This is a genomic window from Mycobacterium kubicae, assembly GCF_015689175.1.
GTDB classification, from domain to species: Bacteria; Actinomycetota; Actinomycetes; order Mycobacteriales; family Mycobacteriaceae; genus Mycobacterium; species Mycobacterium kubicae.
In genome coordinates this window covers 4,647,169-4,704,839 of the sequence record NZ_CP065047.1, presented here as the reverse complement: position 1 = coordinate 4,704,839, position 57,671 = coordinate 4,647,169, and the positions used below count along the sequence as shown (strand labels likewise).

The window sequence follows — 57,671 nt, the reverse complement described above, 5'->3', positions numbered from 1 at the left end:
GCGGCGCTGCCTGAAAACCGTTGCCATACATGCCATCAACGAGAAAAGCGGAGCGTCCCGAACTGACCGCCCGGGACGCCACCACCACTATCGAATCCACCAGCCGATGCCGCGAAACAAAGGACAGCGGATATGGCGGAGGCTAACCGACCACAGGGATACACGCCCGCGGCGCGGGGCTGGCAGGCTCGACGTGTCGCCGCCGCCCGGTGCGAGCCGCTGCCCTGCGGGCATCACAACCACCGAGACCCGATGCGCTGTGTCCTCGCCTCACGGCCGCCACTGACCCCTCACCAGCTTGAAGGGTGGCGCCACGCGATCGGACACCTGACCGAGCACGGCTTGCTTCCGCTGGTCCCTGCTGACGTTGCCGCGGCGCTATGCGGGAGGGCCGCCTGATTCCCGATATCCCGTACGGCCGCGACTATCCCGAGCCTGTCTGGGTCGACGAAGACGGCCGGTCCATGCCCGACCAGAACAACGTGTCCGCCGTCTGCCTCGACGCCGGCCGGGACACGCCAAGCCGTCCGACGTTCCGCTCTCAGTTGCTCTCGGTCGCCGACCTCGCGGTGCTGCCGCCGGTGCGGCCCCTGGTCGACGGGCTGCTCTATCAGAACACCCTCGCCCAACTCTCCGGCGGCCCCGGCACCTACAAGAGTTTCGTCGCCGTCGATATCGCTTGCGCGCTGGCATCCGGGCAGAACAGTTGGGAAGGTCACCGGATCCGCGACCGCACGAGGGTGGTCTACGTCGCCGCCGAAGGTGCCACCGGGTTGCGTGCCCGCATCCTGGCGTGGTGTGAACACCACGGCGTCGACCCCGGCCGCGTCGATGGCTGGCTGCTGATCTTGCCGATGCCGATCCAACTCGGCGCGGTCGTCGAAGTCGACGATGCGGTCGCGATGGCTCGCGAGGTCGGCGCGGGTCTGCTGGTGATCGACACCCGCGCCCGCTGCACCCTCGCGCTCGAAGAAAACAGCGCCACCGAGCAAGGCGTCGCCGTGGCGGCGGCCGAGCGGATACGCGCCGCCGCCGGCTGCACCGTCTGGGGGATTCACCACACCGGCCGCAACGGTTCGACCCCGCGCGGATCGACGGCTTGGGACGGCGCGGTCTGGTCTGACCTCCGCCTCACCGCCCCTGACGCATTTCGGGTCGAAATCAAGGTCGAGAAGCATAAGGACGCGCCGAGTGGCAAAACATTTCAGTACCGGCTCGTCCCGCACACCGTCTCCGAAGCGCTCATGCCCGGCGTTGACGAGCAATTCCGAAAGTCGCTGGTCGTTTTCTCACTCGCCGATGAGAAGTTCACGGAAACTCTCACTGGTTCGTGCGAAACGCTTGCGAATCTCGCTGAGAAATCGTGCGGCATCGAAGGGCTCACGCGGTCCCAGCTCGTCAAGCTCGCAGTCGAGTCCGGGATGAACCAAGCGACCGCCTACCGAGCCGCAAACACACTGATAAACAGGAGTGCGCTTGTCAACATCGGCACGGATAAGCGACCTCGATACCGCTACCTCGGGCCGACCCTCGACAGCAGCGAGACCGATACAGCATGAGAATTTCTCACCCGATTCGCACGCCGATTCATCACTCGCGCTCAAAATTCTCACTCCCTCCCTCTCCCCGGAGGCGAGAGGGAGTGCGAATGAGAAATGAGAATTGGAGGTGGTCGCCGTGAGCCCGCGCGTGACGACGGCGCTGGTCGATGACGACCGTTCGGTGTGTTTGTGCGACGCCGGTGCTTCCGACTACGCCGCGGTGACCGCCGTGCGCCCCGACGGGACGGTCCTGCTGCTGCTCGCCGAGAAGGACGGTATCGGCGACCCGGCTGCGGTGTTCGACGCCGGCTGCGCCGACGCCCCGCACGAGCAGCCCGGCCCGCTGCCGGCGCTCTGGCAAACCCGCGTCGAGCTCGCCCCACTCCGGTGCGGCCGGCGCACGCTGCGCGGCGGCCGCTGCCGTATGCCTGTCGGCCAGCCCGGACAAGCGTGCGGCTGGCACCGCCGCGCCCCCGACGACACCGATAGACAGGAGACGACCCCGTGAAATCACCCGCCGGCCCCCGGCCCGGCCCGACCGCCCGGCGGCGCGCCAAGAAACGCGCCCGCCCGATCGGTGAATTGGCCCGACTCTGCCGCTGCCGTAGAGGACTGGTGACCGACGGCGACACCTGCGCGCTGTGCGCTGCCGGCAAGGCCCCGCCTCGCTTCGACCCCGCGCCGACCGCTGACACAGTGCCTGAGCCGGACGCCGAGCTGGTCGACCTCACGCCGCCGGTCGATCATCTCGTCGACCACGCGGCGCCCGAACCCGCCAGCATCCCTGAGCCGCCGCCGACAATCACTCAGCCGACCACCCGCTCCGCCGGCGGGCACCTAAGCTGCGCCGCGTGCCAGAGACGGTTCGGCCGCCGCGCCACCGTCGTCGTATTCGGGCCGCCCGACGTGCCCGGCGCTCTCGTCGTCTGCCAGTTATGCGCCACCGACGCCGACCGGCACCGCGCCCTGTTCCCGGGCTGCGGCCGCTATCACGCCGCACGCGATCACGGCGGCCAGCACGTTACCGCGGCACGCGCGCGGGCCCTGCACCCCACCTCGACCCTGTTCGCGGCTGCACGGCCGCCACAGCCCTAAGAAACCGCACCAGAGGAAGGACTAAACACATGATGAAAGAGACTGCGGCTCAAAACGTTCCGTTGGTCACCCTTGCGGCCGAGCTCGACCAGCCCGTAACCGTGTTAGCCGCCCGCTGCGCCGATCATGTGACGATCGCCCCCGAGACCGGACTGCGCGTCGTGCACGCCTCCGTGTGCCGGAAACTGATCGAGCAGCGAGCTGCCGCAATCGAAGCCGACCAGCAACGCCGCCGCGACCTCGCCACCCGGCTCGGCGCGCCGGTCGCCGCCGCCCGCGCGCGCCGCCACGCTATCGACGCCCGCCACGCAGAAATGCGCGCCAACGGCGAAGTCGGTGCCGGCGCCCAAGCGGTCGACTTTTTGTTCGGCGCGCGGGTCAACGACGAACGCCTCGCCGCCGCAAGCGCCCGAATGGACGGCTACCTGCGGGGCGAGTCCGTCGGCTACCGCATCAGCCCGCCGCCCCGACCCCGCACCTCACGAAAGGACTAAACCCATGCACCACACTGTCAGCCTCTATGCCGCACCGGGACCGTGGTCATGGTGGAGCGAGCTCGTCGTCGCCCGGCGCCGAGCCGAACGGGTCGCCACCGAATTGGCTGCCGTCGAAAGTCGAGCTCGCGATGAACGCAGCCGCACCCACGCCTTGCCGCCGTGCCCGGTCTGCGGTTTTGGCGGATACGACGGCCGCTGCGCCGCGTGCTTTCACCGCGCCGGCGACCCGCTGCCGCATCCGCGGCCGGCCCCCCAGGTCGTCGAGGCCCGGACCGCCTCGTCGCCCACGATTACCGCGGCAGCCGCGGAGGCCCGCCGCCGCGCCGAGGCTGACTTCATCGAGCGCATGACTGTCGCCGCCCTGCCCATCGAGCACTCGCAGCACTACGGGCGCGTGCTCGGTGTCCGCTGACCAGCACGGCCCCGCTTTTTTTGGAAGGGCAGCGCCGCCCGGGACGATCGCGTCCGATTTATCTATCGCATTTTTCTCCGAATATTTGTGAAGAATACCCCGAACACGACGTTCGGCAATACCAAAACGGTTGAGCAGCAACAGCTTCGGAGGTGCGATTGTGCCAATCTAAACTTGCAATCCCGGCGCAGGTTTCTCGTCGCTCTCCGGAGCTGAAAACCGTCGGCACGGCGTGTCGGCCGCCGTATGACGGCAAGCGGCCGGCCTACGATCACGCCCATGGCTTCAACGACGTGGACGATTGCTCCCGGCGAGGACAACACCCGAGAAGAAATTTCCGCAAGGTGCGGCGGCGATCACAGATACCGCGGCATCGTTCCGTTGACCGAAGACGTCGTCATCTACTCCGATCACGACAAGGCCGGCGAGTCCGGCTATGACTTCGACGGTTGGGACGCCAACCGTGAGCTGTTCTTTTACACGGGTGAGGGTGCCAACGGCGATCAGCGGCTCGTAAGCGGCAATAAGGCCATAGTTGACCACAAGGAGCAGAACCGGGCGCTGAGGCTGTTGGTCGCGGTAGGAAATAAACCGGGTACCGGCACTCGGGTCCACCGTTATGTCGGAGAGTTTGAGATCGACGCCGATACCGGGCACGTCACGAAGAAGGCGCCAGGCAGGGACGGCCTGCCCCGCGATGTGTTTGTCTTTCGGCTTCGGCCGGTCGGGCAGGTTCTTCGCGACGTCGGGCAGCTCAGCGTGATCGGAGGATTTGTCGCAGCATCGACTGTCGAGGCGGTGTCGGTCGACGCCGTCCCGGAGGCGGACATAAAAGCTGAGCGCACCGAGTTCGAGCGCACTGCCAGTGGTACCGCGGTGCAGAAGGAGGCCGCGCTCACCGCACGCTTCCGGGAGTATCTGAAATCGCATGGCCGAGAAGTGAAGCGCTACAAGATCACGACACCTACCGGTGTCCTGTTCACCGACACCGCCGACATCACCGACGGCGTGCTGTATGAGGCGAAGGGCATTGCTGAGCGGATGAGCGTACGACTAGCGCTCGGGCAGGTCCTGGACTACGGCCGCTACGTGAAGGGCGCCGAGCTTGCAGTGTTGCTGCCCGGCACGCCGGCCGCTGATCTGGTCGAGTTGCTCGAAAGCCACGGCGTCGGCTGCGTCGTGGAGGGCAGTCCCGGCCAGTTCACCGACATGACCGGCTTGGGCCGGTGTCCCTAGCGTCGATATCCAGGCGTCCCCCTAGCCCCGGTGTGGCGTTTTCGTTTCCCGGCAACCGGCAGGTGCGATGGGTTAGGTGTCGCTGCCGGTGGGGCGGCTGGTCGGATAACCTGTGTCAGCCTGGAGCCTCCGCGTAGCGCGCATTTCCTCCCGGCGTACCTCCACCATCCTCGGCACCTGGTCACGAATGCGTTTGTTGTGCGCGTCGATCTGTTGGCGCGACCAGCCGAGGTACCTTTCGATATTGGCGATCTGCTCCTCGAACATCGCCCGTACCGCAGCGCCGTCACTGGGTGGGTCGTCGACGGCAAGATGCAGCTCCTGAGGATCTAACCTCAGCACCCGAGGCGGATTCGTAGATGACGTGTCAGCCCGGAGGGTGAACACGTCCATTTCACCCTCAAAGGGAACCACGAGCACGAGTCGTTTCACACGGCGGGTGACCGGTTCTCCGAACTCGATTATCTGCTTGTCGACCTCACGTGCATCGGGTTGCTGCCACGCCTGATCGGTGAGCAGACGTGGGCACCGGACCGAGCCCTCCTCGACGAGCTGGGCGATGACCGTTTCCGCCGGCGTATCCAAAAGGCTGTCGGCATTCCAGTTTCGAAGGCGCTCTGCAACATTCCGCGCGGTTGCGTCGAGAGCAGTGGAGAGGAGATTGCTGAAATCCATCAGGCTGCCGCGACCAAACAATTGAATGCCCTCCATATTGATCACCGCATCCCATCAGGCCAGCGTTCGACGACCGTGTCGCCGCACCGCAACTCGACAGATTGATAGTCCAGGCTGGGCGCGACCCGCTTGCAGTCGGCGTAGGTGTTGCGGGCATTCGCCTCGGAGTCCTGTTCGAGCACCACCACGATGTAGCCCGCGGCAACGTTGCCGCGATCGTTCGGCTCGCGGACCGCCACCGACCATTGGGCAGACGATGCAGTCACGTTCACCTACTTCCCTCGTCTGACGGGACTTCGCCCGCGGATCCCGGCGACACTACGCACGCGTACGCGTAGGCCAGCTGTGCCAAGCCGCGCGGCATCTTTGTGCCCTCTGCGGACTCTGCGATTGAGTTCAACAGCGCGTCGCGCGCCGCCGACGTCGGCGTATCCATTCGACAAACTTCCTTTCCTGTGCACCGCGCGAGGGCGGCCGACGCAGGGCGTCCCTGACGACACTACGCTCGGCGCGAACCTCGGCGCAAACGCCGGCGTCAACGTGGACAAATATGGGCCAAGATTATAGATTTGGCTGGTGGAGACACGTAAATATCAGGAAAGTCATCCTTGGATCAGCTTCGATTTTCGCGGCGGCCAGTTCAACGTTCTAAGCGTCAGACTGGGCGAGGCGTTCTCCAAATGCCAGCACCTGACGGGCACACCGCTGCAGCCGGCGCTGGCTGCTGAGCTTGCACGGGTCTATCTCATCAAGGGCGTCTCGGCGACCACCGCAATCGAAGGCAACACCTTGACCGAGACCGAGGTCGCCGAAATCTTGGCGGACCGCAAGAAGCTGCCGCCGTCGCAGGAATATCTCCAACGTGAAGTCGAGAACATGGAGCGGGTCTTGCAGCGCATCGACGTCGAAGCGCGCAACTCGCAGGGGTGGCAGTTGACCCCTTCGTGGTTGAGGGCGCAAAACCGCGAGATCCTGCAGGGCATCCCGGACGAAGACCATGTCATACCCGGCGAATACACGACGCGCCCGTTGCTGGTCGGCAGCGTCTATCGGGCGGCGCCCCCCGAGGATGTTCCGTACCTAGTTGAGAAGCTGTGCGTTTGGGTCAACGAGATGCTTATGCACGTGTACGACCGGAAGCTCGACGCGGACAAGCGATTCTTCCAGGCGTTCTACGCGGCGGTGCTCGGCCACCTGTACATCGCGTGGATTCACCCGTTCGGCGACGGCAATGGTCGGACCGCGCGTGCACTCGAATGCGCGATCCTCGCGCATTCGGGGTTGGTCCCCTGGGTGTCGAGCAGCCTATTGTCAGATCATTACAACCGCACGCGCACAAAGTATTACGCGAAGCTTGACGCGGCGTCGCGCCACGGTGACGTCGTCGGGTTCATCGAGTACGCGGCCGAAGGGTTCGTCGATCAACTTCGGGAGCAAATCGCACTTGTGCAATGGGAACAGCGCCGAGTGGCATGGGTCAACTATGTCCATGAGGTGTTCCAGAACCAGTCGCAGGGTGAAACGTCGAAGCGGCGACGAACGTTACTGTTGAGCCTGCCGGAGGACGCCTGGACGCCGCGTGCGAGACTTCGCCGGTTGACACCAGAACTGGCGGAAATGTACGCGGGCGTAGGCGATCGCGCCCTGTCCCATGACACCGGGAAGCTTACTTCCCTTGGGCTGCTTGAGGGAGACGCCAAGAGGGGGTTCAGGCCTCGCGTGTACCTCATGGATGCGTTCATTCCCGGCACGCAATCTCTCGACGGGTCCGAGTTCATGTACGGAGCGGTGACCGCCGAGGAGTTGCTGGAGGAGCTCGGCCAGCTGTGAACGCATCACCGCTTTCCTTGTCCACGCGACCCCTGGCGGCGGCGCGTACCACCCCCTTGGGGCACCACAGCGTGTTGCGCATCAGAAACGAAAGCGTTGGCGAAACCGAGACCCACTCGACTTCGTCGGTGCCATAACGAGGATCAGTTGCACGCATCTTGCACAGAAACTCGTTTTACCTGTTCAAGTGGTGCCCCCGGCAGGATTCGAACCTGCGACACCGGCTTTAGGAGAGCCGTGCTCTATCCCCTGAGCTACGAGGGCGGACGGGCTGAGCTTACCGGGGCTAGGGCTTAACGCAGTTCGGCGATCACGTTCGCGAAGTTGTCGATGTGGTTGTCCTGCACCGTGAAGTGGGTGACTCCGTACTTTTCCCGGAATCCCGCCAGCTTGTCGGCCATCTCGCTAGGTGACCCGCTGAGCACCGACGGCATGGCCAGCAGTTCCTCGTCGGACAGGTCGGGGGCGTTGCGGCGGGTCAACGACAAGTTCGGCAGGCTCTCCCCGGGCCGTGGCACCGCAGTGATCACCATGTCGAGTTCGAGCGCGTCGAACCGGTCGCCCGCGGCGTTCCGGACAAAGTCGATGCGCTCGGCCAGCGGATCTTCGACGTCGCGAACCCGGGCGCCGGTCAGGCCGACGGTGTCGGCGTGCCGGGCGGCCAAGGTCAACACCCGGTCGCCGTTGCCGGCGATCATCAGCGGCAGCCGCGGATGATGCTCTTTGAGGTAAGTCGTCATGTGTTCGAGGTAATCGACCCGCGCGCCGGCGCTGGGGTAGGGCAGTTCGGCGGCTTCGAACTCCTCTCGGACATAACCGGTTCCCAAGCCGACCTCGAGGCGCTCCTCGCTGAGCAGCTCCAGCGCTCCGATGTCACGGCTGAGCAGCGCCGGCTTGTAGAAGGCGGCGTTGAGCACATACATGCTCAACCGGAGCTTTTCGGTGACCATGGCGACCGCGGTCAGGGTCGGAAACGGCGCCGCCGCGCCCAAATGGTCGGGCACACAGAGGATGTCGAAGCCCAGTCCATCTGCCCGCTTCGCAATCTCCACCAACGCCTCGCGCGACTTGAAGAAGCGCACGCTCAAACTGAAGCGAAAATCCCTGACCACCAATGACCTCCGTTTAGTTACCTTGACGACAAGTGCCACGCCCGGGCCGCATCGGCTAGTCCCCGCACCAAATCAGCAGTGACGGGCGACAACCCATCGGCTCCGGGCAACGGGCTGCGCGGGCTGAGCCCCCTGACCCGAACCGACAGTTCCAACTGGGCGCCACCGCCCCGCGCGCGATTCACCGGGTTGTCGGGATGCAGACCGCGCAGCTCTGGTGGGATGGCTTCGAGATCGGTGACCACCTGGTAGCCGGGCACCTGGATGTGTCGGGCCAGGTGGGTGGCCAGCGCGCGATTGCGGCCTCCGGCCAACAACTGGGTGCTGCGTCCAATTCGGCCGTACCCGTGCAGCGAGACGACCACGTCGACGTGATCGAGAAACTCCGCGAGCCGCGGCGATTCCGCGGGATCGAAACGTGCCGACGGCAGGTGATGAGGGTAGCGGTCGGGATGACGCAGCAGGTACACGCTGGCATCCGCGGAATCGGCGGCGCACCGGGCGATGACGTCGGTCATCTGTTCCAGCCCGCCGCCATGGATGGCCAGAAACCCGAAGCGGGAACGTAACTGGCACTCCTCGACTACCCCAGGTTCCTGCAGCAGCGCCGAAAGTGATTGCGGCCCTTGCTCCGTCGTCGGCGGCGACGGCTGACCCGGCCAGCGCGCGGGGTCCCAGCGGTGCAGGAAGTCGATCCACGGTTTCGGTAGCCCATGCTCAAGCGCCCCGTCGATGACGCGCGTCAGATAGTTGGGGCGGGGCGGCCCGGGCGTCACTCGGTGGTCGATGTACACCCACGCCGGCAACGGGCCGTCGGCGGTGCGGACGGTGAGTCGGTCGCGCCGGTAGCGCACCGGCACCCCTTCGGCGCTGTCCAGCTTGGTCAGGTCGTGCTCGGAAAGTTGCCAGAGCACTCCGTGCACCTGGCTGCCGGCAAACGGCTCGACAGTTGCCACACCGCGCTGATTGATCAGCCAGTCGTGATCGGGCAGCACCGCCGGACGCGGATCACCGGCGTCGGGACAGCGCTTGGCCATCTGCTGCGCACACAGGTTGGACCCATACGCGAAGTAGGCGTGCCGACGCGCCGGCATCTAGGCGCGCCGGCGCGAATTGATCTGCAGCAAGCTGACTCCCCGCGCACCTCGACCAACGACGACACTGCCATCCTGCCGTACCGGCTCAGCGGCGCGCCAGCCTAGCCGGCGACGGTCAGATAGATCAGCACCGCATTGAGCAGGCTGATCATCACCGCGACCACCCAACCGATCGCGGTGGTGGCGCGGTGGTTGGTGTCGCTGCCCATCACTTCCCGGTTGCTCGTGAGCCGGACCAGCGGCAGTACCGCAAACGGTATTCCGAAGGACAGCACCACTTGGGAGAGGACCAACGTGCGGGTGGGGTCGAACCCCAAAGCCAGCAGCGAGATGGCTGGGATCAGCGTGACCAGGCGGCGCACCACCATCGGCACCGACCAGTGCAGCAGACCCGACATGATCATGGCGCCGGCATAGGCGCCCACCGACGAGGACGCCAGACCGGAGGCCAGCAAGCCGATGGCGAACATGATCGCGATGGTGGCGCCCAAGGTGTCGTGCACGGCGGCATAAGCGCCATCGATCGTTGCGACGTCCCCGCGGCCCCGCATGTGCAACGCGGCGACCAGCAGCATCGCGGCGTTCACCCCGCCGGCCAGCACCATGGCCAGGCCGACATCCCAGCGGGTGATGTGCAGCAGGCGCCGGCGCTGTGGCCCCGGCGCAGGCTGTCCGTGGCGGTCGCGGGCGAGGCCGGAATGCAGGTACACCGCGTGCGGCATGACGGTGGCCCCCAGGATCGCCGCGGCCAGCAAGATGCTTTCGCTGCCCTCGAAGCGCGGGACGAGGCCACCCAGGACGGCATCCGGGGGCGGCGTTGCGACAAAGAAACTGGCGGTGAAGCCGACGGCGATCACCAGCAGCAAGCCGGTGATGACGCGTTCGAAGAGGCGCTGGCCGCGCCGATCCTGCACCGACAACAGCAGCATCGACACCGCGCCGGTGATGAGGCCGCCGACCGGCAGCGGCAGGTGAAACAGGATCCGTAATGCGATGGCGCCGCCGATCACCTCTGCGACATCGGTTGACATGGCGACGATTTCGGCCTGCGCCCAATAGGCGAGCCGGGCCGGCCGGCCCATTCGTTGGCCGATGGCTTCGGGCAGCGAGTTGCCGGTCACCAGGCCCAGCTTGGCCGACAGGTATTGCACCAGACCGGCCATCACGTTGGCCGCGACAATGACCCACAGCAGCAGGTAGCCGAATTGGGTGCCGGAGCTGACGTTGGCCGCGACGTTGCCGGGGTCGACGTAGGCGATCGCCGCCACGAAGGCAGGGCCCAGCAGATACCAGCTCGCGCTGCGAGCGACTTCAGTGTCCTGCGCCAAACGAGTCCCAACCTCTATCCGAGTAGTCGAATCGAAAAGTGAGGGTAACCGAAACCTTCCGGCCGCGGCCACCGGCGAGACAAGTACCCGAATGTGGATCGTTAACCCATCTACGCGGCGCTGATGCTTCCTCCGCCGTCGACTCGCACGATCTGACCGGTCAGGTAACCGGCGTCTTCGTGCAACAGCGAGCAGATGACGTGGGCGATCTCCGCTGGAGTGCCGACCCGACGCATCGGTATGGCCGTCAGCATGCGAGCTTCACGTTCGGATCCGGCCGGGCTGCGCTCCCGGTACATCTCGGTCTCGATCGGTCCCGGCGCGACGGCGTTGACGGTCACCCCCGTGGACGCCAGTTCACCGGCCCAGATGCGCGTACATGTCTCGAGCGCGGCCTTGGCGGCGGCGTACGGGGTGCGTTCGGCGGTGCCCAGGGTGGTCAGGCTACTGAGGTTCACGATCCGGCCCCACCCGGCGGCGACCATGCCCGGCAACACCGCTTGCACCACCTGCACGGCGGTGCGCACATTCATGTCGTAGGTGAGGAACAGGTCGTCGAGGTCGATCGAACCGATCCGGCCGAACCGGGCGAAACCGACGTTGTTGACCACCGCGTCCACGGGGCCGGCCTCGGCAATCGCGGCGAGCGTCTCGGCGGTTGCCGCCCGGTCGGCCAGGTCCACCGGATAGAACGGTCCCGGGAAATCGTGCGGCGCGCTGCGCGCCAGTCCGATCGGTTCATGACCTTCGGCGGCCAGCCGATCGGCCACCGCACGGCCGATGCCCTTGGATGCTCCTGTGATCAGCACTCGTCGCTTCGCCATGACTCAAGTCTGGGACGCGGTAGCTCCGATCGGGTACTGCACGGCGGTCACAATTCGCACAGATACCGACACATGCGCGTACTAACCGGCGCGGTAGAGCCCTCGGCCGGTGACCAGCGGTAGCTCGAGCGTCGTCCGGATACCCGGTTCGGCGGCGACCACGGCCGGAATCGCGTTGACGACGCGCATCGCGGTGGCGACCAGACCGGCGTGGTTGTGATCGCCGCGCCGACTGCTCAGGCAGATGTCCATCGCGTAGGAGGGTTCACCGGTGACTTCGACCCGGTAGGAACCTCCCGGCTGGGCCGGCTGCGGCCAGTCCGGACACAGGTCCTCGCGCAGCCGGGTGACGTGCTCCAACACCACTGCGGGCCGACCGTCGACCAACCCTTGCACCTCGAACCGTAGGGCGGCGGCACTGCCCTCGGGGATGTGACCCGACGCGATGTCGAACGCCTCGGGCGCCGGCACCCGCACGAAGTTCTCGGTGACCTTGTCCAGCGCGATGCCCAGGCCCGCAGCCAGTTGGCGGACCACCGATCCCCAGGCCAGGCTCAACACACCGGGCTGCAGCAACATCGGCACATCGTCCATCGGCTTGCCGAAGCCCATCACGTCGAACATGACCACGGCGCTGTCGTAGGTCGCGTAGTCGACGATCTCCATGCAGCGCAGCTGCTCGATGCTCTGACACGTGCCCGCCAACGCCAACGGCAGCAGATCATTGGCGAAGCCGGGGTCGATGCCGCTGACGTACAAGCTCGAGTTACCTTCGCGCGCAGCCTCTTCCAGTGGCTTGATCAGCTCCTCGGGTACCACCTGCCACGGATACTGCAGAAAGACCGGGCCACTGCCGACCACATTGACCCCGGCGGCCAGTACGCGGCGGTAGTCCTCCAGCGCTTCAGGCAGCCGATTGTCGGCCATCGCGTTGTAGACCGCGCACTGCGGCCCGCTCGCCAGGACGGCATCCAGATCGGTGCTGGCCAAAACCCCGGTGGCGTCGCTGAGACCAGCCAGTTCGGCGGCGTCCTTGCCCGCCTTGGCCGCCGAGGACACCCACACGCCGGTGAGTTCGAAGTCGGGGTTGGTGATCAGCGCCCGCAGCGAGTGGATGCCCACGTTGCCGGTGCCGAGTTGCACGACGGGTATGGCCATGGCTGGCTCCTCACAGATCGGGGACGGGTATGTCCAGATTCGGGAAGGTGAGGCCGCCGTCGACCTCCAAAGTCTTGCCGGTCAGGAAACTTCCGGCGGGTGACGCCAAATAGACTGCGGCAGCGGCGATGTCGACGGGATCTCCCAGGCGGCGCAGCGGCGTGGCCTTTTCCATCGGCGCGCGCAGGTCGTCGTTGGAGGCCACCACGTCGAGCGCGGAAGTCAGGATCGAACCCGGTGCGATGGCGTTGACCCGGACGCGGGGACACAGGTCCAACGCGGTCAACCGGGTGTAGTGAGACAGCGCCGCCTTGGCGGTGCCGTAGGCGGCGAAACCACGCCCGGCAAGCCGGCCCATGGTGGAGGTGATGTTGATGATGCTGCCGCCGCCGGAGTGCTCGAGCATCAACGGCACCGCCGCCACGGTCAGCGCATGCGCGGTGGCGACATTGAAGGTGAACGCGTCTTTGAGGTCCTTGGTCGAGGTGGTCAACAACGTGTTCGGCATGGTGCCGCCGACGTTGTTCACGACGATGTCTAGTTTGCCGAACGCTGCGACGGCTTGACCGGCGAGCTCCGCAGTCGACTCCGGATGTGCGAGGTCGGCGGCGATGACATGGGCGCGACGGCCGGTCGCGCGCACCTGCTCGGCGACCTCTTCGAGCTGAGCCTGCGTGCGCGAAGCGATGACGACATCCGCACCTGCCTCGGCAAAAGCCAAAGCGATGGCGGCGCCCAGGCCGCGACCACCGCCGGTGATGACGGCGACCTTGTCGTCGAGGCGGAACCTGTCGAGGATCACGTCGGTCTCGTTTCAGTTATCGGGCGAGACCGCGACGAACCGCGCCGTCTCGGAAGGCGGGCATTTCTGTAACAGGTTCTAGTTTCGCACACAGGCGCGGAAATGTAACCGACCCGCCGAGTTCATCAAGTCAGCACCAGGTGCCTCTAGGTGTGGTCGCCAAGATCTGTTTCAATTCTCGGCAGTCGCAGGAAATGACCGGGCGACATGGGCCGACCACGGTAGCAGCAACTGTTTCATCGGAGGTTACTTGTTGTTAATGTAGCCGAAGGGCTGGGAAGAAAGCGACGGGATCTGCGGGGCCGCGGCTTACGAGTGGCGGCAACGGTGTTTCATCTCTACCGTTAGGAACTGAATTGAAACTCAACCGATTTGGCGCCGCGCTGGGAGTTCTGGCTTCTAGCGCAATGGTTTTGTCCGCGTGTGGCAGTGACAACAACGCAAGTGGGGGCGGCGCGTCGAGCGGGCAGTCCTCTGGCAACGTCAGTTGCGGCGGCAAGAAGACGCTCAAAGCCAGTGGGTCGACCGCGCAGGCGAACGCGATGACCCGCTTCGTCAAGGCGTTCGAGCAGGCGTGCCCCGGGCAAACGCTGAACTACACCGGCAACGGATCCGGCGCCGGCATCAGCGAATTCAACGGCAATCAAACAGATTTCGGCGGCTCGGACTCACCGCTCAGTCAGGCTGAGGCCGGCGCCGCCCAGCAGCGCTGCGGCGGGGCGCCGGCGTGGAACCTGCCGGTGGTGTTCGGACCGATCGCCGTCACCTACAACATCGCCGGCGTCACCTCGCTGAATCTGGACGGTCCGACTCTGGCAAAGATCTTCAACGGCGCCATCACGACCTGGAACGATCCGGCGATCCAGGGGCTCAACGCGGGCGCGAACCTGCCCGCGACGCCCATCCACGTCGTCTTCCGCAGCGACGAATCGGGGACCACCGACAACTTCCAGCGCTACCTGGACGCGGCGTCCGACGGTGCTTGGGGCAAGGGCGCGGGCAAGGCGTTCAAGGGCGGTGTCGGCGAGGGCGCGAAGGGCAACGACGGCACGTCGGCGGCCATCAAGAACACCGAAGGCTCGATCACCTACAACGAGTGGTCGTTCGCGCAAGGGCAAAAGCTGAACATGGCCAAGATCGTCACGTCGGCGGGCCCGGATGCGGTCGCGATCAGTGCCGACTCGGTGGGCAAGACCATTGCGGGAGCCACCATTTCGGGTCAAGGCAACGACCTGGTGCTCGACACCGTGTCGTTCTACCGCCCGGCTCAGGCCGGCTCGTACCCGATTGTCCTGGCAACCTACGAGATCGTCTGTTCGAAGTATCCCGATGCGCAGGTCGGCACCGCGGTGAAGGCGTTCCTGCAGTCAACGATTGGCGGCGGTCAAAACGGATTGGCAGACAACGGCTACATCCCCATCCCGGACTCCTTCAAGTCGAGGTTGTCGACCGCGGTCAACGCCATCGCCTGATCTGAGGTCGACGTGGTCAAAGCCCCGCTAGCAACACCTGAGCTAGTGGCGGTCGACGCGCGCGCAGCGCGTCGAGGGGACCGGTTGTTCAAGCTGCTGGCTTCTGCCGCCGGTTCGACGATGGTCGTCGCGATCGTGCTGATCGCCGTTTTCCTGTTGATCCGCGCCATTCCGTCACTGCGTGCCAACCACGCGAACTTCTTCACCAGCGCTGACTTCAATACCGCCGACGACGAGAAGCTGTCGTTCGGTATCCGGGATTTGTTCATGGTCACGGTGCTCAGCTCGGTCAGCGCCCTGGTCGTGGCGGTGCCCATCGCGGTCGGGATCGCGATCTTCATCACCCAATACGCGCCGAAGAGGTTGTCGCGTCCGTTCGGCGCGATGGTGGACCTGCTTGCCGCGGTGCCGTCGATCATCTACGGGTTGTGGGGAATCTTCGTACTGGCGCCGCAACTCGAGCCGTTGGCCCAGGCCCTCAACCGCAACCTGTCCTGGTTGTTTCTGTTCAAGCAGGGCAACGTGTCGTTGGCCGGTGGCGGCACGATATTCACCGCCGGCATCGTGCTGGCCGTGATGATTCTGCCGATCATCTCCTCGGTGTCCCGGGAAGTGTTCCGCCAGACCCCGCTGATGCAGATAGAAGCGGCGCAGGCGCTCGGCGCCACCAAATGGGAGGTAGTGCGCATGACCGTGCTGCCGTTCGGCCGCAGCGGTGTCGTCGCGGCCTCGATGCTCGGTTTGGGCCGCGCCCTGGGGGAAACCGTTGCGGTGCTGATCATTCTGCGTTCGGCGGCCAAGCCGGGGAACTGGTCACTGTTCGACGGCGGCTACACCTTCGCGTCCAAGATCGCCTCGGCGGCATCCGAATTCAGTGAACCCTTGCCCACCGGGGCCTACATCTCGGCCGGGTTCGCGTTGTTCGTCCTGACGTTCGTGGTCAATGCCGCCGCGCGCGCCATCGCCGGCGGGAAAGTCAACGGATGAGTCAGCAACTGAGCCCGCTGGGCGCCGACGCGCTGGATCAGCCGGTGAAGGCGGCGGTGTTTCGCACCCTGAGCCCGTGGCGGCGCATCAAAAACGGTGCTGCCACAACGTTTTTCTTTGCCTCGTTCGCCGTGGCGCTGGTGCCGCTCTTCTGGTTGCTGGGGGTGGTGATCGCGCGCGGGTGGTATGCCGTGACGCGGCTGGACTGGTGGACGCACTCGCTGCGCGGTGTTCTGCCCGAGGAATTCGCCGGCGGCATCTATCACGCGCTCTACGGCACTTTGGTGCAGGCCGGGGTGTCCGCGGTCATTGCGGTGCCGCTGGGCTTGATGACCGCGGTGTACCTCGTCGAATACGGAGCCAGCCGGTTGGCGCGCACGACCACCTTCATGGTCGACGTGCTCGCGGGCGTGCCGTCGATCGTCGCGGCGCTGTTCATCTTCAGCCTGTGGATCGCCACGTTGGGATTCCAGCAGAGCGCGTTCGCCGTCTCGTTGGCGTTGGTGCTGCTGATGTTGCCGGTCGTCGTGCGTTCCACCGAGGAGATGCTCAGGCTGGTGCCCGACGAACTGCGGGAAGCCAGTTACGCATTGGGTGTGCCGAAGTGGAAGACCATCGTGCGCATCGTCGTACCGATCGCGACGCCGGGCATCGTCTCCGGCGTGCTGCTGTCGGTCGCGCGCATCATCGGCGAAACCGCGCCCGTTCTGGTGCTGGTCGGCTACAGCCGCTCCATCAACACCGACATCTTCAACGGCAACATGGCTTCCCTGCCGCTGCTGATCTACACCGAACTCACAAATCCCGAACACGCCGGGTTCCTACGGGTCTGGGGCGCGGCGCTGACCCTGATCATCATGGTCGCCGCGATCAACCTGTTCGCCGCGCTCATCCGCTTCCTGGCCGCCCGGCAGGTCTTCACCCTGCTCCTGATGTCGATTCGCGGGCTGCTCTACGGAGCCGGATGACCGCTGGGATTACTTGCCCTGCGGGATCTTGAGCACCCGGCCGTTACCGCGGTCGGCGACGTAGACATTGCTGTTCTTGTCGACCGCCACGGACAACGGTGTGTTCAGGCCGTTGAACGGCAGCTCGACCGAGGCCGTCGCTCCGGCCGGCAACTTCACGACCACGTTGTTGTCGTGTTCGGTGACGTAGACATTGCCCGCGCCGTCCACGGCGATACCCCACGGCGCGGTGAGACCGGTGAACGGCAGCACGGTCTGGTTGCTGGTCCCGGCGTCGAGCATCAGCACCCGGTTGTTGTCGGTGTCGGTGACGTAGATGTTGCCGTTGCTGTCCACCGCCACCCCGTCGGGATTCTTCAGGCCGTTGAACGGCAGGACGGTCTGGGCGTCGGCGCCCGATGCCACCTCGAGCACCCTGTTGTTGCCCCGGTCGGCGACGAACACATCGCCCTGAGCGTCCACGGCCACACCCTCGGGGTAGTTGAGCCCGTTGAACGGCAGCTCGACCTGGTTGTTGGACCCCGCCCCCAACGCGACCACGCGGTTGTTGAAGTCGGAGACGTAGAGCTTGCCGGAGCTGTCCACCGCTATGCCCTGCGGTTCGTAGAGTCCGTTGAACGGCTTGACCGTCGGGCTGTGTCCTGTTGCCAGCGCGACGACCTTGCCGTACATGCCCTGGTTGGTGACGTAGACGGTGCCGTTGTTGTCCACCGCGACCCCGCCGGGGGAGAGGCGGAAGTTCAGGCCGGTGAAGGGCAACACGGTCTGTCCGGAGGGGTCGGCCTTCGGGCCGTCATCACCGGAGGACTTGTTGAGCAGCAGCGCGGTGATGCCGATCGCGGCGACGAGCACCACCACCGCCGCGATGGCACCGATGATCAGCTTCTTGCGCTTCTTGCGCTTCTTGGGCGGCGGAGCAGGCGGGCGTTGCTGCGCAGGCTGGGCGAAGGGGGGCGATCCACCCGGGCGCGGTCCTACGGGTGCGATTCCGGTCGCCACTCCCGGTTGGCTGACCCAGCCGCCCGCATTCGCGACGGGCGCGGCCTGGGTCCACTGGTCGGACGGGTTGGACGTGTTGGCCCAGCCGCCGTTGTTGGGCGGCACCGGCTGGGCCATGGTCTCGTCACCGGTCCGGTACTGCGGCGGCGGAGCCATAGCCCGCTCGGTCTGCGGATGCGAACCCGAGGCTCCTGTGTTGCGGATTCCGTAGCTGCCGGAGCCGACGCCGAAGTTCTGCTCCGGGATGGGCGCGATCAGGGTCGCGTTGTCACCTTGGCGAAGGATGGTGGCTTCCTGGCGCTGTTCGGGGGTGGTGAGCGCTTCATGGGCGGCCATCGCCAGGTCGCCGGCGGTCATGTAACGCTCCTGCGGGTTCTTGGCCATGCCCTTGGCGATCACTCGATCCAAGGCTTCCGGGACCCGCCCGGGCCGAAGCACACTCGGGCGCGGCGGCGGCTCCATCAGGTGCGAGGCGATCAACCGTTCCACGCTGTCGGCCCGATAAGGCGGCGACCCGGTCAAGCATTCGCCCAACACGCAGGCCAACGCGTAGATATCGGCGCGGTAGGTCACCTCGTCGTTGGTGAACCGTTCCGGGGCCATGTAGTTGTAGGTGCCGACGGCCATCCCGCTCTGGGTCAGCTCCGGATCGTGGGCGGCGCGGGCGATGCCGAAGTCCACCAAGTAGGCGAAGTCGCCGGCTGCGATCAAGATGTTTTCCGGCTTGACGTCGCGGTGGGTGACGCCGCTGGCGTGCGCGGCGTCCAACGCCGCGGCGATCTGCCGCACGACGGCCACCGCGCGAGCCGGGGTGAGCGGACCGTACTGGGTCAGCATGGACCGCAACGAGACGCCGTCGATCAGTCGCATCTCGACGAAGAACTGGCCGTCGATGTCGCCGTAGTCATGGATCGGGACGATGTGCGGTTCGGTCAGCCGTCCGGCGGTGTCTGCCTCGCGTTGCATGCGCGCGCGGAAGACCGGGTTGTCGGAGAACTGCGAGGAGATGAGCTTCAACGCCACCACACGGTGCTTGCGGGTGTCCTCAGCCTCGTACACCTCGCCCATGCCGCCTCGGCCGATCAGTCGCACCAGCTCGTAAGGCCCGAAGCGCGACCCCACCCGCGAATTCGTCCCGGTGTTGGTCACCGCCGACGCTCCCTTCGCTGACCACCCGATGCCGCGGGGCGAATCAGCCTTGGTCTTCCATATCTCTCGCCATCAGTGCCGCCCCGTCGGAACTGGTGGTTAACACACGGTAAATCCTTGGAGAGCAGGCACACAACAAAATCGGCCGACTCACAGTGAACTTCTAATCACGACTAGGTAACGACGGGCGGTGTACCACAGTGCGGCAGACGCCAAAAGCGCTGAGCGCCTTTGCGATTCGGCGTAAGACATCGATCTGTGGGGACCGGTGGGGCAAGTGTCGCGTTCAGGCCACGGCGAGGCTCACCGCCAATCACGCGATGGCGTTCACCACCGGCAGCAATTTGCCACGGAACGAACTGGGCAGCGGAATGTAGCCGTACTCGTCCAAACCAATTTGGCCGTCACCAATTGTGGCTTGCATGAATGCCTTTACCGCTTGCCCGGTGGGGGAATCCGGATACTTCGAGCAAACGATCTCGTAGGTCACCAACACGATCGGGTAAGCGCCAGCTTGGGTCGGTCGATAGAACGTCGATGTGTCCACCACCAGGTCATTGCCGTCGCCCTTGAACGCCGCCCCGGCGATCGTCTTGCCTACCGATTCGGCGGTAATGGAGACCGGCTGCGGACCCGCCGAGGTAATTATTTGTGCCATGTTCAATTGGTGACCGACGGCAAAGGACCATTCGTTGTAGGTAATCGATCCGTCGGTTCGCTTCATGGCTTGGGAGGTGCCGTCGTTGCCGGTGGCGCCCTCGCCGACGCCACCGTTGAACGTTTGGCCCACGCCTTTGCCCCACGCACCGTTGGACGCCGATTCCAGGTACTTCTGGAAGTTGTCCGTGGTGCCGGACTGATCACCGCGGAACACGACGTGAATCGGGGTGGGCGGCAGGTTGGTGCCCGAGTTGAGCGCCTTGATGGCCGGATCGTCCCATTTGGTGATGGCGCCGTTGAAGATCTTCGCGGCCGTGGGACCATCCAGGCTGAGCGAGGTCACCCCGTTGATGTTGTAGGTGACTGCGATCGGGCCGAAGACGACGGGGATGTCCCACGCCGGTGACCCGCAGCGCTCCTGCGCCCGCTCCGGCTCACCTTTTGCTGCGTCCATCGGCGAGTCCGAACCCGCGAGGTCGGTCTGATTGCCCAGGAACGACTTCATGCCCGCGCCCGAACCGTTGGCGTTGTAGTCCAGAGTGTGGCCTGGGCAAGCATGGATGTAGGCGTAGACGAACTGTTCCATCGCGTTCTTCTGAGCCGTCGAGCCTGCGGCCAGAATCTTCTTCTTACCCCCGCAGTTCACCGGGACCACCGGGCTACTGGAGGTCGACGATGCCGTCGTATTGGAATTGCCTCCGCAGGCCGTCAACACCATTGCGCACACGAATAACAGGCTCAACGCGACATTTGATCCAGTGAACTTCACGGAACCTCCTGGTGAAGACTCAGGGTCGGCAGCACGACGAGCTTACGCCCGTCGATTTACTTTGACGCCGCTTTCGCCGTCTGCTTGGCCGGTGCCTTCTTGGCGGTTGCTTTCTTCGTCGCCTTTTTGGCCCCTGTTTTCGCTGCTGCCTTCTTGGCCGGTGCCTTCTTCGCCGCGGCCTTCTTGGCCGGTTCCTGACCGTCTCCTGAGCGCGCTTTGACGCTGGCCTCCAACTTGGCCAGCAGGTCCGACACGTCTTCGGTCTCGTCCAGCTCCTTCGGTTGATCTTCGACCGTAAACGCTTCGCCGCCTTGCAGTTTGGCCTCTACCAGTTCCTGCAGCTGTTCCTGGTAGGTGTCGTGGTAGCGGTCGGGGTTGAAGTCCTCGGCCATCGATTCCACGACCTGACCGGCCATCTTGAGTTCGGCGGGCTTGATGTCGACTTCTTTGTCCAGCACCGGGAAATCGGGGTCACGGATCTCGTCGGGCCAGAGCAGTGTGTGCACCACCATCACGTCGCGCTTGCCGAAGTCCTTGACGCGCAACGCCGCCAGCCGGGTCTTGTTGCGCAGCGTGAAGTGCACGATCGCCATCCGGTCGGTCTCGGCGAGCGTCTTCGCCAGCAGCACATAGGATTTGGAGGATTTGGAATCGGGCTCCAAGAAGTAACTGCGGTCGAACATCATCGGGTCGACATCGCTGGCAGGGACGAACTCGAGAACTTCGATCTCGCGGCTGCGCTCTTCGGGCAGGGTGGCGATGTCCTCGTCGGTGATGATCACCGATTGGCCGTCGTCGGATTCGTAGGCCCGCGCGATGTCACGAAATTCCACGACTTCGCCGTCGACCTCGCAAATGCGTTGGTACCGGATGCGCCCGTTGTCCTTGGCATGCACCTGGTGGAACTTGATGTCATGGTCTTGGGTCGCGCTGTAGACCTTGACCGGCACATTGACGAGCCCGAAGGCGATCGAACCCTTCCAGATGGAGCGCATGCAGTCAGTATGCCCACACCGTCGGTGGGTTAACAGCTGATATGTAGGCACTGTTTGTCAATAGGCAGGTGAAAGCCGCCCCGGTATGGGCCGGGGCGGCTTTCGTTTGATCGGGGTCAGTCGGGCGTCGCGGCGGTCGTTGGTCAACGACGGTGGTGTCAGACTGATATACGCGGGTTGGGTACCGCAAGACGATGGTTCGGCGCGAACGGTGGCTGCTTTCTAGGGGCGGGCGTCACATCAGCATTGGTCGAATGCTGTTGTTGCTCATAGCTGTAACGCAGGTCCAGTTCGCCTACCTCACCGCCGACCGGCTGACTCCGATCAAGCTTCGGGCGGCTGCGCTTATGTCAGCGTGGCCAGCGACCAACACCAACCGGCCAGTTGACGAGCGACCGCGACGTTGGCCACGACGTGGGGCTTCTTGCGCTCATTGAACCGGCACCACTGCTGATGTAAACGGCGGTTTCCGGCGTGCCCGCGGTCCTTGAGCGCTGGGTCGACCTTGGCCCATCGGGCCCGCATCGTCGGACCGGGGGTGCGGTAGCCGGCGCGGTGGTGCCAGGCCGATTCGATCAGCAGTCTGCGGACGTGGGCGTTGCCAGCCTTGGTGATCGAACCCTGGACCCGTGAAGTCCCCGAGGAGTACTCGGTGGGCACCAGACCGACGTAGGCGCCGATCGAGGCACCGGTGAATCGGGTCCAGTCCCCGATTTCTACGGCTAAGGCCAGACCAGTCAACGCCGAGATCCCGCGTAGGCAGCCCAGCCGGTTGACCGGATCGGCCCAGCGCGGTGAGGCCGCGACCATGACGATCTGCTCGTCGAGACGGTTCCTGGCCGCGGTAGCGGTGAGCACCGCGTCAAAGTGATGATCAAACGCCGCCGCGGTGTGGACATCGTCGAATCGTTGGCGCCTAAGCCACGTTTCGTGCACTCCGGTCCAGGCCTGACCACCTGAGTAGACCCGGCCTTGGCGCAGCAACAGCTTCGACAACCGGTGCCGAACACGCATCAGATCCGCACGGGCGTCCTCGCGAGCACGAACCAAATCTCGCACCGCCTCGACCTCAACGTCGGGCACCGTAACCGCAGTGATCTCATCCAACCGCAGCAACCTGGTCAGATGCGCAGCATCACGAGCATCGGTCTTGACCCGATCCCCGGCCGGGCGGATCAGCTTCGATGGCGCGGCGACCACGCAGTCGATCTGGGCATCCGCTAGAGCTCGTGCCAGACCAAACCCCGTTGGCCCGGCCTCATAGGCCACTCGCACCGGGCCTCGCAACCGGTGCAACCAATCCAAGATCTCACCGTGATCAGGACACAACCGCGCCCGTTCGACTCGACCCGTCTGTTCATCGACGGCATGAGCAACCACCGAAAGCGCGTGCACGTCCAACCCGACACTCGTACCGTTGAAACTCACCGGAGGCCTCCTGATCTGCAACTGTGGCTCTACCCGTGCGAGTGTTCACCCGACACCGGCAACCCACGTCCGATTGCAGCCCGAGGCCTTCGGCCTCGAGTCAGCCTCCATACCGTCTAGCGCCGCGCGGCGAGCGCGGCGCCCAAGCTCACCGGACCGTGCGGCGCCGCGAAGTCCTCGGCCGGAACGCGTCCTTGAGCTTTTCGCCGGCGTCCTTGAAATCGGCTCGCCGCTGGTCGTTTCGGCCTTCCATTTCCAGACGGCGATTTCGGGTGGCGCGGCCCATGGCCTCCTTGGCCATGCCGCCGACCTTCTGAAACTTGTTCCTCGCCTTGTCCGCACCAGCCATGGCACATCCTCCTTCGACGTGCGTCACGGATACCCGCATGGCCGGCCCGGTAATCGCTGCGGCCGCACGGCCGCAGCCGGTTCGGCGATCCTCAGCGGGACCGGGCCGCGTCCAGCGCCGCCCGGTCGGGCAAGTCGGCGCCGGCGCGCTGCACGGTGAGCGCCGCGGCCAGCGTCGCGGTGTCCAGCGCGGCTCTCAGCGCGTCGAGGCCGATACGGCGCAACCGGGCGCGGCGGTCGCCGCCCAGCACGCCCTGAGCCCAGAGTGCGTCGAGCAAACCGACCAGGAAAGCGTCTCCGGCGCCGACGGTGTCCACCACCGATACCGGCCTGGCCGGCACGCGGACTTCGCCGGCGGCGCAGAAGGCCACCGAGCCGCGTTCACCCAACGTCAGCACCACGATTGCCGGCCCGGAGGCCAGCCAGGTGCGGGCGGTGTGCTCCGCGTCGCGCTCGGGGTTGAGCCAGCGCAGGTCCTCGTCGCTGGCTTTGACGATGTCGCTGCGCTCGACGAGGTGATCGATGCGTTCTCGGGCCAGGTCGGGGTCGACGATCACGTCGGGACGCACATTGGGGTCGAAGGTGATCGTGGCCGATACCCGGTAGGCGTCGAGCAGGGCGGCGACCGCCAGACACCCGGGCTCGAGCACGGCCGCGATTGATCCGGTGTGCGCGAGAATCGGCGGCGGCACCGGCGGGATGCCCGACAGCTGCCAGTCCACGTCGAACGCGTAGCTGGCCTTGCCGTTCGCATCGATGGTCGCCACCGCGGTCGCGGTGCGGGCGGGCACGTCAGATCCGGCTATGAGCCGCGCGCCCGACGCTTCGACGAAGTCGCGGATGCGCCGGCCATGGGCGTCGGCGCCGATGCGGGTCAAGAAGTCGACATCGCGGCCCAGCCGGCTCAACCCGACGGCGACATTGAGCGGGCTGCCGCCGATGTGCTCGGCGGTCGTTGGCCCTTCGACGATGTCGATCAGGGCTTCACCGACCACCAGCCCACGCGCCATCAAGACAGGTTACGTTGACAATATGGCCTCGGCGGCGCAGCAGCGGGTGAAGCTCACCAACGCCGATAAGGTGCTGTATCCGGCCACCGGCACGACGAAGCAAGACATCTTCGACTACTACACCAGCATCGCCGAGGTGATGGTGCCCCACATCGCGGGGCGGGCGGCAACCCGCAAGCGTTGGCCCAACGGCGTCGATGGACTGTCGTTCTTCGAGAAGCAACTGGCGTCCTCGGCGCCGGATTGGCTGCCGCGCGCCAGCGTCACGCACAAATCCGGCACCACGACCTACCCGATCATCGACAGTGAAGCGGGCCTCGCATGGATCGCGCAGCAGGCCGCACTCGAGGTGCACGTGCCGCAGTGGCGATTCGTCGCTGAGTGGACGCGCAAGGGCGCCGAGGAGCTCAAGCCCGGTCCCGCAACGCGTTTGGTGTTCGACTTGGATCCCGGCGAAGGCGTGACGATGGCGCAGCTGTGCCAGGTGGCACACGCGGTCCGAGACCTGATCACCGACATCGGCTTGACCACCTATCCGCTGACCAGCGGTAGCAAGGGGTTGCATCTCTACACTCCCCTGGAGGAGCCGGTGAGCAGTGCCGGTGCCACGGTGTTGGCCAAACGCGTTGCGCAGCAACTGGAAAAGGCGATGCCCAAACTGGTCACGTCGACCATGACAAAGAGCCTGCGGGCGGGCAAGATCTTCCTCGACTGGAGCCAGAACAACGGCGCCAAGACCACGATCGCACCCTACTCGCTGCGGGGGCGGGAGCATCCGACGGTGGCGGCGCCGCGCACCTGGGAAGAACTGGAAGACCCTGAGCTGCGCCACCTGCGCTACGACGAGGTGCTGGAACGGGTGGCCCGCGACGGTGACCTGCTGGCTGCGCTGGACGTCGATGCGCCCGTGCCCGACCGGCTGACCACCTACCGCAGCATGCGCGATGCGTCCAAGACGCCCGAACCGGTACCAGGCACGAAACCCGCTGTCGGACAGAACAACACCTTCGTCATACAGGAACACCATGCCCGGCGGCTGCATTACGACTTCCGGCTGGAGCGCGACGGGGTGCTGGTCTCCTGGGCGGTGCCGAAGAACCTGCCGGAGAGCACCTCGGTCAACCACCTTGCGGTGCACACCGAGGACCATCCCCTGGAATACGCCTCGTTCGAAGGCAACATCCCCAAGGGAGAATACGGCGCGGGCAAGGTGATCATCTGGGACGCCGGCACGTACGAGGCGGAGAAGTTCCTCGACGACGAGGTCATCGTGACGCTGCACGGCAATCGCATCTCGGGGCGCTACGCGCTGATTCAAACCAAGGGCAATCAGTGGCTGGCCCACCGCATGAAAGACCAGAAGGTCTTCGAATTCGACTCGCTGGCACCGATGTTCGCCTCCCACGGTTCGGTGGCCGGGCTCAAGTCGGGTCAATGGGCCTTCGAAGGCAAGTGGGACGGGTACCGGCTTCTGGTGGACGCCGATCACGGCAGCCTCCGGCTGCGCTCTCGCAGCGGCCGTGACGTCACCTCCGAGTATCCCCAATTAAGGGCTTTGGCAGCCGATCTCGCCGATCACCATGTGGTGCTCGACGGTGAGGTCGTCGCACTCGACGAATCCGGCGTGCCGAACTTTCACCAAATGCAGAACCGGGTTCGCGCCACGCGCATCGAATTCTGGGCATTCGACGTGCTGTATCTGGACGGTCGCTCGCTGTTACGGGCGAAGTATCAGGACCGGCGGCGATTGCTCGAGACCCTGGCCAGTGGTGTCGACCTCATTGTGCCCGACCTGCTGCCCGGCGACGGCGCCCAAGCGCTGGAGTATTCGGGCCGGCAAGGATGGGAAGGCGTCGTGGCCAAGAAGCGTGACTCCAGCTATCAGCCCGGCCGGCGCTCGGCGTCGTGGATCAAGGACAAGCATTGGAACACCCAAGAAGTCGTCATCTGCGGCTGGCGAGCCGGTGAAGGCGGCCGAACCAGCGGGATAGGGTCGCTGGTGCTCGGGATACCAGGTCCGGACGGCATGCGATTCGCCGGTCGCGTAGGCACCGGCTTCAGCGAACGGGACCTGGCCGAGCTCAAGAAAACACTCGCTCCGTTGCAAACCAACCAATCTCCGTTCCGCACCAGGCTTCCCACCCGCGACGCCAAGGGCGTCACCTTCGTCGAGCCGGTTCTGGTGGGGGAGGTGCGCTACAGCGAGTGGACACCCGATGACCGGCTGCGGCAGCCGAGTTGGCGGGGGCTGCGGCCGGACAAGGACCCCAGTGAGGTGGTGCGGGAATGAAGTGGGTGACCTACCGCGGCACGGACGGTCTGCGGGCCGGTGTGCTCGTCGGAAGCGAAATCTTCGGACTGCCACCGGAACTGACGCTGCTCGACCTGATCTCGCGCGGCGCCCAAGGCTTGCAGGCGGCCGGTGACGAAGCGTTGCGTTTACCTGCAGAGGTGGTCGGCGTCGATGATGTTTCACTGGCGGCGCCCATCCCTCGCCCGCCGTCCATCCGCGACGCCCTGTCCTTCTTGGACCACATGCGCAATTGCCAGGAAGCCATGGGCGGTGGCCGGGTACTTGCCGACGCGTGGTACCGCATTCCCGCGTTCTACTTCGCTTGTCCCGCCACGGTTCTCGGCCCGTATGACGATGCGCCCATGGCTCCCGGAAGCGTCTGGCAGGACTTCGAATTGGAGATCGCGGCGGTGATCGGGACCGGCGGTAAGGACCTTTCGGTCGAACAAGCCGAACAGTCGATCATCGGCTACACCATCTTCAACGACTGGTCGGCACGCGATCTGCAGGCGCTAGAGGGTCAGCTGCGGATCGGGCAGGCCAAGGGCAAGGACAGCGGTGTCACCCTGGGGCCGTACCTGGTCACCGCAGATGAGTTGGAACCGTACCGCCGCGACGACAAGCTGAGCCTGCACGTGACCGCGCTGGTCAACGACACCGTGATCGGATCGGGCTCGACCGCGACGATGGATTGGTCGTTCGGCGAAGTCATCTCCTACGCCTCGCGGGGAGTGATGCTGCAACCGGGTGACGTGTTCGGTTCGGGGACGGTGCCTACCTGCACCCTCGTCGAGCACTTGACGAAGCCGGAATCCTTCCCGGGTTGGCTGACCGACGGCGACGTTGTGACGCTGCACGTGGACGGCTTGGGCCAGACGCGGCAGACCGTCCGGGCGACCAGTCCGCCGATCCCGTTGGCACCGCGGCCGAACCCGGACGCCCCGCCCGCTCAACGGCCATCCAATCCCGCGCCGGCCCGAGTCCCGTACACCCGGGGACTGCACCAAGTCGCTGACCGGGTGTGGGCGTGGACCCTGCCCGATGGCGGATACGGCTGGAGCAACGCCGGCCTGATCGCCGGGGACGGGGCTTCGCTGTTGGTGGACACGCTGTTCGACTTGGCGTTGACCCGCGAAATGCTGGATGCGATGCGGCCGATCACCGCTGCGGCGCCCATCACCGACGCGCTGATCACCCACTCCAACGGCGACCACACGCACGGCAATCAATTGCTGGACTCCTCGGTGCGGATAATCGCCGCCGAAGGCACCGCGCACGAGATCGAGCACGGACACGGCGTGGCGGCGCTCACCCGGCTTCAGACCGCCGACCTTGGCCCGCTGGCGACTCGATATGTGCGAGAACGTTTCGGCCACTTCAATTTCGACGGCATCACCGTACGCAACGCCGATCGGACGTTCGACCGCGAACTTAACCTCGAGGTCGGCGGACGGCGGGTCGACTTGTATAACCTCGGTCCGGCGCACACCGCCGCCGATTCGGTCGTGCACGTCCCCGATGCCGGTGTGCTGTTCGCCCGGGATCTGTTGTTCGCCGGCTGCACGCCGATCGTGTGGGCCGGGCCGATCGCGAATTGGATTGCGGCGTGCGACGCGATGATCGCGTTGGCTGCGCCCATCGTGGTTCCCGGCCACGGTCCGGTCACCGACCCGGACGGAATCCGCGCTGTGCGTGGCTATTTCGTGCATATCTGCGAGCAAGCAGACGCCGCATACCAGAAGGGACTGTCGTTCGCCGAGGCGGTGGACACCATCGACCTCGGCGAGTACGCGTCCTGGTTGGACGCCGAACGCGTCGTCGTCAACGTGCACCAGCGGTACCGCGAACTCGATCCGGACACACCGCAGCCGGAGTTGTACGGCTTGCTGGTGATGCAAGCCGAGTGGCTGGCCCGCAGCTCCTGAACGCCTTTCGTCACATCGGCCCCACGGGTCGCCGCTGCCGGTGGTGCTCTTTGTGCCCGGCTCCGAGCGACAACGCGGTTGTCGCTGTGAGGCGGGCACCTCGAACACAGCCCGGGTCAGGGACCGCTGTGACGGTTGTGATCTAGGCTCGAACGGCTTTGACGAACTTCAGCCGGGGGGCCGGGCCCTGCTGGTCGGCGCCGACCACTTCGGGTAGTCCGGCAGTGGTGATCAGCTCGGCGTGCTCAAACGTCGAAGCCTGCCAACCGTGTGCGGCCAGGCGCGCGGCGACATCGGTGTGCTCGCCGGGGTAGGTCAAGCCGGCGATGTCCATGTCGAGTCCCTGAGCCTGCCAGCCGCGGGTCATCCGCCGCGACAGTTCTTGCGACTCGGGGGAGTTGTCGTTGAGCGTTCCGTAGTCGGCGGCGAACCGGCTGCCGGCGGCACTGAGCTCAACGACGTTGTCCAACAGCCGAACTTCGGCCGCCGGCGGCAGGAAGCCGATGAGTACCCCTTCAGCCAGCCACGCGGTCGGCTGGGTGGCGTCGAAGCCGGCCGCCCGCAGCGCGGCGGGCCAATCCTCGCGCAGGTCGATACCCACGGTGCGATGCTGCGTGGGGGCGACGGCACCGAGCTCGGCGACCGTCGCCGCCTTGAATGCGATCACCTCGGGCTGGTCGATTTCGTAGACGACCGTGCCCGCCGGCCAGGGCAGCCGGTAGGGGCGGGCATCGAGCCCGGAAGCCACGATCACCACCTGACGCACGCCCGCGGCACCGGCCTCGGCGAAGTAGCGGTCGAAGAACAGTGCGCGGGCGGCGAAGGTGTCGACGATCCGCGGAAACCCGACCTCGTTGCCGATCTCGTCGAGATCCACTTCACCGGCGGCCGCGCGGGTGAACACGTCCAGGCCCACCGCACGCACCAGTGGCTCGGCGAACTCATCGGTGATCACCGGGTGCGGCCGCCGGGTTGCGGCGGCCCGGGCGGCGGCGACCATGGTGGCGGTGGCTCCCACGCTGGTCGCCAGGTCCCAGCTGTCGTCTGCACTGCGTGCCATGCGTCCACGGTAGGCCGGGTCCCTGGAAATCTGCTGAGTCACTTACGGTGCGGTATGGCCTCCCAAGACAACGCAGTGCAACTGGAAGCTCTCGACGACGACATCGCCTTGGTCACCCTCAACCGGCCCCGGGTGTTGAACGCCATCGACGGATCGTTGATCCGCGGGATGGACGCCGCCTTGGACGCGCTGAGTGCGGGGGTGTATCGCGCCGCGATCCTCACCGGAGCCGGGCGCGGCTTCTGCGCCGGCGCGGACCTCAGCGGTACCGGCGAGGCGTGGGTCGACACCAAGCCGCACAGCCCGCGTTCAAAACCAATTACGACGCCCAGGTGCGACTGGCCGATCTGTACGTCCGGATGTACGAACTGCCCATCCCGGTGATCGCGGCGGTCAACGGCGTCGCCGTCGGCGGCGGGCTGGCGTTCGCTTTGCACTGCGACATCCGGATCGGTTCGGACAACGCCAGGTTCGGCTCGGTGTTCATCAAGGCCGGCTACTCATCGATGGATATGGGCACCAGTTATCTGCTGCCCAAGATCGTCGGCGCCGGTGTGGCGCGGGAGCTGATGCTGACCGGTCGCATCATCGACGCCGCCGAGGCGTACCGGATCAAGCTGGTGCACGAAGTCGTCGCACCCGATGACCTGATCGCGGCCGCGCGGGCCAAGGCGCGAGAGATCGCCGATAACAACGCCTTTGGCGTGTGGCAGACCAAGATTGGCCTCAACGCGGCTCTGGATGCGCCCAGTCTGCGGCATGCGATCGAGATCGAGAACCGCACTCAGATCCTCACCGGCTTCACCAACAACCCGACCGAGGCCGCCCAGGCCCATCGGGAAAAGCGCCCGCCGGTGTGGGATCAACTGTGACGGCCGTTGACCCAGTGAGCGTCCACGGCTCCGAGCGTGCGCACATCCGCCGCCCGGCGCTTACACTTTCGCGATCACGTTCTCGGCGAACATCTCCAAGTTACGGATCTTGGTCTCCAGCGATTCGGTGTCCTGGCCCATGATGTAAGGGATGCGGAAGCCGACGATGACATCGGTGACGCCCTTGTCTTCCAGACGTTTGACGCCGTCGACGGTGAAGCCGTCCACCGAGATGACATGGATCTCGAAGGGCCCGGTCCGGCCTTCTTCTTCGCGAAATTGCTTGAGCCGGGCGATGAGCCGGTCGAGTTCCTGCGGATCCCCGCCGCCGTGCATCCAGCCGTCATTGCGGGCCGCGCGCCGTAGCGCGGCATCGGCATGGCCGCCGATCAGAACCGGGATCGGCTCGGTGGGAGCCGGCGTCATCTTCGTCTTGGGGATGTCGTAGAACTCCCCGTGGAATTCGAAGTAGTCGCCGGTGGTCAGACCTTTGATGATCTCGATGCACTCGTCGATCCGCTTGCCGCGCTTGGCGAATGGGACACCGAGCAGCTCGTAGTCCTCCGGCCATGGGCTGGTGCCCACGCCGAAGCCCACCCGGTTGCCGATCAGCGCGGCCAACGACCCCACTTGCTTGGCCACCAGGGCCGGCGGCCGGATGGGTAACTTGAGGACGAAGAAGTTGAACCGCAACTTCGTCGTCACCGCGCCCAAAGCGGCTGTCAGAACAAAGGTTTCGATGAACGCCTTGCCGTCGAGGAATTCACGGTTGCCGTCGGGGGTGTACGAATACTTCGAATCCGACTCGAACGGGTAGGCAATGCTGTCGGGAATCGTCATGCCGTGATAGCCGGCCGCCTCGGCCGCTTGGGCCAGCGGGATGTAGTAGCGAAAGTCGGTCATCGCCTCGGCGTAGCTGAACCGCATCGCTTGAGACTACAGCTGGTTCTCCGGTCCGATGACGGCCCAGACCGTCTTGCCCGACGCGGTGGGCGTGCTACCCCAGGCGCGGGACAGCGCGTCGACGATCGCCAGACCCGAGACGTCGATGCCCTTGGGCGGCGATGCCAAGGGCACGGCGGGGGCGGTGCTGGCGTCGGCGACCGCGATGGTGGCGGTGGGCCCGTCGCATTCGACCCGCATCACCGGCTCACTGCCGGTGTGCTCGAGCACGTTTTCGATGAAGACGTTGACCACCACCAGCGCGACGGGGATCAGGCCGGGCTTCGACCAGTTGGTCAGCCACTCGCGAACCAGTTGGCGGGACTCGCGCAGGCTCGTGAGATTGGCCGGCAGCTTGGCCTGGGCGTGCCGGACCTTGCGCCGGGAGAGCCGGTCGACGGCTTTGACCGCGGCCTTCTCGGTCGGGTAGACGGGCATGAAGCGGGCAACGCCCTTGCCGGTGATCGCCTCGCGCGCCACGCGGTTGTTGCTGACCAACATGATCGGCACGTCGGGGCGGGTGTCGACGTGCCAGCGGGCGCCCAGCAACACCAGCCACGCCGTCTGGTCGGGAACCTGAAGCGAGCTGACGTCGACGATGACCGCCGACGGCAGGTCGACCGTCGCCTTCATGATGGCGTCGCGCAGTTCGGCGGAGTTGCTGGGTTCCAGCACACCCTCGGCCGTCAGCAGTACCACCGAATTCTCGGTGCGTGTGGAGATGGCGAGCGAACTCTGCGACTTGGCCACCGCGCTCACCGGCGCCGCCTTCGCCGTGGCGCGGGCGGCCGCAGGAGTGCGTTCAGCCGGCAAGTTTGTTCCCTCGTGTCGTCCGGAAGTTGCATCTCCCGCTCCTCGACTCCTGCCGGCACTGCTTCACCGATGCCGCCCCCTTCGGCGGCAGAGATTTCCATCTTGGGGGAATTGCCCTGTTTAGTCGAGCGCACGCGCGGGGCGCGACGACACAACTCTCCTGTCGCCTGCCCTCGAGCAAGCCATTTCGGGGTGATACCCACTTCCAGCGCTCGGTCAACATCGCGTGACGCGCCAAGCACTGTCGGCCAACGGACGAAGTGGCTGCCGCCGTTCAGCGGGCGTACGGCGGCGCTCCGACTCCGGCGACCGAATGGGTGCCCCACGGCGTTTCTTCCACGATGCGAGCCGGCGCACTGTGCGTGCCGATCGACAGCGTGGCCGCGCGTGTTTGTTTGAGCGACTCGGCCGGCAACCGGTCGAAAACCGTGCCCTGCCAGTGGTAATTGCCGTCGATCGGCTCCAGGCGGCCAGTCAGGCGCACGTTCACCGGCAGCCGGGCCCCCGCCAATTCGAGGGTGGCGGCGCCCTCGTAGGTGTCGTCGAACTCAGGGGCGCTGGACGACAGGTCGAACGCGGACGCGAGCGCTGGGGGCTGGGCGGGCCGGAGTTGAGCCCGCTCGTTGAACACCTGTTCGCTGCTGCGGCGCACTTCGATGCGGCTGCTGGTTGTGCGCGCCATGAGCTTTAAGCACTCGACGACGTAGCGGGTCTGCGCCTCGGAGTCGGGACCGGTGACGAAGAAGTAGTTGGGGAAGCCGTGCACCGCCACGCCGAAGAACGGCTCCATCCCGTCGTGCCACGCCTGGTGGATGCTCAATCCGCGGGCGCCGACCAGGGCGGTCTGGGCGCCCACGCGATACCCGGTGCCATAGATGATGGCGTCGGCGCGGTGCTCGACGCCGTCGCGGGTGCGGATGCCTGAGGGGGTGAGCGCCTCGATCGCCGTCCCCACCAACGACTGTTCGCCGGGGGGTACGGCCGCCGCGGTGCGCCTGAGGATTCGGTGCTTGACGCGGGTGGACCAGGACGGCATATCGGCGACGAATCGGCGCGGCGGGTGCGCGAACACGGTGACCGACGCGGCCGACCGGCTCAGCGAGCCAAGGCGGTGGCCGGCGGCCGAATCGGTGCCGATCACGGCGACGTGCTTGCCGGCTGGATCGAAGTCGGGGTTCCAGGACGCGGCGTGGCATGTCTGGCCCGCAAAAGTATTGCGGCCAGGGATATTCGGCGTCCACGGAACCAGCGGCGCCGCGGCGATGACGACACGCGCCTCGACCGTTTCTCCGTCGGCTGTGGTGAGGGTCCAGGTGTCGGTGTCGTCGGCGAAAACCGAACTGGCGACGTCCTTGCCGAGGACGTCGAACTCGGTGATGCCGGCTGTCCGCAGCGCCTCACCGGCATCCAGGGCAGCGCCGAGGACGACGATGCGCGACTGTGCCGGGCCGCGCGGTGGCGTCATAGAAACCTGCTGCGCTTCCAGCCGCGGCGCGCAATGGGGCCCAGCAATCCCACCTCCGTCAAAAACGCCGCCAGCGGGGCGAAGCCGGCCACCTGCACGTCGCGTCGGTGCGCGCTGGTGCGGGCGATGTGCCGTGCCCGCTTGGGATCCAGACCGGCGCGGGCATAGGGGATCGGGTTGCTGAACAGATAGTTGAAGAAGTAGCCGCCCAGCCCGTTGATGTTGGCCATGAACCACCGATTGACCCGCGGCATCTCGGCCACCCGTTTGCGGGCACCGTCGCGGGCGAACTGGATGTGGCGGGCTTCCTCCGTGACGTGAATCCGCATCAGCCGCTGGATCATTGGCTGCAGCTCAGGATCGTCCATCATCTGCCGTTGCAGGGAGTCGAAGATCTCTTCGCCGATCAGGGCGGCCACCCACAGCATCGAGCCGCGCTGAAACGCCAGCGGGAGCGCATTGATGATCATCCGGTGGAATCGCTTGGGGCGGACCGGCTTGGCGCCGATGCGCTCGATGGCCTTGCCGAACATGACCATGTGCCGCGTCTCGTCGCCGAGCTCGGTCAGCTTGTAATGCGTTGAGCGGCTGGTCGGGTCCTCGTGCAGGATGGTCCGCAACAGCGCCTGGTTGAGCATGTTCTCGAACCAGATGCCGGCCGACAGCGTGTTGACCAACTCCTGGCGGGACAGTTCGATCTGCTGCTCACGAGTCATCTCGTCCCACATCGGCGTGCCATACAAGGACACCAGCCGGGGCGGCAGGAAGAACTTGTCGGGATCCAGGGGAGCGTCCCAGTCGATGTCGACCACGGGCGCATAGGACTTCTTGAGCGAGCCCTTGAGCAGGCGATCGGAGAACTCTTCACGACTGGGCCCGCTTGGTCGCACCGCAGTGGTCATCGCTGGTGTCCCTTCAGCAGTTAGGGAGATCACACGAGGGTAAGACTCATGGTATCCAGTACCCGCGGTTCCGCATAGAGCTTTTGCGATCTCAATTAGGTTGGGCCGCATGGGCCGGCACATCCACGTCATCGGCATCGGCGCTGGCGACCCCGACTACGTGACAGTCCAGGCGATCGAGGCGCTCAACGACACCCAGGTGTTCTTCGCGATGGACAAGGGTGCGGCTAAAAGCGACCTGGTAGCGCTGCGCCAGCACATCTGCGCGCGGTTCATCCGGGAGCCGGGGTACCGGTTCGTCGAGTTACCCGATCCGCAGCGGTCCACCGACGGCGAATACCGGCAAGCGGTGTCCGACTGGCATGCGGCGCGGGCCCGGGTGTGGGCGGCGGCCATTTCCTCCGAGCTCGGCGAAGAAGGAGTGGGTGCCTTTCTGGCCTGGGGTGACCCGTCGCTGTATGACAGCACGCTGCGCATCTTGGCGGCGGTGGCCGCCGAGGTGGAGTTCAGCTACGACGTCATTCCGGGGATCACCGCGGTGCAGGCACTGACGGCGCGGCATCGCATTCCGCTCAACGACGTGGGCGAACCGGTGCTGATCACCACCGGCAGACAATTGCGGGCCCAGGGCCTCTCGGGTTCGGCGGTGGTGATGCTCGATGCCGACTGCTCGTTTCAGACGTGCCCGCCCGACACGCTGATCTGGTGGGGCGCCTATCTGGGTACCGAGGACGAACTGCTGGTGTCCGGCACGGTCGGTGAGGTGGGCGCCCGCATAGCCGCGCTGCGCGCTGAGGCGCGCGACCGGCACGGCTGGATTATGGATACCTATCTCCTGCGCCTGCCTGGTTGAGAGTGTCGGCGGTCTGTAAAGACGGACCTGTGCAGAACAAGTGCATGAACCATCGTCCGCTACGGGCTAGTATTCATTTCGGTACAACAGTGCCTATTGCAACTGGCGGTAGTGGGGGCCTATCGCACTGTCGGAAGGTTCCCAATGTCGTGGATGAACGCAGTCCCTGACCACGTGGCTGCCGCGGCCAACGATCTGGCGAGCATTGGTTCGAGCCTCAGCGCGGCCAACTCCTCGGCCGCCTTCCCCACCAGCGCGGTAGTAGCTCCCGGCGGCGACGAGGTCTCGGCCGTCATTGCGGCACTGTTCGGCGCGCACGCGCAGGCCTATCAGGAGCTCAGCGCCCAGGCTGCATCGTTCCATCAGCAGTTCGTCCAGGCCATGACGGGCGGCGCGGCTCAGTACGCCGCGGCCGAAGCGCGCAACGCGACGCCGCTGCAATAGGCGGCCGGTCTAGCCGGGCCGCGCTGGGATCGGCAGACTGAATAGGTGCCCGAACTCCCCGAGGTCGAAGCGCTGGTCGACCACCTGCGGCGCCACGCCGTCGGCCTGACCGTCGGCCGCGTCGATGTCACCGCCCTGTCGGTGCTGAAGACCTTCGATCCGCCGGTCCACGCCCTGCACGGCCAGACCGTCGTCGGGGCGCAGCGGTGGGGTAAGTACCTGGGTCTGCAAGCCGGTGAGTTGTGGCTGATCACCCACCTGTCGCGGGCGGGTTGGCTGCGCTGGTCGGACAAGCTGGCGGCCGCGCCGCTGCGCCCGGGCAAGGGGCCGATCGCGCTGCGCGTGCACCTCGGCACTCCCGGCGATGCCCCGGGCTTCGACCTGACCGAAGCTGGGACGCAGAAGCGGCTGGCGGTCTGGCTGGTCACCGATCCGCTCCTGGTCCCGCAAATCGCCGCGCTCGGACCCGACGCGCTGGAACTGGGGCCCGACGACCTGGCCCAGATTCTGGCCGGCAACACCGGCCGCATCAAGACCGTCATCACCGATCAGAAGGTGATCGCCGGCATCGGTAACGCCTACAGCGACGAGATCTTGCATGTCGCGCGCATCTCGCCGTTCGCCACGGCAGGGAAGCTGACCGAAAAACAGCTGCTGACCCTGCACGACGCGATGATCACGGTGCTCACCGACGCGGTCAGCCGGTCCGTCGGTCAGGGGGCCGCCACCCTGAAAGGCGAGAAGCGTTCCGGGCTGCGAGTCCACGCCCGCACCGGGCTGCCCTGCCCGGTCTGCGGTGACACGGTGCGCGAAGTGTCATTTGCTGACAAGTCTTTTCAGTACTGCCCCACCTGCCAGACCGGCGGGAAAGTGCTGGCCGACCGGCGCATGTCGCGACTACTCAAGTAGTCGATATGCTGCCGGGGTGATTCGCCAGAAAATCCTGATCACCGGCGCAAGTTCCGGGCTGGGCGCCGGCATGGCCCGCGCGTTCGCCGCCAAAGGCCGTGACCTGGCGCTGTGCGCCCGCCGCACCGACCGGCTGGAAGAGCTCAAAGCCGAATTGGCGCAGAGTAACCCGTCGATCCGCATCGCGATCGCCGCGCTGGACGTCAACGACCACGAGCAAGTGCCAAAGGTGTTCGGCGAACTCAGGGACGAACTCGGTGGCATCGACCGGGTCATCGTCAACGCCGGCATCGGCAAGGGCGCCCGGCTGGGCTCGGGCAAGTTGTGGGCCAACAAGGCCACCATCGAGACCAATCTGGTGTCGGCTCTGGTGCAGATCGAAACCGCGCTGGAAATGTTCCACCAAAGCGGCTCGGGGCACTTGGTGCTCATCTCCTCGGTGCTCGGCCACAAGGGAGTGCCGGGCGTCAAAGCCGCCTATGCCGCAAGCAAAGCCGGTCTGAGCTCACTGGGTCAATCCCTGCACGCCGAATACGGCAAAGGCCCCATCAGGGTCTCGACCATCGAGCCCGGCTATATCGAGTCGGAGATGACGGCCAGGACTGCCAACACAATGCTGATGGTGGACAACGAGACTGGCGTCAAGGCGCTCGTCGACGCCATCGAACGCGAGCCCGGCCGGGCCGCGGTGCCGTGGTGGCCGTGGGCGCCGCTGGTGCAGCTGGTGCGCATGCTGCCCCCACCGCTGACCAAGCGGTTCTCCTAGGCCCCCCACTCCCTGGGACGCGAGCGTGCGTGTCGGTACGCGACACGCCGGCCAAGAGCGTGCAACTGCGCACGCTCGCCGCCGATGGCTAACTGGCGCGGCCTCGTTCGGTGCGGTAGCGGCGCACCAGCGCGTCGGTGGAGCTGTCCGACTGCTGCTCCGGCGCGTCGTCGCTGGTGATCACCGGCAGCAACGCCTTGGCCTGAGTCTTACCCAGTTCCACGCCCCACTGGTCGAACGAGTCGATGCCCCAGATGACGCCCTCGGTGAACACCTGATGTTCGTAGAGGGCGACCAACTGCCCGAGCACCGACGGCGTCAGCCGGTTGGCCAGAATCGAAGTGGTGGGCCGGTTTCCGGGCATCACCTTGTGCGGCACGACATCTTCCGGGGTGTCCTCGGCGGCGATCTCCTCGGCGGTCTTGCCGAACGCCAACACTTGAGTTTGGGCGAAGAAGTTGCTCATCAGCAAGTCGTGCATGCTGCCGGTTCCCTCTGCGGTCGGCAGGTCGTCCAGCGGCTGGCTGAACGCGATGAAATCGGCCGGCACCAAACGTGTTCCCTGGTGCAGCAATTGGTAGAAGGCGTGCTGGCCGTTGGTTCCCGGTTCGCCCCAGAAGATTTCGCCGGTGTCGGTGACGACCGGGGAGCCGTCGGCGCGGGTCGACTTGCCATTGGACTCCATGGTCAGCTGCTGCAGATAGGCGGCGAAGCGGGCCAGGTCGTTCGAATACGGCAACACCGCGCGTGATTGCGCGTCGAAGAAGTTGGAATACCACAGGCCGATAAGGCCGAGCAGCACAGGCGCGTTGGACTCCAGCGGAGTGTTCTTGAAGTGCTCGTCGACGATGTGAAAACCAGACAGGAAGTCGGCGAAGGCTTCTCGTCCGATGACGGCCATCACCGACAGCCCGATGGCCGAATCGACCGAATACCGCCCGCCGACCCAGTCCCAGAACCCGAACATGTTGTCGGTGTTGATGCCGAACTCGTCGACCAGTCGCCGGTTGGTCGATACCGCGACGAAGTGCTTGGCCACCGCATTGTCACCGAGGGCATCGGTCAGCCAGCGGCGGGCTGCCGTCGCGTTGGTCAACGTCTCCAGGGTGGAGAACGTCTTCGAGGCGACGATGAAAAGCGTTGTGGCAGGGTCCAAGTCGGCTAAGGTCGCGACCAGGTCGGCGGGATCGACGTTGGAGACAAAGCGTGCTGAGATGCCCGCATCGGCGTAGTGGCGCAGCGCCTGGTACACCATCACCGGGCCCAGGTCGGACCCGCCGATGCCGATGTTGACGACGGTCTTGATGCGCTCCCCGGTGGCGCCGGTCCATTCGCCGCTGCGCAGGCGGTCGGTGAAGTCGCCCATCGCGTCGAGCACCTCGTGGACTTCCTTGACGACGTTGGTCCCGTCGACGTCCAACTGCACATCGCGCGGCAACCGCAGCGCGGTGTGCAGCACCGCGCGGTCCTCGGAGGTGTTGATGTGCTCGCCGGCGAACATGGCGTCGCGGTGCTGCTCCAACTCGGCGGCCCGGGCCAGATCGACGAGAAGGCCGATGGTCTCACGGGTGATGCGGTGTTTGCTGTAGTCGATGTAGAGGTCACCGACGGTGACCGTGAGTTCGCGTCCGCGCTCTGGATCGTCGTCGAAGAACTGCCGCAGGTGGGTTTCCCCGATCTGTTCGTGATGCCTGCGCAGGGCGTCCCACGCCGGGGTGGCGGTGATGTCAGGGATTGATCGCACGGAGGTCATGGTTCGACCCTAATCCTGTGCCGGTGCGTCGGCTCGGGCGTGGGCCCCGGCCGTTACCCAGATCAGTGGCCGAGCCGGCCCCGGCCCAACCGCAACAGCAGCATCGCCAGATCCTTGCCTTCCGGACCCAGCTCGCTGTAGCGCTCGATGACTTTCATCTCGCGGCTGTGCACCAGCCGGGTGCCGCCGGAGGCCATCCGAACCTTGCCGATGGCCCGGGAGACTTCCGCGCGTCGCTTCACGGCAGCCAGGATTTCGGCGTCCAACCGGTCGATCTCCGCACGCAATTCGTCGATGCCGAGTTCTTGGCCTTCGAGGGTCTCAGTGTTCATCTCTGCTAACTCCGCGTTCTCGTGAGGTGGGGGGTCTGGTCTCATCCGGTTCGGGCCTCACACAAGAGACGAGCCCCGTATCCGGAAGCGGACCACGGGGCTCTGCGAAAGCAGCTAGACCACGGGCACCGCTGGTCGGTACCCGTAGAAAAATCGGGGCTGCGTGTTGAGCACGAAACGAGTGTGCCACCGACGGCTGTGCCCGCGCAAAAAACTCGGAGAAATCGGTCCAGCTCGCGGCCGTGTGCGGCGCGGTGGTGTCGCTGCCCGGCGGGCACATGGGGCACGACCTCCCGCGGCGCTGCAAGCGACCGCTGTGACGGGGAAGTTCCGCACCACGCCGCGGGCAACGTGGCCAACCGCGGCCCTGTCGTCGGTGCGCAGCGGTAAGTTTGGACAGACATGAGTGTGCACGCAACCGAAGCCAGGTCCGACGCAGACCAACTGCTCGAAGGCCTCAATCCGCAACAGCGCCAGGCGGTCGTCCATCAAGGATCGCCGCTGCTGATCGTCGCCGGCGCCGGATCGGGCAAGACGGCCGTGCTGACCCGGCGCATCGCGTATCTGATCGCGGCGCGCGGAGTGGGCGTCGGCCAGATCCTGGCCATCACCTTCACCAACAAGGCCGCCGCCGAGATGCGTGAACGCGTGGTCAGCCTGGTCGGCAACCGCGCCCGCTACATGTGGGTGTCGACGTTCCATTCCAGCTGCGTGCGCATCCTGCGCAACCAGGCGTCGCTGATCGAGGGCCTCAACTCCAACTTCTCGATCTATGACGCCGACGATTCGCGGCGGTTGCTGCAGATGATCGGCCGGGACATGGGCCTGGACATCAAGCGGTTCTCGCCGCGACTGCTGGCCAACGCGATCTCCAACCTGAAGAACGAGCTGATCGACCCGCATCAGGCGCTGGCCGACTTGACCGACGACTCCGACGAGCTGGCCCGCACGGTGGCCTCCGTCTTCGCCGAGTACCAGCGCAGGCTGCGGGCGGCCAACGCGCTGGACTTCGACGACCTCATCGGCGAAACCGTGGCCGTGCTGCAGAACTTCCCGGAGATCGCGCAGTACTACCGGCGCCGCTTCCGCCATGTGCTGGTCGACGAGTATCAGGACACCAACCACGCCCAGTACATGCTGGTACGCGAATTAGTCGGACATGGGTCCGGAGAATCCTCCGACGACGTCCCGCCGGCCGAACTGTGCGTCGTCGGGGACGCCGACCAGTCGATCTACGCTTTCCGCGGCGCCACCATCCGCAACATCGAAGACTTCGAACGCGACTATCCCGACGCCACAACGATTTTGCTCGAGCAGAACTACCGCTCGACGCAAAACATCCTGTCCGCGGCCAACTCGGTGATCGCCCGCAACGCCGGACGCCGGGAGAAACGGCTGTGGACCGACGCCGGCAAGGGTGAACTGATCGTCGGTTACGTCGCCGACAACGAGCACGACGAGGCCAGGTTCGTGGCCGAAGAGATCGACGCGTTAGCCGAACGCGGCGAGATCACCTACAACGACGTGGCGGTGTTCTACCGCACCAACAACTCGTCGCGGTCGCTGGAAGAAGTGTTCATCCGCGCCGGTATTCCGTACAAAGTCGTTGGGGGAGTGCGCTTCTACGAGCGCAAGGAGATCCGCGACATCGTCGCCTACCTGCGCGTGCTGGACAACCCCGGCGACGCGGTCAGCATGCGGCGCATCCTCAACACGCCGCGGCGCGGCATCGGCGATCGGGCCGAGGCGTGCGTGGCGGTGTACGCCGAGAACACCGGGGCCAGCTTCGCCGACGCGCTGCAGGCTGCCGCCGAAGGCAAAGTGCCGATGCTCAACAGCCGCGCGGAGAAGGCGATTGCGGGCTTCGTCGAGATCCTCGACGAACTGCGCGGGCGCCTCGACGACGACTTGGGTGAACTGGTCGAGGCGGTACTCGAACGCAGCGGGTACCGCCGAGAACTGGAGTCGTCGACCGATCCGCAGGAGCTGGCGCGGCTGGACAACCTCAACGAATTGGTCAGCGTCGCACACGAATTCAGCACCGACCAAGCCAACATCGCGGCCGCGCTCGCGGAGACGCAGGACGCCCCGGTCGACGAGGACGTCCCGGACACCGGAACCCTGGCCGCCTTCCTGGAGCGGGTGTCGCTGGTCGCCGACACCGACGACATTCCCGAGCACGGCTCCGGCGTGGTGACGCTCATGACGCTGCACACCGCCAAGGGGTTGGAGTTCCCCGTCGTGTTCGTGACCGGCTGGGAGGACGGCATGTTCCCGCACATGCGGGCGCTCGACGATCCGCTGGAGCTCTCCGAGGAGCGGCGGCTGGCTTACGTCGGCATCACCCGGGCCCGACAACGGCTGTATCTGACCAGGGCCATCGTCCGCTCCTCCTGGGGCCAGCCGATGCTCAACCCGGAATCGCGGTTCCTGCTGGAGATCCCGCAAGAGTTGATCGAGTGGCGGCGCACCGCGCCGAAGCCGTCGTTCAGCGCGCCGGTCAGTGGCGCCGGGCGGTTCGGCACACCGCGGGTGGCCCCGACGCGCTCGGGGGCCAGCAAGCGTCCCATGTTGGTGCTGTCACCCGGTGATCGGGTGACGCACGACAAGTACGGCCTGGGCCGCGTCGAGGAAGTGTCCGGGGTGGGGGAGTCGGCGATGTCGCTGATCGACTTCGGCAGCGCCGGACGGGTGAAGTTGATGCACAACCACGCTCCGGTCAGCAAGCTGTGACCAGCGCCGGCTAAGACTCCTGCGATACCCAGCGGTTGGTCTGCGGATGCAATGCCAAGGCCACGCTGGCAATCGGCAGCACCGGCAGCAGGTACACCAGCCAGGCCACACGCGCGCCCGCGATGAACACCCCGCCGTAGGTCAGCAGCGCCACCACCGCGCCCGCCACGATCAGATAGCGCCCGATCGGGCGGTGCAACAACAAGGCGATCACGCCGGAGATGGTCGCTATGGCGAAGACCAGGGCAAGGAATCCGACCGCCACACAAAATAACCGGTCGCTGCGCCACCACCCGGCGATCAGGTCGGTGGCCACCACCGATGTGCTCCACCCGCTGACGATGCCGACCGCGCAGGCGGCGACGGCCGTGGCGGCGCGCGGCTCGTCATGGAGCACGCTGGGCAGCGGCGGGAGCTGCGGCACCCGCGTGGTAGGCGGTAAAGCCGATGCCCGAGTGGGCATTTGTGTGGTCGCGGTGTCAGCGATCGGCGGCAGCGGCCCGGTGGGTGCGCGCCGGATGATGCGGGTCCGTGCTTCCGAGGGTGTCGAGGTGGGCTCGGAGGCCGAGGTGGGCTCGGAGGTGTTCTCGCGCGCAGGGGGGTCGCTCGGCGCGGTCACCGGTCAGCCGGCGTAGCTGCCAACGCTGAGTCCCCGCTTGGCAAGCCATGGCACAGGGTCGATGCGCTCGGTGCCGTTGAGCAGCACCTCGAAGTGCAGGTGCGGGCCGGTGGAAAAGCCGCGGTTGCCCATGGTGGCGATCTGGTCGCCGGCCATCACGCGCTGCCCGACATTGACCATGGTGGTGTTGACGTGGCCGTAGAGGGTGACCGTCCCGTCGGCGTGCAGCAACTTGACCCACATGCCGTAACCGGCGGTGGGGCCGGCGTCGATCACCACGCCGTCGGACACGGCGTAGATCGGGGTTCCGATCGAGTTGGCCAGGTCGATGCCGGCGTGCAGCACACCCCACCGGTAGCCGAAGTTCGAGGTGAAGATGCCTTTGGTCGGCATGACGTAGAGCGGCTGCTGCAGTCGCGCTTCACGCTCGGCGCGCTCTTCGGCAAATGCGTTGCCGCGGGCGAGTTCTTGGTTGTGGATCGCGACGTCGGCGGCCGGGTGGGCGGCGACGATCTGCACGCCGCGCGGTTCGTTGCTGCCCGTCCCGCCGTTGAGCGCCGAGGTGTTCGCCGTCAGGACGGTCTCGATCTTCGGGCTCTCGGAATGCTCGGTCGCGGTGTGGACGGCCGCGGCCGCCGCGCCCGCCGCCATCGACGAGATGAGCAGACGGCCCTTGGCCGCGCTGGTTGGCTGCTTGCGGTGTTGGCCACCGCGCCGGGGGACCGCGATGACGTCGACCAGCGACCGACCGGGCGCCCGGTCGTAATCGAAGTCGCCGAAGTCATCAACGTCGTCGAAGTCGTCGTAGTGGGTCTCGACGGTGACCACCGCGAGCACCTGAGTCGGCGCGTCGAGCGTCAGCGGTGTCGGGTCGTCGGCGTCACTGAGGTCGTCGAGTTCGGGAGCCCGCAGAACCTGCTCTTCGATGTCGAACTGGGAATCCCCGAAGTCGAGCTCGTCGAGTTCGGACAGTTCCAGCTGGTCGAGTTCGTCGAACCCATCCAGCGGGATGATCTCGGTGACTTCGTTTCGGGGAGGGTTCAGCCAACGATCGCGGGTTGCGCGAGCCGCTTCAACAGCGACAGACCGGGCGAATCGGTGCTGGGACAACCTTTAATGTCCTCGAATCGTAACCATACTGTTATCTGGACCTTGAGACGGTATCCGCAAAGAGATGAGCCTGGCAACCTAAGTTCAGCGATCTAACCGCGATTGTGATTTCTATCACCTGTCTGGCTGGGTGGACCGGCCGGTGACCTGGGCCACACGCCTGGATGCGGGCGCAACCCCCATTTTGCATGTCGATACAGTTCGTCCGTGCGAGTGGCTGAATCTAGCACCGCCTCCCTATAGGCCTGCAGTAATCCGAGCGAAGACAGTGAGCCCATGGATCTCTTCGAGTACCAAGCCAAGGAATTGTTCGCCAAGTACGGCGTGCCCGGCAACCAGGGGCGGGTGACCGACAGCGCGGAGGACGCCAAGGCCATCGCCACGGAGATCGGTCGTCCGGTGATGGTCAAGGCTCAAGTCAAGACGGGTGGGCGAGGCAAGGCCGGCGGGGTGAAGTACGCCGCCACCGCCGACGACGCCTACGAGCACGCCAAGAACATCCTGGGCCTGGACATCAAGGGTCACATCGTCAAGAAGCTGCTGGTGGCCGAGGCCAGCGACATCGCCGAGGAGTACTACCTCTCCTTCCTGCTGGACCGCGCCAACCGCACCTACCTGGCGATGTGCTCGGTGGAAGGCGGCATGGAGATCGAAGAGGTGGCCGCGACCAAACCCGACCGGCTGGCCAAGGTCCCGGTCGACGCGGTCAAGGGCGTCGACCTCGAGTTCGCGCGGTCCATCGCCGAACAGGGCCATCTGCCGGCCGAGGTGCTCGACGCCGCCGCGGTGACCATCCAGAAATTGTGGGAGGTGTTCATCGGCGAGGACGCCACCTTGGTGGAGGTCAACCCGCTGGTGCGGACGCCCGACGACAAGATCCTGGCGCTGGACGGCAAAGTCACCCTGGACGCCAACGCCGACTTCCGTCAGCCGGGCCACGCCGAGTTCGAGGACCGCGCGGCCACCGACCCGCTGGAGCTCAAGGCCAAAGAGCACGACCTCAACTACGTCAAGCTCGACGGCCAGGTCGGGATCATCGGCAACGGCGCCGGCCTGGTGATGTCGACGCTGGACGTCGTCGCCTACGCCGGTGAGAAGCACGGCGGGGTCAAGCCGGCCAACTTCCTCGACATCGGCGGCGGCGCCTCGGCCGAGGTGATGGCCGCCGGCCTGGACGTCATCCTCAATGACACGCAGGTCAAAAGCGTCTTCGTCAACGTCTTCGGCGGCATCACCTCCTGCGACGCCGTCGCCAACGGCATCGTGACCGCCCTCAACATGCTCGGTGAAGAAGCCAACAAGCCCCTCGTCGTCCGGCTCGACGGCAACAACGTCGACGAAGGACGCCGCATCCTGGCCCAGGCCAACCACCCGCTGGTGATTCAGGCCGAGACCATGGACGCCGGCGCAGACAAAGCCGCCGAGCTGGCGAACAAGTAAGAGGAGCCAACAGATGTCGATCTTTCTGAACAAGGACTCGAAGGTCATCGTCCAGGGCATCACCGGCGGTGAGGGCACCAAGCACACCGCGCTGATGCTCAAAGCCGGCACTCAGGTCGTGGGCGGAGTCAACGCCCGCAAGGCAGGCACCACGGTCTCGCACGTCGACCCCGTCGGTAAGGACGTCGAATTGCCGGTGTTCGGCACCGTCGCGGAAGCGATCAAAGAGACCGGCGCCAATGTGTCGGTCGTCTTCGTGCCGCCGAAATTCGCCAAAGACGCCATCATCGAAGCCATTGACGCCGAGATCCCGCTGCTGGTCGTCATCACCGAAGGCATCCCGGTGCAGGACAGCGCGTACGCGTGGGCCTACAACGTCGACAAAGGACAGAAGACGCGCATCATCGGTCCCAACTGCCCTGGCATCATCACGCCGGGCGAGGCGCTGGCCGGGATCACGCCCGCCAACATCAGCGGCCCGGGACCGGTCGGGCTGGTGTCGAAGTCGGGCACCCTGACCTACCAGATGATGTACGAACTGCGCGATTTCGGATTCTCCACCTCGATCGGCATCGGCGGTGACCCGGTGATCGGCACCACCCACATCGACGCCATCGAGGCGTTCGAGAAGGACCCCGACACCAAGCTCATCGTGATGATCGGCGAGATCGGCGGTGACGCCGAGGAGCGCGCCGCGGAGTTCATCAAGGCCAACGTGACCAAGCCGGTCGTCGGCTACGTCGCGGGATTCACCGCGCCCGAAGGCAAAACGATGGGCCACGCCGGCGCCATCGTGTCCGGGTCCTCGGGAACGGCGGCCGCGAAGAAGGAAGCTCTGGAAGCCGCGGGTGTCAAGGTGGGCAAGACGCCCTCGGAGACGGCCGCGCTGGCCCGGGAGATCCTGCAGGGCCTGTAGCGCTCGCTATGCACATCGACCCGAACACACCCGTCGTCGTCGGCGTCGGCCAAGCCGCTGAGCGCATCGACGATCCCGGGTACCGGGCGATGTCTCCGGTCGAGCTGGCGGCGGCCGCCGCCCGCGCCGCGCTGGAAGACTGCGACGCCGAGTTCGCGTCGGTGGCTGCGGTGATCGACACCGTGGCCGGGGTCCGGCAATTCGAGATCTCCGGGCCGGTGGCGACGGCTCCGCTGGGACGGTCCAACAACTATCCGCGCTCGGTGGCCAACCGGCTCGGCGCCAACCCGGCGCGGGCGATCTTGGAGGTGGTCGGCGGTCAGGGCCCGCAGCACCTGATCAATGAGCTGGCCGGGCAGATCGCTGCGGGCCGCTGCGGGGCCGCACTGATCTTCGGATCCGACGCGACGTCGACCCTGCGCTACTTCGCGCGCGCCGAGGCCAAGCCCGACTTCACCGAGACCGTCGAGGGTGACCTGGAGGACCGCGGGCAGGGCATCGACGGGCTCATCTCGCGCTACACCGTGGTGCACGGTCTCATCGACGCGCCGACGCAATACGGGCTGCTGGAGAACGCGCGGCGAGCCGGCACCGGCCTGGGGCCCGCCGACTATCTGCGGCGCATGGGGGAGTTGTTCGCGCCCTTCAGCAAGGTTGCTGCCGGCAACCCGTTCGCCGCGGCGCCGGTCGAGCGCACGGTCGAGGAACTGATCACCGTGACCGAGCGCAACCGGATGATCTCCAACCCCTATCCGCGGCTGATGGTGGCCCGCGACCAGGTCAACCAGGGCGCAGCCGCGTTGCTGATGTCAGTGGGCACAGCGCGGCGCCTGGGTGTGCCGTCGGACAAGTGGGTGTTCCTGCACGGGCACGTCGACCTGGAGGAGCAGAGCCTGCTGGAACGCCCGGACCTCGGTCACGCGCCGTCGGCCGTGCTGGCCGCGACCGAGGCGCTGGACATGGCCGGCATCGGCGTCGAGGACGTCGCCACCTTCGACCTCTACAGCTGCTTTCCGGTGCCGGTGTTCAACATCTGCGACGGCCTGGGCATCGCGCCCGACGACCCCCGCGGCCTGACCGTGACCGGCGGGCTGCCGTTCTTCGGTGGGGCGGGCAACAACTACTCGATGCACGCCGTCGCCGAGACGGTCACCCGGATGCGCCGCGCGCCCGGACACTTCGGTCTGGTCGGCGCCAACGGCGGCATCCTGAGCAAGTACTCGGTCGGCGTCTACTCGACCGCCCCGACGGCGTGGCAGCCCGAACGCAACGCCGAACTGCAGAGCCGCATCGACAGCGGACCAACCGTGCCGGTGACCGAGAACGCCGACGGCCCCGGCACCGTCGAGACCTATACGGTCCGGCGCGACGACGGGCGGCCCACCGGGATCATCATCGGCAGGCTCGACGACGGGAGCCGGTTCTTGTCGACCACCGAGGACGACGAGTTGATCGCCCTGCTGACCGACGGCGATCCGCTGGGCGCGAGGGTGCGAGTGCGCTCATTCGACTACGGCAACCGCTGCTTTCCCTAGCGCGGTCACACCATCGCGGCGAGCTTGCCGGCGAGCCGCTCCACGTAGGCCGCGACCTCGTCTTCGGACTTGTCGGGCAGGCCGAACAGCACCTCGGTGACACCCAGATCGGCCCACCGGGCCAGCTTTTCGGGCACCGGCTTGAAATCCAGGGCCACAATCTGCGGGGCGCCGTCGCGGCCTGCCGCGGCCCAGGTGTCCTGCAGCAACTTCACCGGCTCGTCGATCTCGAAGTCACGCGGAGTGGTGATCCAGCCGTCCGCGCTGCGTGCGATCCACTTGAAGTTCTTCTCGGTGCCCGCGGCGCCCACCAGAACCGGCACGTGCGACTGCACCGGCTTGGGATAGGCCCAGCTGGGCCCGAACTTGACGAATTCGCCGTCGTATTCGGCTTCCTCCTGCGTCCACAGCGCCCGCATCGCCTCGAGGTACTCGCGCAGCATGGTGCGGCGGCGCCCCGGCGGCACCCCGTGGTCGGTGAGCTCGTCGGTGTTCCAGCCGAATCCCACGCCGAGGCTGACCCGGCCGCCGGACAGATGGTCCAGGGTGGCGATGCTCTTGGCCAGCGTGATCGGATCGTGTTCGACGGGCAGCGCGACGGCCGTCGACAGCCGCACCCGCGACGTCACCGCGCACGCCGCGCCCAGACTTACCCATGGGTCTAGCGTGCGCATGTAACGGTCGTCGGGCAGCGACGCGTCGCCCGTCGTCGGGTGCGCGGCCTCCCGCTTGATCGGGATGTGAGTGTGTTCTGGCACGTAGAACGTGTGAAAGCCGTGATCGTCGGCCAGCTTGGCGGCCGCGGCCGGCGAGATGCCGCGGTCGCTGGTGAATAGAACGAGCCCGTAGTCCATGCCTGAATTAGAACGTGTTCTACCTGGGCCGGGCAACCTACCCCCCGACATGGAACAGCCGGGAACCAATCGGTGCGCGCCGACGCCGCTCGCCGGGGGGCAGGTCGCCCCCGCACCGGCGGGCGAAGGTGCGCTAGCGTGGTTGGTCGAATCCCGCAACAGGTACACAGCGTCGCACTACGACAGTGGGGCCGCGCGGCACCGGAAGCAACAGGAGGAGTCATGACCTACTCGCCCGGTAGTCCCGGATATCCGTCCGGACAACCCGCTGGCTCCTACGGAGGGTCCACACCTTCTTTCGCGAAGACCGATGATGGGCCGAGCAAGCTGCCGCTGTACCTGAACATCGCGGCGGTGGCGCTGGGTCTGGCGGCGTACCTGGCGAGCTTCGGACCCTTGTTCACGGTCAGCTCGGATCTGGGAGCCGGCGGCGGCGAGGTCACCGGTGACACCGGGCTGGCGGTCACGGTCGCGGTGCTGGCCGCGCTGCTGGCCGGGGTGAGCCTGCTGCCCAAGACGAAGGTGTACACGCCGATCGTCGCGGTGCTCAGCGTGCTGTCCCTGCTGCTTGTGATCAGCGCGATCTTCAACAAGCCCAACGCCTTCTCCTACGGCTGGGCGCTGTGGCTGGTGCTGGTGTTCATCGTTTTTCAGGCCGTCGCGTCGGTGGCTGCGCTGCTTCTCGAGGCCGGGGTGATCACCGCGCCGACCCCGCGGCCCAAGTTCGACCCGTATGGCGGCCAATACGGCCAGTACGGGCAGTACGGCCAGTACGGCGGTCAGCAGGGTGGCGGCTACTACGGTCAGCCGGGTGCACAGCAGCAGACCGGCGGGCATCAGCAGTCTTCTCCGCAGCAGGCGCCCCAGCAGTCCGGCTACGGCTCGCAGTACGGGGGATATTCGGGCAGCCAGAACCCGCCGTCGGGCGGCTTCAATGCCCAGACCCAAACCGCCCAGCCGTCCCAGCACCAGGGACCGTCCACCCCGCCCACCGGTTTCCCCAGCTTCAGCCCGCCGCCGCAGGTCAACGCCGGAAGCGGCTCGCAGGGCGGCTCCGCTCCGGTCAACTACTCCAATCAGGGTGGCGGCCAGCAACAGTCCTATGGCCAGGGCCAGGGCCAGGGCCAGCAGCCGTCGTCTGGACCGGCTCCGGTCTAACCGGGCGCTCTCGCGCCTAGCCGAGCACGTGCGCGAAGAGTGAGAAGGGTGTCGGCAAAAAGCGGGGACAGTCGAGCAACGGGCGCTCGCCAGGCGCGTGACCTTGTCCGGGTCGCTTTTGCGCCCGCCGTCGTGGCGCTGGTCGTCATCGCCGCGATCACGCTGCTGCAGCTGCTGATCGCCAACAGCGACATGACCGGCGCGTTGGGCGCCATCGCCAGCATGTGGCTGGGCGTGCACCAGGTGCCGATCTCGATCGGCGGCCGTGAGCTGGGCGTCATGCCGCTGCTGCCCGTGCTGCTGATGGTGTGGGGTACCGCGCGAACCACCGCGCGCGCCACCTCGCCGTACTCGTCATGGCTGGTGGTGCGGTGGATAGCGGCGTCCGCGCTGGGTGGGCCGCTGCTGATGACGGCCATCGCGCTGGCGGTCATCCATGACGCGTCGTCGGTCCTCACCGAGCTGCAAACCCCCAGTGCGCTGCGGGCTTTCACCAGCGTGCTCGTCGTGCACGCGATCGGCGCCGCGTTCGGAGTGTGGTCACAGCTGGGTCGGCGCGCGTTGTATGCCTCACCGTTGCCCAACTGGTTGGAGGATTCGGTGCGCGCCGCCGCGGCGGGCGTGTTGGCGTTGCTGGGGCTTTCTGCGGCAGCGACCGCGGTGTCGCTGGTCGTGCACTGGTCGACCATGCAAGACCTGTACGGGATCACCGATTCCATTTGGGGTCAGTTCAACCTGACGGCGCTCTCGGCGTTGTATGCGCCCAACGTGATCGTCGGCGCGTCGGCCGTCGCGGTCGGCTCCAGCGCCCATATCGGCTTCGCGACGTTCAGTTCGTTCACCGTCTTCGGTGGTGACATCCCGGCTCTGCCCATTCTGGCCGCCGCCCCCAGACCGCCGCTGGCCCCGGTGTGGGTGGCATTGCTGATCATCGGCGCGGCCTCCGGGGTGGCGCTCGGGCAGCAGTGTGCGCGGCGGCCGCTGCCGTTCGTGCCGGCCATGGCCAAGGTGATCGTCGCCGCGGTGGCCGCCGCGTTGGTGATGGCGCTGCTCGGGTACGCCGGCGGCGGCAAGCTGGGCAATTTCGGCAACGTCGGCGTCGATGTCGGCGCGATGTTCTTGGGTGCGCTGTTCTGGTTCGCCGTGGTCGGGGCGTTCACGGTGGTGATCGCCGGTGGGATCAGGCGACGGCCCCGACGCCGGCGACCTGCCCCGCCACCGCCGGTCGACGACGACTTCGACGACGAGATGGGCGAGGTCGACGAGGTGGACGACGTCGACGGGGTTGGCGAGGTGGACGAAGTCGACGGCTCGTCGGGCGTCGATGAGCGCGTCGGCTCTGATGGGGCCGACGTGTCTGTTGACGACGAAGCGACGGGTCGGCGCGAAAGTGAGGCCTAGGCCGCGAGTGTGCGGTTAGGGCGTCGAGTGTGAGCCAACGGCGTCGAGTGTGCGGTTAGGGCGTCGAGTGTGCGCCAGTGGCGGCCTAACCGGCGTATCACCGCCCAGCACGCACAGTCGGTGCCAAGAACGCACACTCGAGCTCCTCCTTCGGCGGCTGGGGCGTCGAGTGTGTGGCCAGGGCTTCTAGTGTGAGCGCACGGCGCCGAGTGTGCGGTTAGGGCGTCGAGTGTGCGCCAGCGGCGGCCTAACCGGCGTATCGCCGCCCTAGCCGCACAGTCGACGCCAAGAACGCACACTCGACCTCCTCCTTGGGCCGCTGGGGCGCCGAGTGTGAGCGCACGGCGTCGAGTGTGAGCGCACGGCGCCGAGTGTGCGGTTAGGGCGTCGAGTGTGAGCCAGCGGCGGCCTAACCCGCGTATTACCGCCCAGCACGCACAGTCGACGCCAAGAACGCACACTCGACACGCGCAACGGGCAAGACCTCCTCCGGCCGTGGGGCCGGCATCGTCGTCCGACTGCCCTGAATCGTCGGACTCCTCCTCCGGCCGGTAAGCCGGCATCGTCGTCCGACTGCCCTGAATCGTCGGACTCCTCCTCCGGCCGGTAAGCCGGCATCGTCGTCCGACTGCCCTGAATCGTCGGACTCCTCCTCCGGCCGGTAAGCCGGCATCGTCGTCCGACTGCCCTGAATCGTCGGACTCCTCCTCCGGCCGGTAAGCCGGCATCGTCGTCCGACTGCCCTGAATCGTCGGACTCCTCCTCCGGCCGGTAAGCCGGCATCGTCGTCCGACTGCCCTGAATCGTCGGACTCCTCCTCCGGCCGGTAAGCCGGCATCGTCGTCCGACTAGGCTCACCGTGTGCAGGAACCGCTCCGTGTACCCCCAAGTGCACCGGCGCGACTGGTGGTGCTGGCGTCAGGCACCGGTTCACTGCTCAATTCGCTGATCGAGGCTGCGGTCGGAAGCTATCCCGCCCGCGTCGTGGCCGTCGGTGTGGATCGCGACTGCCCGGCCACCGAAATAGCCGCCAAGGCGTCGATACCCGCCTTCACCGTCCGGCTCGGCGACCACCCGAGCCGCGAGGCCTGGGACGCCGCGCTCACCGACGCCACCGCCGCGCACCAGCCGGATCTCGTCGTTTCGGCTGGATTTATGAAAATCCTTGGCGCTCAGTTTCTCTCGCGGTACTACGGGCGGATCCTCAACACACACCCGGCGCTGCTGCCGGCGTTCCCGGGTGCGCACGGAGTGGCCGACGCGCTGGCCTACGGTGTGAAGGTCACCGGTTGTACGGTCCACCTGGTGGATGCCGGCACCGACACCGGTCCGATACTGGCCCAGCAAGCCGTCCCAGTGCTGGACGGCGACGACGTGGCGACATTGCATGAGCGCATCAAGGTCACCGAACGACGGCTTCTGGTCGACGTGGTGGCCGCGATCGCGACCGGCGGAGTGACCTTGACAGGACGAAAGGCAACACTGGGATGAGCACCGACGACTCGAAGAAGCCGATCCGCCGCGCATTGATCAGCGTCTACGACAAGACCGGCCTGGTCGACCTGGCGCGGGGCCTGGCGGCCGCCGGCGTTGACATCGTGTCCACCGGGTCCACAGCCAAAACCATTGCGAGCAAAGGCATCCCGGTGACACCGGTCGAAGAGGTCACCGGTTTCCCGGAAGTGCTCGACGGCCGGGTCAAGACACTGCACCCGCATGTGCATGCCGGGCTGCTGGCCGACCTGCGCAAGCCCGAGCACGCCGCGGCCCTGGACGAACTCGGCATCGCGGCGTTCGAACTCGTTGTGGTCAACCTGTATCCATTCACCGAGACCGTCGAATCCGGCGCATCCGAGGACGAATGCGTCGAGCAGATCGACATCGGCGGGCCCTCGATGGTGCGGGCGGCGGCCAAGAACCATCCCAGCGTGGCGGTGGTCACCGACCCGCGCGGCTACGACGGGGTGCTGGCCGCGGTACGCGGCGGCGGCTTCACCCTCGCCGAACGGAAACGCTTGGCGTCGCTGGCGTTTCAGCACACCGCCGAATACGACATCGCCGTGGCCACCTGGATGCAGTCCACGCTGGCGCCGGAGCAACCGGCGACGGAATTCCCGCACTGGTTCGGCCGCAACTGGCGCCGCTCGGCGACGCTGCGCTACGGCGAGAACCCGCATCAGCAGGCAGCGCTGTACAGCGACCCCGCCGCGTGGCCCGGCCTGGCGCAGGCCGAGCAGCTGCACGGAAAAGAGATGTCCTACAACAACTTCACCGACGCGGACGCGGCCTGGCGCGCGGCGTTCGACCACGAACAGACCTGCGTGGCCATCATCAAGCACGCCAACCCGTGCGGCATCGCCATCTCCGAGGTCTCCGTCGCCGACGCGCATCGCAAGGCCCACGAATGCGACCCGCTCAGCGCCTTCGGCGGAGTCATCGCCGCCAACGCCGAAGTCAGCGTCGAGATGGCCGAATATGTCAGCACCATCTTCACCGAAGTGATCGTGGCGCCCGCCTATGCGCCCGGCGCGCTGGACCTGCTGACCCGCAAGAAGAACATCCGCGTCCTGGTGGCCTCCGAGCCGCAACTCGGTGGCATCGAGATCAAGCCGATCAGCGGCGGCCTGCTCATGCAGCAACGCGACCAACTCGACGCGCATGGCGACAACCCGGTCAACTGGACCCTGGCTACCGGCGAACCCGCGGACCCGGCGACCCTGACCGATCTAGTCTTCGCCTGGCGCGCCTGCCGCGCGGTGAAGTCCAACGCGATCGTCGTGGTCGCCGACGGCGCCACCGTCGGGGTGGGCATGGGTCAGGTCAACCGGGTCGACGCCGCCCGGCTGGCCGTTGAGCGTGGCGGCGAACGGGTCCGCGGCGCCGTCGCGGCCTCCGACGCGTTCTTCCCGTTCCCCGACGGCCTCGATACGTTGACCGCCGGCGGGGTCAAGGCAATCGTCCATCCCGGCGGCTCGGTGCGCGACGACGAAGTGACCGCGGCGGCCACCCGAGCGGGCATTACGTTGTACCTCACCGGAGCCCGTCACTTCGCCCACTGAAAATTCACCGAGAGACACCACTTCACAACGCGTAGCGTGGAGTGGTGACTTCACCAAGCAATCTGCCTCGCACGCTCGGCGAGCTGCGTGCCAGCGGCCACCGGGAACGGGGGGTCAAGCAGGAGATCCGCGAGAACCTGCTGACCGCACTGGCCGAAGGCGACGACGTATGGCCGGGCATCCTAGGCTTCGAGGACACCGTATTACCCCAGCTGGAACGCGCTCTGATCGCCGGCCACGACATCGTCCTGCTGGGCGAACGCGGCCAGGGCAAGACCCGCCTGCTGCGCGCGCTGACCGGACTGCTCGATGAGTGGACGCCCGTCATCGCCGGCTCTGAGCTCGGCGAACACCCCTACCGGCCCATCACCCCGGAGTCGATCCGGCGGGCCGCCACCCACGGCGACGACCTGCCCGTGGCATGGAAACACCGCAGCGAGCGCTACACCGAGAAGCTGGCCACCCCCGACACCAGCGTGGCCGACTTGGTCGGCGACATCGACCCCATCAAGGTGGCCGAAGGCCGCAGCCTCGGTGACCCCGAGACCATCGCCTACGGACTGATCCCGCGGGCACACCGCGGCATCGTGGCGGTCAACGAGCTGCCCGACCTCGCCGAACGCATCCAGGTGTCGATGCTCAACGTCATGGAGGAGCGCGACATTCAGGTCCGCGGCTACACGCTGCGGCTGCCGCTGGACGTGTTGGTGGTAGCCAGCGCCAACCCCGAGGACTACACCAACCGCGGCCGCATCATCACCCCGCTCAAGGACCGGTTCGGCGCCGAGATCCGCACCCACTACCCGCTGGAACTCGACGCGGAGGTGGGCGTGATCATTCAGGAGGCGCACCTGAGCGCCCAGGTGCCCGACTACCTGATGCAAGTGATCGCCCGCTTCGCGCGCTATCTGCGGGAGTCGAGTTCGATCGACCAGCGCTCCGGGGTCTCGGCCCGCTTCGCGATCGCCGCGGCCGAGACCGTCGCCGCCGCGGCCCGCCACCGCGGCGCCATCCTCGGCGAGACCGACCCGGTGGCCCGCGTGGTGGACCTGGGCACCGTGATCGATGTGCTGCGCGGCAAGCTGGAATTCGAGTCCGGCGAGGAAGGCCGCGAGCAGGCCGTGCTGCAGCACCTGTTGCGGCGCGCCACCGCCGATACCGCGTCGCGGGTGCTCGGCGGCATCGACGTCGGCTCGCTGGTGGCCGCGGTCGAGAAGGGCGCCGCGGTGACGACGGGGGAGCGGGTATCGGCCAAGGACGTGCTGGCCGCGGTTCCCGGGCTGCCGGTCGTGGACCAGATCGCGCGCAAGCTCAACGCCGAGTCCGAGGGGGAACGCGCCGCGGCACTGGAATTGGCGTTGGAAGCGTTGTACCTGGCCAAGCGAGTCGACAAGGTATCCGGGGAGGGCCAAACCGTCTATGGCTAGACGCCACGACTCGCGCTACTCGGCGTACACCGGCGGACCCGACCCACTGGCGCCGCCGGTAGACCTGCGCGAGGCGCTGGAACAGATCGGCGAGGACGTCATGGCGGGCACCTCGCCGCGCCGGGCGCTCTCCGAACTGCTGCGGCGCGGCACCAAGAACATGTCCGGCGCTGACCGGCTGGCCTCGGAGGTGAACCGTCGCCGACGGGAGTTGTTGCGACGCAACAACTTAGACGGCACGCTGCAGGACATCAAAAAGCTGCTCGACGAGGCGGTGCTGGCCGAGCGCAAAGAACTGGCCCGCGCGCTCGACGACGACGCCCGCTTCTCGGAGTTGCAGCTCGAGTCGTTGCCGCCGTCGCCGGCCAAAGCCGTGCAGGAGCTCTCCGAGTACAACTGGCGCAGTCCCGAAGCGCGCCAGAAGTACGACCAGATCAGGGATCTGCTGGGCCGGGAGATGCTCGACCAACGCTTCGCCGGGATGAAGCAGGCGCTGGAGAACGCCACCGACGAGGATCGCCAGCGCGTCACTGACATGCTCGACGATCTGAACAATTTGCTGGACAAGCACGGCCGCGGCGAGGACACCCAGCAAGACTTCGACGACTTCATGGACAAGCACGGCGAGTTCTTCCCGGAGAACCCGCGCAATGTGGACGAACTGCTGGACTCGCTGGCCAAGCGCGCCGCGGCCGCACAGCGTTTCCGCAACAGCCTGAGCCAGGAGCAGCGCGACGAGCTGGATGCCCTGGCGCAGCAGGCATTCGGCTCCCCGTCGCTGATGCAGGCACTGAACCGGTTGGACGCGCACCTACAGGCCGCGCGGCCGGGCGAGGACTGGTCCGGCTCGGAGGAATTCTCCGGGGACAATCCGTTCGGCATGGGCGAGGGCGCTCAGGCGCTGGCCGACATCGCCGAACTCGAGCAACTCGCCGAGCAGCTGTCGCAGAGCTATCCCGGCGCCTCGATGGACGATGTCGACTTGGACGCGCTGGCGCGCCAACTCGGTGACCAGGCCGCGGTCGACGCCCGCACGCTGGCCGAGTTGGAGCGTTCACTGCTCAACCAGGGCTTCTTGGATCGCAGCTCCGACGGCCAGTGGCGGTTGTCGCCCAAGGCCATGCGCAGGCTCGGTGAGACGGCGTTACGTGATGTCGCCCAACAGCTTTCCGGCCGCCGCGGGGAGCGCGACCACCGGCGTGCCGGAGCCGCGGGGGAGCTGACCGGTGCGACACGGCCGTGGCAGTTCGGTGATACCGAACCGTGGCACATTTCGCGCACCTTGACCAATGCCGTACTGCGCCAATCGGGTACGGCGAGATCGGGTGGGAGCATCACGCCGCTGCGGATCACCGTGGAGGACGTCGAGGTCTCCGAGACCGAAACCCGCACCCAGGCGGCGGTGGCGCTGTTGGTGGACACCTCGTTTTCCATGGTGATGGAGAACCGCTGGCTGCCGATGAAACGAACGGCGCTGGCGCTCAATCACCTGGTGTCCACCCGCTTCCGCTCGGATGCATTGGAGATCATCGCCTTTGGGCGCTACGCCCGCACGGTGACCGCCGCTGAGCTCACCGGCCTGGAGGGCGTCTACGAACAAGGCACCAACCTGCACCACGCGCTTGCCCTGGCGGGCCGGCATTTGCGCCGGCATCCCAACGCCCAGCCCGTGGTGCTGGTGGTTACCGATGGGGAGCC

The 57,671-nt window shown here is 66.4% G+C and carries 50 protein-coding genes, 1 tRNA gene and 3 pseudogenes (2 of these 54 only partly in view); 29 read left to right on the top strand and 25 right to left on the bottom strand.

Annotation, left to right across the window (positions count from 1 at the left end):
• The 7 genes from I2456_RS21910 to I2456_RS21880 form a co-directional block, all read left to right on the top strand.
• Positions 1 to 14, top strand: the final stretch of a protein-coding gene (locus tag I2456_RS21910) for a helix-turn-helix domain-containing protein (RefSeq protein WP_241007787.1). The gene continues 193 nt to the left of window position 1, outside the view; 14 of the gene's 207 nt are visible here — the last part of the coding sequence; its start codon lies off the left edge, out of view; it ends in the stop codon at positions 12 to 14.
• A gap of 366 nt (positions 15 to 380) precedes the next feature.
• Positions 381 to 1,559 carry an AAA family ATPase gene (locus I2456_RS21905; RefSeq protein WP_085072476.1) on the top strand — a complete coding sequence of 393 codons (1,179 nt, stop codon included), beginning with the start codon at positions 381 to 383 and terminating at the stop codon, positions 1,557 to 1,559.
• 118 nt (positions 1,560 to 1,677) lie between these two features.
• Positions 1,678 to 2,049, top strand: a complete 372-nt coding sequence (locus I2456_RS21900; protein ID WP_241007786.1) for a hypothetical protein — start codon at positions 1,678 to 1,680, stop codon at positions 2,047 to 2,049.
• Positions 2,046 to 2,636: a hypothetical protein gene (locus I2456_RS21895; RefSeq protein ID WP_139822953.1), complete on the top strand. Its 591-nt coding sequence runs from the start codon at positions 2,046 to 2,048 to the stop codon at positions 2,634 to 2,636. The genes I2456_RS21900 and I2456_RS21895 overlap by 4 nt, the downstream gene beginning before the upstream one ends.
• Before the next feature lie 29 nt (positions 2,637 to 2,665).
• Positions 2,666 to 3,130, top strand: coding sequence for a hypothetical protein (locus tag I2456_RS21890; RefSeq protein WP_085072478.1), 465 nt, complete (start codon positions 2,666 to 2,668; stop codon positions 3,128 to 3,130).
• Positions 3,131 to 3,134: 4 nt separating this feature from the next.
• Positions 3,135 to 3,545 carry a hypothetical protein gene (locus I2456_RS21885; RefSeq protein ID WP_085072479.1) on the top strand — a complete coding sequence of 137 codons (411 nt, stop codon included), beginning with the start codon at positions 3,135 to 3,137 and terminating at the stop codon, positions 3,543 to 3,545.
• Between the two features lie 279 nt (positions 3,546 to 3,824).
• Complete coding sequence (locus tag I2456_RS21880; protein WP_085072480.1) at positions 3,825 to 4,781, top strand: SRA domain-containing endonuclease; 957 nt, start codon at positions 3,825 to 3,827, stop codon at positions 4,779 to 4,781.
• Between the two features lie 72 nt (positions 4,782 to 4,853).
• On the opposite strand, the gene I2456_RS21875 is transcribed toward I2456_RS21880, so the two are convergent.
• Positions 4,854 to 5,492 carry a hypothetical protein gene (locus I2456_RS21875; RefSeq protein ID WP_139822954.1) on the bottom strand — a complete coding sequence of 213 codons (639 nt, stop codon included), beginning with the start codon at positions 5,490 to 5,492 and terminating at the stop codon, positions 4,854 to 4,856.
• 5 nt (positions 5,493 to 5,497) lie between these two features.
• A complete protein-coding gene (locus tag I2456_RS21870) occupies positions 5,498 to 5,722 on the bottom strand; it encodes a hypothetical protein (protein ID WP_139822955.1) in 225 nt (74 codons plus the stop codon).
• Positions 5,723 to 6,032: 310 nt separating this feature from the next.
• On the opposite strand from I2456_RS21870, the gene I2456_RS21865 reads away from it, so the two are divergent.
• Positions 6,033 to 7,286 (top strand): Fic family protein, encoded by a 1,254-nt coding sequence (locus I2456_RS21865; RefSeq protein ID WP_085072483.1) that lies wholly within the window; start codon positions 6,033 to 6,035, stop codon positions 7,284 to 7,286.
• A 188-nt stretch (positions 7,287 to 7,474) separates the two neighbouring features.
• Here the strand turns inward: I2456_RS21865 and I2456_RS21860 are convergent.
• The 7 genes from I2456_RS21860 to I2456_RS21830 form a co-directional block, all read right to left on the bottom strand.
• A tRNA-Arg gene (locus I2456_RS21860) sits at positions 7,475 to 7,550 on the bottom strand.
• Between the two features lie 29 nt (positions 7,551 to 7,579).
• Entirely contained in the window at positions 7,580 to 8,398 is an 819-nt protein-coding gene (locus I2456_RS21855) for a TIGR03621 family F420-dependent LLM class oxidoreductase (protein WP_085072484.1), read from the bottom strand.
• Between the two features lie 17 nt (positions 8,399 to 8,415).
• The gene (locus I2456_RS21850) at positions 8,416 to 9,492 is read right to left on the bottom strand and encodes a poly-gamma-glutamate hydrolase family protein (RefSeq protein ID WP_085072485.1); all 1,077 of its coding nucleotides are present in this window, start codon (positions 9,490 to 9,492) and stop codon (positions 8,416 to 8,418) included.
• Positions 9,493 to 9,596: 104 nt separating this feature from the next.
• Positions 9,597 to 10,895: an Nramp family divalent metal transporter gene (locus tag I2456_RS21845; protein WP_371869951.1), complete on the bottom strand. Its 1,299-nt coding sequence runs from the start codon at positions 10,893 to 10,895 to the stop codon at positions 9,597 to 9,599.
• Between the two features lie 38 nt (positions 10,896 to 10,933).
• Positions 10,934 to 11,647 carry an SDR family oxidoreductase gene (locus tag I2456_RS21840; protein WP_085072486.1) on the bottom strand — a complete coding sequence of 238 codons (714 nt, stop codon included), beginning with the start codon at positions 11,645 to 11,647 and terminating at the stop codon, positions 10,934 to 10,936.
• Between the two features lie 81 nt (positions 11,648 to 11,728).
• Entirely contained in the window at positions 11,729 to 12,805 is a 1,077-nt protein-coding gene (locus tag I2456_RS21835; RefSeq protein ID WP_068156034.1) for an NAD(P)H-dependent amine dehydrogenase family protein, read from the bottom strand.
• Between the two features lie 10 nt (positions 12,806 to 12,815).
• On the bottom strand, positions 12,816 to 13,607 hold the full coding sequence (locus I2456_RS21830; protein WP_068156031.1) for an SDR family oxidoreductase: 792 nt from the start codon (positions 13,605 to 13,607) through the stop codon (positions 12,816 to 12,818).
• Positions 13,608 to 13,963: 356 nt separating this feature from the next.
• Here I2456_RS21830 and pstS (I2456_RS21825) point away from each other — a divergent pair, with 356 nt between their 5' ends.
• The 3 genes from pstS (I2456_RS21825) to pstA are packed head-to-tail and all read left to right on the top strand — an operon-like array spanning position 13,964 to position 17,034.
• Positions 13,964 to 15,079, top strand: a complete 1,116-nt coding sequence (pstS, locus tag I2456_RS21825) for a phosphate ABC transporter substrate-binding protein PstS (RefSeq protein WP_068028791.1) — start codon at positions 13,964 to 13,966, stop codon at positions 15,077 to 15,079.
• A 12-nt stretch (positions 15,080 to 15,091) separates the two neighbouring features.
• Positions 15,092 to 16,066, top strand: a complete 975-nt coding sequence (gene pstC / locus I2456_RS21820; protein ID WP_068028788.1) for a phosphate ABC transporter permease subunit PstC — start codon at positions 15,092 to 15,094, stop codon at positions 16,064 to 16,066.
• Positions 16,063 to 17,034, top strand: coding sequence for a phosphate ABC transporter permease PstA (gene pstA / locus I2456_RS21815; protein ID WP_085072487.1), 972 nt, complete (start codon positions 16,063 to 16,065; stop codon positions 17,032 to 17,034). Before pstC ends, pstA begins: the two co-directional genes overlap by 4 nt.
• A gap of 9 nt (positions 17,035 to 17,043) precedes the next feature.
• On the opposite strand, the gene I2456_RS21810 is transcribed toward pstA, so the two are convergent.
• From I2456_RS21810 to I2456_RS21785, 6 genes are all read right to left on the bottom strand, one after another.
• Entirely contained in the window at positions 17,044 to 19,182 is a 2,139-nt protein-coding gene (locus tag I2456_RS21810) for a serine/threonine-protein kinase PknD (RefSeq protein WP_085072488.1), read from the bottom strand.
• Positions 19,183 to 19,495: 313 nt separating this feature from the next.
• On the bottom strand, positions 19,496 to 20,611 hold the full coding sequence (gene pstS / locus I2456_RS21805; RefSeq protein ID WP_085072489.1) for a phosphate ABC transporter substrate-binding protein PstS: 1,116 nt from the start codon (positions 20,609 to 20,611) through the stop codon (positions 19,496 to 19,498).
• A gap of 56 nt (positions 20,612 to 20,667) precedes the next feature.
• On the bottom strand, positions 20,668 to 21,606 hold the full coding sequence (gene ku / locus I2456_RS21800; protein ID WP_085072490.1) for a non-homologous end joining protein Ku: 939 nt from the start codon (positions 21,604 to 21,606) through the stop codon (positions 20,668 to 20,670).
• A gap of 345 nt (positions 21,607 to 21,951) precedes the next feature.
• Positions 21,952 to 23,034 carry an IS110 family RNA-guided transposase gene (locus I2456_RS21795; RefSeq protein ID WP_170291478.1) on the bottom strand — a complete coding sequence of 361 codons (1,083 nt, stop codon included), beginning with the start codon at positions 23,032 to 23,034 and terminating at the stop codon, positions 21,952 to 21,954.
• A 148-nt stretch (positions 23,035 to 23,182) separates the two neighbouring features.
• On the bottom strand, positions 23,183 to 23,383 hold the full coding sequence (locus tag I2456_RS21790; RefSeq protein ID WP_085073034.1) for a CsbD family protein: 201 nt from the start codon (positions 23,381 to 23,383) through the stop codon (positions 23,183 to 23,185).
• A gap of 91 nt (positions 23,384 to 23,474) precedes the next feature.
• Positions 23,475 to 24,392, bottom strand: coding sequence for a carbohydrate kinase family protein (locus tag I2456_RS21785; protein ID WP_085073035.1), 918 nt, complete (start codon positions 24,390 to 24,392; stop codon positions 23,475 to 23,477).
• Positions 24,393 to 24,414: 22 nt separating this feature from the next.
• On the opposite strand from I2456_RS21785, the gene I2456_RS21780 reads away from it, so the two are divergent.
• Positions 24,415 to 26,682 carry an ATP-dependent DNA ligase gene (locus tag I2456_RS21780; RefSeq protein ID WP_085073036.1) on the top strand — a complete coding sequence of 756 codons (2,268 nt, stop codon included), beginning with the start codon at positions 24,415 to 24,417 and terminating at the stop codon, positions 26,680 to 26,682.
• Positions 26,679 to 28,610, top strand: a complete 1,932-nt coding sequence (locus I2456_RS21775) for a fumarylacetoacetate hydrolase family protein (RefSeq protein ID WP_085073037.1) — start codon at positions 26,679 to 26,681, stop codon at positions 28,608 to 28,610. The genes I2456_RS21780 and I2456_RS21775 overlap by 4 nt, the downstream gene beginning before the upstream one ends.
• Before the next feature lie 142 nt (positions 28,611 to 28,752).
• Here the strand turns inward: I2456_RS21775 and I2456_RS21770 are convergent, their stop codons facing one another.
• Positions 28,753 to 29,670: an SAM-dependent methyltransferase gene (locus I2456_RS21770; RefSeq protein ID WP_085073065.1), complete on the bottom strand. Its 918-nt coding sequence runs from the start codon at positions 29,668 to 29,670 to the stop codon at positions 28,753 to 28,755.
• A 54-nt stretch (positions 29,671 to 29,724) separates the two neighbouring features.
• Here I2456_RS21770 and I2456_RS21765 point away from each other — a divergent pair.
• Positions 29,725 to 30,542, top strand: a pseudogene (locus I2456_RS21765) (enoyl-CoA hydratase/isomerase family protein).
• A 60-nt stretch (positions 30,543 to 30,602) separates the two neighbouring features.
• Here I2456_RS21765 and I2456_RS21760 read toward each other — a convergent pair.
• From I2456_RS21760 to I2456_RS21745, 4 genes are all read right to left on the bottom strand, one after another.
• Positions 30,603 to 31,469, bottom strand: coding sequence for an LLM class flavin-dependent oxidoreductase (locus tag I2456_RS21760; RefSeq protein ID WP_085073038.1), 867 nt, complete (start codon positions 31,467 to 31,469; stop codon positions 30,603 to 30,605).
• Positions 31,470 to 31,478: 9 nt separating this feature from the next.
• Complete coding sequence (locus I2456_RS21755) at positions 31,479 to 32,243, bottom strand: STAS domain-containing protein (protein WP_085073039.1); 765 nt, start codon at positions 32,241 to 32,243, stop codon at positions 31,479 to 31,481.
• Positions 32,244 to 32,571: 328 nt separating this feature from the next.
• Positions 32,572 to 33,762 (bottom strand): DUF4873 domain-containing protein, encoded by a 1,191-nt coding sequence (locus tag I2456_RS21750; protein WP_085073040.1) that lies wholly within the window; start codon positions 33,760 to 33,762, stop codon positions 32,572 to 32,574.
• The gene (locus tag I2456_RS21745) at positions 33,759 to 34,664 is read right to left on the bottom strand and encodes an AurF N-oxygenase family protein (RefSeq protein WP_068157093.1); all 906 of its coding nucleotides are present in this window, start codon (positions 34,662 to 34,664) and stop codon (positions 33,759 to 33,761) included. The genes I2456_RS21750 and I2456_RS21745 overlap by 4 nt, the downstream gene beginning before the upstream one ends.
• A gap of 109 nt (positions 34,665 to 34,773) precedes the next feature.
• Between I2456_RS21745 and cobF the strand changes: the two genes are divergently transcribed.
• The 5 genes and pseudogenes from cobF to I2456_RS21725 all read left to right on the top strand — a co-directional run bounded on the left by cobF (position 34,774) and on the right by I2456_RS21725 (position 37,636).
• Positions 34,774 to 35,517 carry a precorrin-6A synthase (deacetylating) gene (cobF, locus tag I2456_RS21740; protein WP_068157089.1) on the top strand — a complete coding sequence of 248 codons (744 nt, stop codon included), beginning with the start codon at positions 34,774 to 34,776 and terminating at the stop codon, positions 35,515 to 35,517.
• Between the two features lie 144 nt (positions 35,518 to 35,661).
• Positions 35,662 to 35,958, top strand: a pseudogene (locus tag I2456_RS21735) (PE family protein); the annotation flags it as partial.
• A 48-nt stretch (positions 35,959 to 36,006) separates the two neighbouring features.
• Positions 36,007 to 36,201: pseudogene (locus tag I2456_RS28675) on the top strand (DNA-formamidopyrimidine glycosylase family protein); the annotation flags it as partial.
• A gap of 198 nt (positions 36,202 to 36,399) precedes the next feature.
• On the top strand, positions 36,400 to 36,870 hold the full coding sequence (locus tag I2456_RS28670) for a zinc finger domain-containing protein (protein WP_241008020.1): 471 nt from the start codon (positions 36,400 to 36,402) through the stop codon (positions 36,868 to 36,870).
• Between the two features lie 16 nt (positions 36,871 to 36,886).
• Positions 36,887 to 37,636, top strand: a complete 750-nt coding sequence (locus I2456_RS21725) for an SDR family oxidoreductase (RefSeq protein WP_085073042.1) — start codon at positions 36,887 to 36,889, stop codon at positions 37,634 to 37,636.
• Between the two features lie 88 nt (positions 37,637 to 37,724).
• Here the strand turns inward: I2456_RS21725 and pgi are convergent, their stop codons facing one another.
• Positions 37,725 to 39,389 carry a glucose-6-phosphate isomerase gene (gene pgi, locus I2456_RS21720; RefSeq protein ID WP_085073043.1) on the bottom strand — a complete coding sequence of 555 codons (1,665 nt, stop codon included), beginning with the start codon at positions 39,387 to 39,389 and terminating at the stop codon, positions 37,725 to 37,727.
• 62 nt (positions 39,390 to 39,451) lie between these two features.
• Positions 39,452 to 39,766 carry a chorismate mutase gene (locus I2456_RS21715; protein ID WP_082952151.1) on the bottom strand — a complete coding sequence of 105 codons (315 nt, stop codon included), beginning with the start codon at positions 39,764 to 39,766 and terminating at the stop codon, positions 39,452 to 39,454.
• A 357-nt stretch (positions 39,767 to 40,123) separates the two neighbouring features.
• On the opposite strand from I2456_RS21715, the gene pcrA reads away from it, so the two are divergent.
• Entirely contained in the window at positions 40,124 to 42,454 is a 2,331-nt protein-coding gene (gene pcrA, locus I2456_RS21710; protein WP_085073044.1) for a DNA helicase PcrA, read from the top strand.
• Between the two features lie 10 nt (positions 42,455 to 42,464).
• Here the strand turns inward: pcrA and I2456_RS21705 are convergent, their stop codons facing one another.
• Together I2456_RS21705 and I2456_RS21700 are read right to left on the bottom strand one after the other, a co-directional pair.
• On the bottom strand, positions 42,465 to 43,073 hold the full coding sequence (locus I2456_RS21705) for a hypothetical protein (RefSeq protein ID WP_174814227.1): 609 nt from the start codon (positions 43,071 to 43,073) through the stop codon (positions 42,465 to 42,467).
• A 3-nt stretch (positions 43,074 to 43,076) separates the two neighbouring features.
• Positions 43,077 to 44,183: a M23 family metallopeptidase gene (locus I2456_RS21700; RefSeq protein ID WP_085073046.1), complete on the bottom strand. Its 1,107-nt coding sequence runs from the start codon at positions 44,181 to 44,183 to the stop codon at positions 43,077 to 43,079.
• Positions 44,184 to 44,459: 276 nt separating this feature from the next.
• Here I2456_RS21700 and sucC point away from each other — a divergent pair, with 276 nt between their 5' ends.
• From sucC to I2456_RS21685, 3 genes are read left to right on the top strand one after another with little or no spacing between them, the layout of a single operon-like run.
• Positions 44,460 to 45,623: an ADP-forming succinate--CoA ligase subunit beta gene (gene sucC / locus I2456_RS21695; RefSeq protein ID WP_085073047.1), complete on the top strand. Its 1,164-nt coding sequence runs from the start codon at positions 44,460 to 44,462 to the stop codon at positions 45,621 to 45,623.
• Positions 45,624 to 45,636: 13 nt separating this feature from the next.
• Positions 45,637 to 46,539 (top strand): succinate--CoA ligase subunit alpha, encoded by a 903-nt coding sequence (gene sucD, locus I2456_RS21690; RefSeq protein ID WP_068157068.1) that lies wholly within the window; start codon positions 45,637 to 45,639, stop codon positions 46,537 to 46,539.
• An 8-nt stretch (positions 46,540 to 46,547) separates the two neighbouring features.
• On the top strand, positions 46,548 to 48,074 hold the full coding sequence (locus I2456_RS21685) for an acetyl-CoA acetyltransferase (protein ID WP_085073048.1): 1,527 nt from the start codon (positions 46,548 to 46,550) through the stop codon (positions 48,072 to 48,074).
• 5 nt (positions 48,075 to 48,079) lie between these two features.
• On the opposite strand, the gene I2456_RS21680 is transcribed toward I2456_RS21685, so the two are convergent.
• Positions 48,080 to 48,928, bottom strand: coding sequence for an LLM class F420-dependent oxidoreductase (locus I2456_RS21680; protein ID WP_068157062.1), 849 nt, complete (start codon positions 48,926 to 48,928; stop codon positions 48,080 to 48,082).
• 222 nt (positions 48,929 to 49,150) lie between these two features.
• On the opposite strand from I2456_RS21680, the gene I2456_RS21675 reads away from it, so the two are divergent.
• The 6 genes from I2456_RS21675 to I2456_RS21650 form a co-directional block, all read left to right on the top strand.
• Positions 49,151 to 50,086, top strand: coding sequence for a DUF5336 domain-containing protein (locus I2456_RS21675; protein ID WP_085073049.1), 936 nt, complete (start codon positions 49,151 to 49,153; stop codon positions 50,084 to 50,086).
• Between the two features lie 39 nt (positions 50,087 to 50,125).
• Entirely contained in the window at positions 50,126 to 51,487 is a 1,362-nt protein-coding gene (locus I2456_RS21670) for a cell division protein PerM (RefSeq protein ID WP_085073050.1), read from the top strand.
• Between the two features lie 861 nt (positions 51,488 to 52,348).
• Positions 52,349 to 52,978: a phosphoribosylglycinamide formyltransferase gene (purN, locus tag I2456_RS21665; RefSeq protein WP_085073051.1), complete on the top strand. Its 630-nt coding sequence runs from the start codon at positions 52,349 to 52,351 to the stop codon at positions 52,976 to 52,978.
• On the top strand, positions 52,975 to 54,546 hold the full coding sequence (gene purH, locus I2456_RS21660; RefSeq protein ID WP_085073052.1) for a bifunctional phosphoribosylaminoimidazolecarboxamide formyltransferase/IMP cyclohydrolase: 1,572 nt from the start codon (positions 52,975 to 52,977) through the stop codon (positions 54,544 to 54,546). Before purN ends, purH begins: the two co-directional genes overlap by 4 nt.
• Positions 54,547 to 54,587: 41 nt before the next feature.
• Positions 54,588 to 55,973, top strand: coding sequence for a sigma 54-interacting transcriptional regulator (locus tag I2456_RS21655; protein ID WP_085073053.1), 1,386 nt, complete (start codon positions 54,588 to 54,590; stop codon positions 55,971 to 55,973).
• A protein-coding gene (locus I2456_RS21650) for a vWA domain-containing protein (protein ID WP_085073054.1) crosses the window boundary here: on the top strand, positions 55,966 to 57,671 show its 5' portion. The gene runs 277 nt beyond the window's last position; only the first 1,706 of its 1,983 coding nucleotides appear in the window; it begins with the start codon at positions 55,966 to 55,968; the stop codon falls past the right edge of the window. The genes I2456_RS21655 and I2456_RS21650 overlap by 8 nt, the downstream gene beginning before the upstream one ends.

Coding starts and splice junctions, on each gene's coding strand:
- pstA (WP_085072487.1), top strand. CDS start 16,063: ATGAGTCAGCAACTGAGCCCGCTGGGCGCCGACGCGCTGGATCAGCCG.
- I2456_RS21745 (WP_068157093.1), bottom strand. CDS start 34,664: ATGACCACTGCGGTGCGACCAAGCGGGCCCAGTCGTGAAGAGTTCTCC.
- I2456_RS21785 (WP_085073035.1), bottom strand. CDS start 24,392: ATGGCGCGTGGGCTGGTGGTCGGTGAAGCCCTGATCGACATCGTCGAA.
- I2456_RS21780 (WP_085073036.1), top strand. CDS start 24,415: ATGGCCTCGGCGGCGCAGCAGCGGGTGAAGCTCACCAACGCCGATAAG.
- pgi (WP_085073043.1), bottom strand. CDS start 39,389: ATGACCTCCGTGCGATCAATCCCTGACATCACCGCCACCCCGGCGTGG.
- I2456_RS21715 (WP_082952151.1), bottom strand. CDS start 39,766: ATGAGACCAGACCCCCCACCTCACGAGAACGCGGAGTTAGCAGAGATG.
- I2456_RS21760 (WP_085073038.1), bottom strand. CDS start 31,469: ATGCGGTTCAGCTACGCCGAGGCGATGACCGACTTTCGCTACTACATC.
- I2456_RS21905 (WP_085072476.1), top strand. CDS start 381: ATGCGGGAGGGCCGCCTGATTCCCGATATCCCGTACGGCCGCGACTAT.
- I2456_RS21890 (WP_085072478.1), top strand. CDS start 2,666: ATGATGAAAGAGACTGCGGCTCAAAACGTTCCGTTGGTCACCCTTGCG.
- I2456_RS21775 (WP_085073037.1), top strand. CDS start 26,679: ATGAAGTGGGTGACCTACCGCGGCACGGACGGTCTGCGGGCCGGTGTG.
- pcrA (WP_085073044.1), top strand. CDS start 40,124: ATGAGTGTGCACGCAACCGAAGCCAGGTCCGACGCAGACCAACTGCTC.
- I2456_RS21675 (WP_085073049.1), top strand. CDS start 49,151: ATGACCTACTCGCCCGGTAGTCCCGGATATCCGTCCGGACAACCCGCT.
- I2456_RS21840 (WP_085072486.1), bottom strand. CDS start 11,647: ATGGCGAAGCGACGAGTGCTGATCACAGGAGCATCCAAGGGCATCGGC.
- sucD (WP_068157068.1), top strand. CDS start 45,637: ATGTCGATCTTTCTGAACAAGGACTCGAAGGTCATCGTCCAGGGCATC.
- I2456_RS21790 (WP_085073034.1), bottom strand. CDS start 23,383: ATGGCTGGTGCGGACAAGGCGAGGAACAAGTTTCAGAAGGTCGGCGGC.
- sucC (WP_085073047.1), top strand. CDS start 44,460: ATGGATCTCTTCGAGTACCAAGCCAAGGAATTGTTCGCCAAGTACGGC.
- I2456_RS21875 (WP_139822954.1), bottom strand. CDS start 5,492: ATGGAGGGCATTCAATTGTTTGGTCGCGGCAGCCTGATGGATTTCAGC.
- cobF (WP_068157089.1), top strand. CDS start 34,774: ATGGGCCGGCACATCCACGTCATCGGCATCGGCGCTGGCGACCCCGAC.
- I2456_RS21750 (WP_085073040.1), bottom strand. CDS start 33,762: ATGACGCCACCGCGCGGCCCGGCACAGTCGCGCATCGTCGTCCTCGGC.
- I2456_RS21680 (WP_068157062.1), bottom strand. CDS start 48,928: ATGGACTACGGGCTCGTTCTATTCACCAGCGACCGCGGCATCTCGCCG.
- purH (WP_085073052.1), top strand. CDS start 52,975: ATGAGCACCGACGACTCGAAGAAGCCGATCCGCCGCGCATTGATCAGC.
- I2456_RS21885 (WP_085072479.1), top strand. CDS start 3,135: ATGCACCACACTGTCAGCCTCTATGCCGCACCGGGACCGTGGTCATGG.
- I2456_RS21835 (WP_068156034.1), bottom strand. CDS start 12,805: ATGGCCATACCCGTCGTGCAACTCGGCACCGGCAACGTGGGCATCCAC.
- I2456_RS21685 (WP_085073048.1), top strand. CDS start 46,548: ATGCACATCGACCCGAACACACCCGTCGTCGTCGGCGTCGGCCAAGCC.
- I2456_RS21880 (WP_085072480.1), top strand. CDS start 3,825: ATGGCTTCAACGACGTGGACGATTGCTCCCGGCGAGGACAACACCCGA.
- ku (WP_085072490.1), bottom strand. CDS start 21,606: ATGCGCTCCATCTGGAAGGGTTCGATCGCCTTCGGGCTCGTCAATGTG.
- I2456_RS21770 (WP_085073065.1), bottom strand. CDS start 29,670: ATGGCACGCAGTGCAGACGACAGCTGGGACCTGGCGACCAGCGTGGGA.
- I2456_RS21850 (WP_085072485.1), bottom strand. CDS start 9,492: ATGCCGGCGCGTCGGCACGCCTACTTCGCGTATGGGTCCAACCTGTGT.